We start from the raw sequence: 57671 nt of genomic DNA on the forward strand, positions 1-57671 counted from the left end.
GTGTGCTGCCGCGCCACGGCCTCGGGCCGCCCGGCCGCGATCCGCGACCGCAACCGGCCGTGCTCCTCGCGCAACCCCGCCATCGACCGCTCGGCCGGTTCGCCCGGTTGCTCCGGTTCGATCCGGACGGACACGAAATCCAGCTCGGACGTGCTCATCCGGTGACCACCTGGTGGAAACGGCCCCGGTAGAACAGCAGCGCGCCGTCGTCGTCACCGGGCTCGCAGGACAGCACGCGCCCCACGAACAGCGAGTGGTCGCCCGCCACGTGCGCCTCCACCACCTCGCACTCCAGCCACGCCAGCGCGCCGGTCAGCAGGGGAGCGCCGGTGTGCGGGCCGGGGGTGGAGTCCACGACGTCGAACTGCGCCTCGCCCAGCGGACGGGCCCGGTCGGCGAAGTAGCGGACCACCGACTCCTGCCCGGCGCCCATGACCGACACCCCGAACCGGCCCGCGGCGCTGAGCGCGCCGTGCATGACCGCGGTGTGCGCGATGCAGCACTGCACCAGCGGCGGGTCGAGCGAGACCGAGCCGAACGTGTTGGCGGTCATGCCGTGGATGTGCTCGCCACCCACCGTGATGACCACGACCCCGGTGGCGAACCGGCCCATGACCGAGCGCAGGTCCGAGGGCGCCACCTGGCCCGGCGGAGCTTGGGCCGGGTCTGCCCGGTCGATCCCCTGGTGGATGACGTGCACCTTCTCGGACATCTCCTGCGATCCCCTCGTCTGGCGCGGTCGGCGCGGCGCGCCGACCACGATCCACAAAGGACGTGGTTTCGGTCGGGATGATCCGAATGTAGTCGGCGCTGTCCGCCGGCCCTCCACCATCGGGTAACGCTGTCCTCACGCCCTCCGGGTGAGCGCGCGATTACCGGCCGTCACCCGGTCGTCCGCCAGAGTGGTCCCGGAAGCCTGGAGCGTGTCCAGGAGGTTGATCTCGGGGGAGAACCCGTGAACAAGATCAAAGTCGTGTTGGTCGGCGGTCCCGAGCAACTGCGCGAGGACGACCGGATCCGTTACGTCACCGATCTCGCCGACAAGGTCAAGGTACCGGCCGGCAACGGCTACGAGCACTTCCGCGCGAACGGCGAATCGCGCACCGTGGACGATTTCGAAGTGCCGGTGTTCGCGTGGTGCGGCCGGACGAAGATCGCCGAATAGTGGGCCGGGAGCGCGCGTACTTCCTACCCCACCACCCGGAAACGCCCTGGGGCGCGACGATGCGCTTCCCAGGGCGTTCGCGGCGGAGCCGGCCGCTCAGCTGCCACCTTCCTGAACGGAGTTCTCCCCGGGTGCCGCCGGTCGGACTTCCTGCCCCTGCTGCGGGTCCACCGGATCGCGCACCAGCGGTACCGGCACGCTCACGCACTCCGGCGCGGCACCCGTGATCAGCGCAGCGGCCAGGGAGACGCTGGCCGACGACTGCGTCGCCGCCAGCAGCAGCGTGTCGCCCTCGGGGATGGCGTCGGCGTCGAACGTCATCGAGCCGCCGCCCTCGCCCACCGAGTCCACCGACGCGGAGCTCGCGGTGCCCGCGCTCTCGGTGTCGGTCGGCAGGTCGTCCAGGCCGACGCACCCGTCGCGCACCGGGACCGCGACCGCGCGCACACCCAGCCGGCGCAGTTCCTCGTTCGCGCCGGTCACGCCGGTGATGTCGCTGATCGACACCGTCACCACGCCGTCAGGCCCCTTGGTGACGGCGTAGGCGGCGGGGGCACCGCCGGTGAGCAGCGTGCCGGTCAGCGCGATCACGCCCGCCACGCCCAGCGCCGTGCCGCCGATGCCCAGCGCCCGGCCGGCGCCGCGCCGCCCGGTCGGCGCGGGGTCCACCGCGCGGTCCGGCACGGTGTCCAGCGCGGACCCGTGGCTGCGCATCAGGTCCTCGAAGAGCTGGTCCTCGAACTTGGCCATCATCGTTCCACCCCTGTTGTCGTCTTCCGGAGTTTCGTTCGGGCCCGGAACAGTCGGATGCGCACCGCGCCCGCCGAGACACCCAGCGCCTCGGCGGCTTCCTTCGGGCTCAGACCGTCGAGATCCACCAGCTCCACGACCTCGCGGTCGAGCCGGGGCAGTTCGGCCAGGCCGGCGAGCAGTGCGCCCGCCGCTTTCTCGGCGTCGATCCGGTCGACCAGGTCGTCCACCGCGTCGGCGTCGAGGGCCCGCAGTCCGGCGATGCGCCGCACGCCGTGACTGCGTTGGCTGTGCGCCTCGCAGTGCGCGGCGAACACCCGGCTCGCGATGCCGATCAGCCAGGCCCGGGCGCTGCCCTTGACCGGGTCGTAGGTGGCGAACGACGTGATCGCCCGGACGAAGGTGTCCGCGGTCAGGTCGGCCACCGTCTGCGGTTCCGCGCTGCGTCGCGCGAAGTAGGCGGTGACCGTGCCGACGTGGGCCCGGTAGACCTTCTCGAACTCGGCCGCGGCACCGGTTCGCTTCCCGGGCGGTGGGTGCTGGAGCGGCTCCACGTGGTCCGCCACCGCGCTTGCCATTGTCTCGCTCACACCACATGGTTGCCGGGATCGCGCGATCCCGTTACAGGTCGACGGCCGCGCGCTCCGCGGCTCGGAACGTCGGTCAGCGCCGGGTCGTGGCCGGGAGGAGGTTGACCCGGACCGCGCGCAGGATCGTGCTCGGCCTGGCCAGCTGCTGCGGGTGGGCGAGCATGGTGGTGATGCGGGCCAGCCGGTCGTTGGTGACGGCGTCGGTCATCGAGGCCTTGAACACCTGGCCGCTGAACCACCTGATCAGCCGGTAGCCGCGCGGGTAGGGGCCGTCCACGTGCGGCAGCTCCAGGTCCGCGAACGTCGACACCTGCCACGCCGCGTCCACCACGACCGCGACCCGGTCGAAGTAGGCCCGCGCCGGTTCGTCCAGCCGGGGGTCCGAGCGGAGGTAGGTCGACAGGCACGACGCGTGCAGCGCGGCGGAGGTCATGCCCTGGCCGTACACGGGGTTGAACGAGGCGATCGCGTCACCGGCGACGGCCAGCCCGGCCGGCAGCCGGTCCAGCTCGTGGAAGTCCCGCCGCCTGCTGTCGGCCTGGTGGTAGGTGACCACGTCGCCGAGCATCCGGCCGCGCTCGGCGATGTCGCCGAAGACGGCCGGGAAGTCGTCGCGGCACCGGGCGACGTAGTCGGCGGCGTCCCGACCGGGCCGGTCGTCGCCGTAGCCCGCGATGAGCATGATCCAGCGGTCGCCCTCGACCCGGAGCACGCCGCCGATCCGCGCCGGCCGCCCGTCGTCCGGGCTGACCTGCGCGATCACGCTCCACTGGTCGCTGATCGCCTCGTCGTAGGCGAACATCGCGGTGGCGTAGTTGAGCTTGATCGGCATCCGGCGCATCGGCGGGCGCGGCCACCCGGCGGACTCCAGCCAGTCGCTCATCCTGCTCGACCGGCCCATCGCGTCCACCACGAAGTCCGCCGTCGCGGTGACGGCCTCGGTCCCGCCTTCCGGGACGTACCGGACACCGGCCACCCGCGCGCCGTCGAACACCAGGCCGTCGGCCCGGCCGGCGACGAGCCGGACGTTGTCGACCGCGAGCGTCCGGTGGCGCACCTTCGCCTCCAGGTACGGCCGGGTGGTGATCAACACCGGCCAGTCCTGCGCCACCGGCGGCGCCAGGCGCGGCTGTCCGTTCAGGTAGAACCCGTCGCGCGACCCGTCCTTGGGCGGCACGACCGCGCCGCCCGCGATCGCCTCCTCGGCGAAACCGGGGAACCACCGCTCCAACTGCACCGCACCGGCCGGCAGCAACGCGTGCACCTGACTGCCCTGCGGCACACCGGCTCGCGGCCCGTCGTCCACATCGGACACATCCCGCTCGACCACGAGCACCTCGTCGGCGTGGTCGCTGAGCACCCGTGCGGCCATCAGCCCCGCGATGCTCCCCCCGAGCACCACCGCGCGCCGCATGAGCACCCGTGATCCGGAGGGTGGCCGGGGCGAGGCGATCTGCTGGAACAGCTGCGCTGACGACAACCGCACGCGGACCTCCTCGAACACCCGGGCCGACACGACCGCCGTTCCGCCGTTTCGCTGTTCCGCCGTGAAGCGGGTACGTGGGCACGAATGCTCGTGCGGGAGGGGTCGGGTGTCAAGGAGCCACCCGGTGCGGCCGATCGGCCGTGATCACTGGCGGTGACGATCACCCGTCGCGCGACTTCGTTCGTGGTGTTGACCGACACGAGCGAACCTCGGCAGACTTGCGCGGTCATCGGCGGGGAACCACCAGGGAACCACCCGGTCGACTGGATCTTCGCCTTGGCCTCACCGGATCCCTGACCTCGGCGGGACCTCTGAAGGAGAGCCTCTCGTGGGTAGCCCACTGCGTTGTACGGTCATCGTGCCGACCTACAACAGGAGACGATTGCTCGAACTCACGCTCGACTCGCTCGCCGAGCAGGACCTGCCCCGGGACCGGTTCGAGGTGCTGGTCGTCGACGACGGCTCCAGCGACGACACGGCGGCCGCGGTGCGGGGGTTCGAGGATCGGCTCGACCTGCGGTACTTCTACCAGCCCGACGAGGGCTTCCGGGTCGCCCGGGCGCGCAACGTCGGCCTCCGGCACGCCAGGGGCGACATCTCCGTCTTCGTGGACTCCGGTGTGCTGCTGCACTCCACGAGCCTGAGCGCGCACGTGGCCGCGCACGACGCCACCGCGGAACCGTTGGCGCTCAACGGCTACGTCTACTGCTTCAACCTCGACAACGAGGACGCCCGGCGCATCCGCGAGTTCGTGGACGTCGACGACGTCGACTCGACCATCGCGTCGCTGGCCCGGACGGAGTCGTGGCCGGACGTGCGCGAACCGTTCTACCGCCGCTACGCCGACGACTACGCCCACCTACCCGCACCGTGGCTGATGTACTGGACGTGCCACGCCTCGGCGCGGACGGAGCAGGTGCGCGCGATCGGCATGTACGACGAGGAGTTCCGGCAGTGGGGCGGGGAAGACCTCGACCTCGCCTACCGGCTGCACCGCGACGGCGCCCGGTTCGGCGTGATCCGCGAGGCCAGGTCCCTCCACTACCCGCACGACAAGGACCAGGGCGACAACACCCGGTCGGCCCACGAGAACTACCGCTACATCGCGGAGAAGTACGGCACGCCGATCACCCGGCTGCTGACCGAGGTGCCCGCGATCCGCTTCTCGGTGTTCAACGACGTCATCGAGGAACGCGGGCTGCCCGACTGCGCCGACTACCTGACACGGGCATGAGGCACCGCTCCTGGATCGGCACGGCGCGAGAGCAGTTCGCCGCACGACGGGACATCGTCGGCCTGCTACCGCACGCCGGCGGTCCGCTGGTGGCCGCCCTGGTCGGGGTGAACCTGCTGCTCGGCTGCCTCCCGGTGGTGTTCACGGTGGCGACGGCGATGGTGCTCGGCCGGGTACCGGCGGCCGTCGACGGAGGGTTGGACTCCGACGCGTGGGACTCGCTGGTCGCGGTGTTCGGCGTCGCGGCCGGTGCGTTCGTCGCCCGGCAGCTGATCTCGCCCGTGGAACGCGCCCTGGGCGAGCTGGTGACGCGCCGGATCGACGGCCGGGTGTTCGACGAGCTGATGGCCGCGTCGTTGCGCAGCCCCGGCCTCGGCCCGCTGGAGGACCAGCGGGCGCTCGACGCGCTGCGCACCGCCGCACGGGAGGTGGAGTTCGGCGTGCAGAGCCCTGGCCGGGCGGCCACCGGCCTGCTCGCGCTGATCGCGCGGTACACCGAGCTCACCGGTCACGCGATCGCGGTCGGGGTGGTGTTCTCCTGGCCCGCGTCGGCGGCGCTGGTCGTCACCGTGCTGTTGTTCCGGCACGGCCAGCGCGGCGGGCTGCGCCGGTACGCCAGGACGCGGTCCTCACTCGCCGCCGACCAGCGCGAGATCGACTACCTGCGCGACCTCGCCGGTGGCGCCGCCGCGGGCAAGGAGATCCGGGTCTTCGGCCTGGCCGGGTGGCTGCGGCAACGCCTGCGGGACACCTACCTCCGCTTCCTCGAACCCCTCTGGGCCGAGCGCCGCGGCATCTACCTGTGGCCGTTCGTCCGGTTCTCGGTCGTGGGGCTCGTGGTCACCGGCGTGGTGTTCGCGGTGGTCGGGGCGACGGCGCGGGAGCTGACGCTGACCGGGTTCGTCCTGGTCGTGACGGCGGCGCTGAGCCTGCTGCGGCTGGCCGAGCACTACCCGGAGGCGGACCTGCCGACCGCGATCGGAATGCGTGCCTACGACGCGGTGCGGAGGTTCGCCGAGTACGTCGAGCAGGTCGAGCACGCCGAGCAGGTCGGGCACGGCGGGTTCGGAGACACCCGTGAGGAGCACCCAGTGCCCGAGCCGGTGGGGACGCTCCGGTTCGAGCAGGTCTGCTTCCGCTATCCCGGTCAGCGTCGGATGATCTTCGACGGGCTCGACCTGACGATCCCGGTCGGCCGCTGCACGGCCCTCGTCGGCGTCAACGGCGCCGGCAAGACCACCCTGGTCAAGCTGCTGGCCAGGCTCTACGAGCCGACCGCGGGCCGGATCACGCTGGACGGCGTCGACATCCGCGCGTTCCCGGTCGACGCGTGGCGCGCCAGGCTCAGCGTGATCTTCCAGGACTTCGTGCGGTACGAGTCGTCCGTCGCGGACAACGTCGGGCTCGGCGCGGTCGGCTTCCTGGACGACCGCGAGGGGATCGGAGAGGTGGTCGACTCGGTCGGCCTCGGCGAGGCCGTCGCCCGCCTGCCCCGCGGGCTGGACACGCCGCTGGCACGTCACCTCACCGGCGGCGCGGAGCTGTCCGGCGGGCAGTGGCAGCGGATCGCGTTGGCGCGGGCGTTGTTCGCGCTGCGCCACGGTTCGCGGGTCGTGGTGCTGGACGAACCGACCGCGAGCCTGGACGTGCGCGCGGAGACCGGTTTCTTCGAGGAGTTCACCGGCCTCGCCGAGGGCGCGACGACCCTGCTGATCTCGCACCGGTTCTCGACCGTCCGGCACGCCGACCTCATCGTCGTCCTGGAGCACGGCCGGGTCACCGAGCAGGGCAGCCACGCGGAACTGCTCGCCCGCGACGGTCGTTACGCCGAGCTGTTCCGGTTGCAGGCGGACCGGTTCGTGGACGTGGTGGAAGGGCCGGTCCGGTGAAGGTCCTGCTGACCGGCGCGTGGACCATGATCGCCACGGCGTGGCGGTTGAACCCGCGCAAGACGGCGCTGGCCGTGGCGCTGATGACGGCCGGTGCGGTCGCCGCTCCGCTGCTGGCGGCCGCACTCGGCTGGATGACCCGCGAGGTCGTGGCGGGCTCGGTCGGGCGCGCGGTGCTCGCGGGCGTGACCGTCGCCGTGCCGGCGGTGGTGGTGCTGGCCTTCGGGCACTTCGCCCACCTGGCCTACTACGAGCTGTCCGAGCTGGCCGAACTGGACTTCGACGAGCGCGTGATCGCGGTGTCGAACGGTTCGGCGGGCATCGAGCACCACGAGCGCGCCGAGCACGCCGACACGTGGACCGTGCTGCGGCAGGAGGGCAGGCAGTTCCGGACCGGCCTCGAAGCCCTGCTCAACGGAGTCGGCCTGGTCCTCGCGGTGGTGCTCACCGCGGTGCTGCTGGCCGGGCAGAACCCGTGGCTGCTGTTGCTGCCCGTCGCCGCGGTGCCGCCGCTGCTGGCCGGCCGCGTGGCCGAGCGGGTGCTGGACCGGGCCAGGACCGCGACCGCCGAGCCGACCAGGACCGCGCTCAACCTGTTCCACCTGGCCACGTCCGCCCGCCTGGCCGGTGAGCTGCGGGTGTCCGGGGTGCGGGACGAACTGCGCGCCCGGCACAACGCGTCGTGGGACACGGCGACGCGAGGACTGTGGCGGGCGCACCTGACCGCGACGTGGATCCGTGCGGCGGGCCAGGTGGTGTTCGCGCTGGCGTACATCGCGGGCGTGCTGCTCGTGGTGCGTGACGCGATCGCCGGGCGGCGTGGGGTCGGGGACGTCGTGCTGGTGATCGTGCTGGCGGCCCAGGTCAACCAGCAGGTCGCCACGGCGGTCACCCTCCTGCAGGACCTGCAGCGGATGGCGGGCGCGTACCGGCGGCTCACCGAGGCCGCCGCGTGGGCCACCGGGCCCGATCCGGCTCCCGCTACCGATGCACCGCCACAACGGCTGGACGACGGCATCTCGTTCGACCGGGTGGCGTTCACGTACCCGGGCACGGACGTGCCGGTGCTGCACGAGGTCGACCTCCACCTCCCGGCCGGTGCGACCGTCGCGATCGTCGGTGAGAACGGCGCCGGGAAGTCGACCCTGGTCAAGTTGCTCTGCGGGTTCTACCGGCCGTCCGAGGGGCGGATCCTGGTCGACGGGGTCGACCTGCACGGGATGGCGGTCGAGGAGTGGCGCACCCGGATCGCGGCCGGGTTCCAGGACTTCGTCCGGTACGAGTTCCTTGCCCAGCAGGTGGTCGGCCTCGGCGACCTGTCGAGGGTGTCGTCCGAGTCCACCGTTCGGGCGGCTCTGGACCGGGCTGGTGCCACCGGTGTGCTGGACGAGTTGCCGGAAGGGTTGCGCACGCGGCTCGGCAAGAGCTACCACGATGGCGCGGAGCTGTCCGGTGGTCAGTGGCAGAAGTTGGCGCTCGGTCGGGCCATGATGCGGGAGGCGCCGCTGCTCCTCGTGCTGGACGAGCCGACGTCGGCGTTGGACCCCGAGGCGGAGCACGTGCTGTTCCAGCGGTACGCCGAACACGCGAAACGGGTCGCGGGCCGGACCGGGGGGATCACGGTCTTCGTGTCGCACCGGTTCTCCACGGTGCGCATGGCAGATCTGATCATCGTGGTGGGGGAGGGGCGGGTGGTGGAGTCCGGTGATCACGCCACGCTCATCGGGCGGGGTGGTCTCTATGCGGAGTTGTTCGCGCTCCAGGCGGAGTCGTACAGCTGAGACGAGAGCCACGGCGGTGATCCGGACTGTCCCGGTGCTACGCGGTGGAAGTGGCGATGCGGTGGAGCCACTCCGACAGCAGGGCGCGTTCGTCGTCGGTCAGGGCGGTCAACGTCGGTGTGACAGCCCGGAGTGCGACGGCCGTGCTCACCGCGTCGGTGGCGGCGGGTGGTGCCGGGTGGTCGGTGGTGACGGCCGCGATAGCGGCCTCGCGGGCCAGGACCGACAGTGCCGGGTCGCGGTCTGCCGGTGGCAGCGAGATCAGGGGGAACACCATCCCGCAGCCCGCAGCCCGCAGCCCGCAGCCCGCAGCCCGCAGCCCGCGGACCTCGACCTCGACCTCGACCTCGACCTCGACGAGCTGGACCGCACCTACCGCACGAACATCCGGGGCACGTTCGTGGTGGCCCGCTAAGCCACCATGCGGCGGCCCACCCGTTCGGCCGCTTCGCGCAGCCAGAGGTGGCCGGCGTCCTGGGTGTGCACGGGGTGCCACCACAGTGCCTCCTGCAGCGGCACGGCGGGAAACGGGCAGGGCAGCGTGCGCACGCCGGGTGCGGGGAAGCGCTCGACCAGGCGTTGCTGGGCCAGGGCGACGCGTCGGGTGCCGGCGACCAGCGGTGGCAGCAGGTGGAACGACGGCACGGACACGTCGACCTCCGGGCTGATGCCCAGCATGCTCAGCTGCCGGGTGACCGGTGCGTCGTACGTGCGCTGGTACACCGCCCACGGCAGGCGGGCGAGGTCGTCGAGGGTGAGTTCGTCGCCTACCTCCGGGTGGTCGTCGGCGACCAGGCACACCCACCGGTCGGTGAACAGCTCGACCGCGGGGAAGCCGTCGAGGACGCCGTGCGGCAGCAGCAGGCCGTCCACGGTGCTCAGCAGGGCGCCCGGGTTCTCCAGCAGCGACGGCGAGGTCTGCCGGAACGTCAGGCGGACGCCGGGTGCGACCTCGTGCAGCTCGCGGGCCAGCGCGACGCCGAACACCGCGGCGCCGTAGTCGGAAGAGATCAGCGTGAACTCGCGGGTGTCGGTGCGCGGGTCGAAGTCGGCCTGGCTGCTGAACACGCGTTCCAGCACGTCGCACGCCGTGGCGGCGCGGTCGCGCAGGACCGCGCCCAGCGGGGTCAGCTCGTACTGGGAACCGGTGCGGGACAGCAGCGGGTCGTCGAAGTGGCGACGCAGGCGGGCCAGCGTGGCGCTCATCGCGGGCTGCGTCACGCCGATCCGCTGCCCGGCCCTGGTGACGTTGCGCTCCTCCAGCAACGCCCGCAGCGCGACCACCAGGTTCAGGTCGAGGCTGGACAGGTTCACCGCACCTCCCGACTATCCACTGCGTGGATGAGGAGCATCACGAACATTCATTTCCGTGATTCTTTGACGCCGGTCACAGTAGTCCTCACGACACGGGAGGACACCTCATGGCAACACCGCCGCAACCGGTCCGGTTCGCGCTCGGCACCTTCTCCGAGCCGGGGCGCCCGTCGTTCCCCGGCCTCGTGGTCGACGATCGCGTGGTCGACCTCGGCCAGGTCCTGGACTGGCGGCCCGCCTCGACGCTGGACGTCCTCGACCGGTGGACCGACGCGCTGCCGGCGTTGCACGGCGTGGCGCGCGACGGTGCGCTGGAGTGGCGTGCGCTGGGCGGCTTGCGGGTGCACGCGCCGGTCGCGCCGCGGCAGGTGTTCCAGTCCGGCGCCAACTACCGGCAGCACGTGATCGACCTCGTGGTCGCCCACCGCCCGGCGGATTCCGCCGAGAGCGAGGAGCAGGCACGGGCCCGTGCCGCCGAGCTGATGGACCGGCGTGCCCGCGAAGACCAGCCGTACGTGTTCATCGGCCTGCCCTCGGCGATCACCGGCCCGTACGACGACGTGGTGCTGCCGTCGTGGTGCGCGCAGCCGGATTGGGAACTGGAGCTGACCGCCGTCATCGGCACGGCCGCGCACCGCGTGTCGCCCGAACAGGCGTTGCGGCACGTCGCCGGTTACACCATCGCCAACGACCTCACCGCCCGCGACCTGGTCTTCCGCACCGACATGAGGGAGATCGGCACCGACTGGCTGCGCTCGAAGAACGCGCCCGGCTTCACCCCGCTCGGCCCCTGCCTGGTGCCCGCCGAGTTCGTCGGCGACCCCTCGGACCTGCGCCTCACGCTCAAGCTCAACGGCGAGACCATGCAGGACGAGTCCACCCAGGACATGATCTTCGACGTCGCCCGGATGGTCTCCTACGTCTCGCAGATCACCACCCTGCTGCCGGGCGACCTGGTGCTGACCGGCTCCCCGGCGGGCAACGGGATGCACCACGGACGCCTGCTGCGCGACGGCGACGTCATGGAGTCGACCATCACCGGCCTGGGCGTGCAGCGCACCCGGTGCGTGGCGGAGACGCCGGCGTGAACCGCGCGGATCCCGAGGGCGCCATCGCCGCAGCCGCCCGGACGTGCTCGAACTGGGGCCGCTGGGGCGCCGACGACGTGCTCGGCACGCTCAACTTCCTGACCGAGGACAAGCGCCGTGCAGGGGCCGCGTTGATCCGGCGCGGGACGAGCTTCTCGCTGTCCCAGCGGTTCGACGTGAACGGCCCGCAGAAGGGCTGGCGCCGCCGCACCAACCCGGTCCACACGATGCTCGACACCGGGACCGACGCGGCGGCCGGGCTCCAGGGCTTCCCGCACGGCATCGGCGGCGCGGACGACGTGATCGCGATGCCGTTGCAGTGCTCGACCCAGTGGGACGGCCTGGGTCACATCTTCGACCACGGCAAGGCGTGGAACGGCCGTGACGCGGCCACCACCGTCACCTCCGAGGGCGACCTGGTCACCGGCATCGAGCACATGGCGGCCCACGTCGCCGGTCGTGCCGTGCTGCTCGACGTCGGCCGTGTCCTCGGTGGTGGCGAACTGCCGGACGGCTTCGCCATCACCGAAACCCACCTCGCCGCCACGGCGCGGGCCCACGGCGTGGACGTGGGCCGCGGTGACATCGTGCTGGTCCGCACCGGACAGCTGACCCGGGCCAAGCGCGACGGCTGGGGCGACTACGCGGGCGGACCCGCGCCCGGGCTGTCGTTCACCACGGCGTCCTGGCTGCACCGCACGGAGATCGCCGCCATCACCACCGACACGTGGGGCTTCGAGGTGCGGCCCAACGAGTTCGACCACGCCTTCCAGCCGCTGCACCAGGTCGTCATCCCGCACATCGGGCTGCTCGTGGGCGAGATGTGGGACCTGGACGCGCTGGCCGAGGACTGCGCCGCCGACGGCGTGCACGAGTTCTGGCTGACCGCCGCACCGCTGCCCATCACCGGAGCCGTCGGCTCGCCGGTCAACCCCGTCGCCGTCAAGTAACCGCGAGGAGATGTCGTGACCCGAACCGTGCTCGTCCTCGGCGGTGGCACCGCCGGCAACGCCCTGACCGTGCTGCTGCGCCGCGCCGGACACGCCGTCGACCTCGTGGAGGCCAAGCCCGACTGGAACGCCACCGCGGGCTCCGGCATCACCCTCCAGGGCAACGCCCTGCGCGTGCTGCGCGAGGTGGGCGTGCTCGACGAGGTGCTGCGCGAGGGGTTCCCGTTCGACGAACTGGGACTGCTCGCCCCGACCGGCGCGGTGGTGGCCGTGCAGCCGACCGCCCGGATCGGCGGTGCCGACCTGCCCGGCACCCTCGGCATGCAGCGGCCGAGACTCCAGCGGATCCTCATCGACGCCGTGCGCGCGTCCGGCGCCTCGGTCCGGCTCGGCCTCACGGCCACCGCGCTCGACCAGGACGACGACGGCGTGGACGTCACCTTCTCAGACGGTTCGACCGGGCGCTACGACCTGGTCGTCGGCGCGGACGGCCTCAACTCCGCCACCCGCGGGCTGATCGGCGTCGAGGACCGGCCCGTGCCGACCGGCATGGCGATCTGGCGTGCTCCCGTGCCGCGCCCGACCGGCCTGGAGCACACGCGGATGATCTACGGCGGGACGTGCTTCATCGCCGGGTGCTGCCCGACCGGTCCGGACACCGCCTACGCCTACCTGGTCGAGCGCAACCGCGACCGTGACGCCGTCGACCCGGCCGGGTACGCGGAGGAGATGCGGCGCCTGGCACAGGCTTACGGCGGACCGTGGCCCGAGATCCGGGCGGCGCTGACCGACCCGGCGGTGGTCAACTACACGTGGTTCGACCGGCTGCTGGTGGAGGGCCCGTGGCACCGCGGCCGGGTCGTGCTCGTCGGCGACGCCGCCCACGCCTGCCCGCCGACCCTCGCCCAGGGTGCGGCGATGTCGTTGGAGGACGCGCTCGTCCTCGCCGAACTGTCCACCCGGGACACCTGGGACGACGCGCTGCTCACCGAGTACCGCGACCGCCGCTACCCGCGGGTGCGCGAGGTCGTCGACGCCTCGGTCCAGCTCGGGCAGTGGCTGCTCGACGGCGTGCGCGACGCCGACGTGCCGGGGCTGATGGGCCGCACGATGGCGATGCTGGCGGCACGCCCGTGACCGCGCCGACCGTGGACGTGCACGCGCACGTGCTGCTGCCCGAGGTGGACCGGCTCGTCGCCGACCGCCCCGGTCACGCCGCCGCCCGCGCGCTCGACGCCCGCCGCAACGGCCCCGACGCGCTGGCGGTCAGCGGCGCGATGGTCCGCGAACGGCTCGGGCCGCTGACCGACGTGGCGCAGCGGCTGGCCGCGATGGACCGCGCGGGCGTGGACGTGCAGCTGGTGAGCCCGTCGCCGTCGCACTACCACTACTGGGCCGACCGCGACCTCGCCCGCGCGGTGTGCGAAACGGCCAACACCGCCACCGCCAAGCACTGCGCGCACGCCCCCGAACGGCTGCGCGGACTGGGGCTGGTACCCCTCCAGCACCCGGACCTGGCCGTGCGGGCGCTGGACCACGCGGTGGGCGAAGGGCTGGCCGGTGTCGAGATCGGCAGCCACGCGCCCGGCCGCGAACTGTCCGACCCGGCCTACGAGCCGTTCTGGGAGCTGGCCGCCGAGACCGGCGCGATCGTGTTCCTGCACCCCTTCGGCTGCACGCTGGACGAGCGGTTGGACCGCTGGTACCTGTCCAACAGCGTCGGGCAGCCGGTGGAGAACGCCGTGGCGCTGTCGCACCTGATCTTCTCGGGCGTGCTCGACCGCCACCCGCGGCTGCGGGTCGTCGCCGCGCACGGCGGCGGCTACCTGCCCACCCACCTCGGCCGCGCCGACCACGCCTGGCGCGTGCGCCCGGACGCGCGAGGCTGCGCCCACCAGCCCAGCCACTACGCCCGGCGGCTGTGGTTCGACTCGCTGGTCCACGACCCGCACGTGCTGCGGGAGCTGGTCCGCGTCGCCGGGGCGGACCGGGTGCTGCTCGGCTCCGACTTCCCGTTCGACATGGGCGCCGCCGACCCGGTGGCCGCGTTGCGCGCCGCCGACCTGCCCGAACCCGACTTCCACGCCGTCCGCGGCGGCAACGCGGCCGCCCTGCTCACCCCGGAGGAGACCCGGTGACCAACCGATTGCTCACCCACCTGCGGCACGTCGACCTCGCCGTGCCCGACTACGACAAGCAGCTGGAGTTCTACGCCGGCGTCTGGGGCCTGACCGAGGTCGCGAACGACTCGGGCCTGAGCTTCCTGGCCGCCGAGGGCTCGCCCGAGCAGTACGTGGTGCGGCTGCGCAAGGCCGACGAGAAGCGGCTGGACCTCGTCGCGTTCGGGGCCGCGACCGCGACGGACGTGGACGCGCTCGCCGAGCGGCTCATCGCCGCGGGCGTGCAGCTGATCAGCACCCCGGACCAGCTGGGCACGCTCGGCGGCGGCTACGGCTTCCGGTTCTTCGACGTCGACGGCCGCACCGTCGAGGTCTCGGCTGACGTGGAGGTCCGGCAGCACCGCCGCGTCGAGGAGAAGGAGGCCATCCCGGTCCGGCTGTCGCACGTGGTGCTCAACTCGCCCGACCTGAACCGCACCAGGGCCTGGTACGAGCAGCACCTGTCGTTCGCCCTGTCCGACAGCCTCAGCTCACCGCACCTGGGCGAGGTCATGCACTTCCTGCGGATCAACCCGCAACACCACAGCCTCGCCTTGGCCAAGGGCCCGCACACCGCGCTGCACCACATCTCGTTCGAGCTGCGCGGCGTGGACGAGTACATGCGCGGCACCGGGAGGCTGCTGCGCGCGGGCGTGCGCAAGATCTGGGGACCGGGCCGCCACCTCGCGGGCGACAACACGTTCTCGTACTTCCTCGACCCGCACGGCAACACCGTCGAGTACACCACCGAGCTGGAGCTGCTGGACGAGGACTCCTGGCACCCGCACGTCTACGACTTCTCCCAGCCCGAGGTCACCGACCAGTGGGGCACCGCCAACCCGATGAACGAGCTGGTGGCGCGCGAGTCGTTCAACGACCCCGACCGCGGCTGCTTCGTCGCACCGCCGGTGTGACATGCGGTTCGCCACCTACCACCACGACGGACGGCAGCGGGTCGGCGTGCTCGACGCGGCCGACCTGCTGCACCCGGTCGACGCGGCCTCGCTGACCGACGTCCTGGACGACCTGCCCGCCGCCGGTGCCGCCGCGCTGGACGACCCGCCCGGACCGCACGTCTCGGCCGTGCGGCTGCTCGCGCCGCTCCAGCCGCCGACCGTGCGCGACTTCGTGACGTTCGAGGAGCACGTCGAGGGCATGCGCGGCGGCGCCGGGGTGCCGGAGCGGTGGTACGCCGCGCCGACGTTCTACTTCGGCAACCCCTACGCGGTCATCGGCCCGCACGACGACGTGCCCGTGCCGCCCGGCTCGACGGCGCTGGACTTCGAGCTGGAGGTCGCGGCGGTGATCTCCCGCGAGGGCCGCGACCTCACCCCCGACCAGGCCCGCGACCACATCGCCGGCTACACGATCTTCAACGACTGGTCCGCGCGCGACCTGCAGACCGCGGAGATGGCGGTGGGCCTCGGCCCGTGCAAGGGCAAGGACACCGCGACCACCCTCGGACCCTGGCTGGTCACGCCGGACGAGCTCGAGCCGCACCGCGAGGACGGCCTGTTGCGCCTGGCGCTGACCGCCGAGGTCGACGGCCGGGTCGTCGGCTCGGACCTGCTGTCCAACATGAGCTGGACGTTCGAGGAGATGGTCGCCTACGCCTCGCGCGGCACTTGGGTACGGCCCGGTGACGTGCTCGGGTCGGGTACCTGCGGCAACGGCGGCTGCCTGGCCGAGCTGTGGGGCAGGGGAGCGGAGCGGCGCCCGCTGCGGCCGGGCGACACGGTCACCCTGACGGTCGAGGGCATCGGCCGGCTCACCACCACCGTGGTCGCCGGCGCTCCCGTCCGTCCCCTACCGCCCGCCCGCCTCCGGCCGCGCGCCAGGCCGTGACGCCGTTCCGATCGCCGGTTTGATCATCGGCGCGTCCCGCGACAACTCCCGAAACCCGACGCCGTAGTACAGGTCCCGCGCCTGGGGGTGGCCGGGCGCACCCAGGCAGGCGACCGTCGCGTGGGTGGCCCCGGCCGCCCTCGCCAGCCGCATCCCGTGCAGCAGCATCGCCCTGGCCACGCCCCGACGCCGGTAGGCCGGGTGCGTCCCGACCGGCTCGAACTCGACGGTCCGGTTGGCTCCGTCGAGCCACATGATCGTCGAGGACGCCATCGTCCCGTCCGGCGCCTCGACCAGGACGTGCAGGTCACCGCGATACCCCGCGGCCCGCCGAACGCCTTCGTAGCTCTCGGCGGTGTACGTCGAAGGACTCCAGGCGTCCACGTGGGCCCGGACCGCGGCCTCCGGCCCGACCTCGTCCGCGGTGCGGAACCGGAACCCGTCCGGCAGCACCGGCTCCGCCACGTCGCCGAGGTCCCGCTCGTTGAGCTGCGTCCAGGACCCGTCGTCGCCGAGCGCGCCCGGGTCGGTCTCGTAACCGTGCGCCGCCCACCGCTCCAACGCGACCCGGTCGGCAGCGCCCGGCAACACCGTGCGCTCGACGTCACCGGCCGTGGCGTCGTACCAGTCGATCACCTCGTCCACCAGCCCGGCGTGCCCGGGGTGGACTTGGTAGGCCAGGTAGGCGCCGGTGACGTCCTTCACCGAACCGTCACTGCGCCGCACTCGGCGGGGCAGCTGGGCCCAGCCCCACGCCACCAGCTCACCGTCGACGAACCACAGCCGACGCCGCCAACTCGCGCCGTCCGCCGCGTGCCCCTTGCCCCAGTTCCAGGCCAGCTCGCCGAACGACGCGTCACTGTTCACCAGGTCGGGCCGCAGCGCGGTGACCCGTTGTGCCAGCCCTTGCATGAGCTGCACGTCTGCGGCGGTCAGCTGATCGAGGTTCGACATGGTGCGCCACTGTGGCAGGGCTCCGCCGAACCGTCGAACCGATTTCCGGCCGGCAACCCGGCGTGGCCAACGCAGAACCGCGGGACGGCCGATCGTGCCGGTACCCGTAACGTGGCCGCGTGGAACGGGACCTGCAGCAGCTTCACGCCTCGTCGTTCGGCGCGGCGGCGAGCGCCTACGCCGAACACCGCCCGGACTACGCCCCGGCCGCGGCGCGCTGGGCGCTGGAGCCCGCGACCGGCCCGCGAGTGCTGGACCTCGGTGCCGGAACCGGCAAGCTGACCGGCACCTTGGTCGCGCTGGGCGCCGACGTCACCGCGGTCGAGCCGGACCCGGCGATGCTGACCGAACTGCGCCGCGCCCTGCCGTCCGTCCGCGCCCTGCCGGGCAGCGCCGAGTCGATACCGCTGCCGGACGCGTCCGTGGACGCGGTGCTGGCCGGCAACGCCCTGCACTGGTTCGACCTGGCCGTCGCGGGGTCCGAGATGGCGAGGGTCCTCGCACCCGGCGGCCTCCTGGCCGGTCTGTGGAACGTCCTGGACGACCGGGTCGACTGGATCGCCGGACTCGCGCGGGTCGCCGGGAGCGCGGCCATCGGCCCGCGCGACACGTTCAGCCGCTGGCGTGCCGCGACGGCGACCTCGCACCTCCCCGCCACCGGTCCGGCCCGGTTCGGCTCCCCTGAGCAGGCCGAATTCCCGCACAGTCAGCGCCGCACCGCGGACTCACTCGTCGCGACCATCGCGACCCGCGCCGGAATGCTGGTCATGCCGCCACCGGAACGAGAAGCCACCCTGCACCGGATCCGGGCGTTCCTCGCGACCCGACCGGAAACCGCCACCGGCGAGTTCGACCTCCCGATGCTCACCGGCGTCCTGCGCGTCCGGCAGCTGTGAGAGCCACGCCGTTCGCCGGTCAGGCCGACCGGCCCAGGTGCAGTTGGGCGTAGGCACCCCCGCGGCGCAGCAACTCGTCGTGCGAGCCGATCTCCTGGACCGCGCCGTCCCGCAGGACGACGATGCGGTCGGCGTCGCGGATGGTGGACAGGCGGTGGGCGACCACGAACGTGGTCCGGCCGTGCACCAGCCTGGCCAGCGCCTGCTGGATCAGGGACTCGGAGTGGGTGTCCAGCGCCGACGTCGCCTCGTCGAGGATCAGCAGGCGGGGGTTGCGCAGCAACGCGCGGGCGATGACGAGGCGCTGTCGTTGGCCACCGGACAGCCGGACGCCGCGGTCCGCCACGGAGGTGTCGAGCCCTTCGGGCAGCTGCTCGACGAACTCCAGGGCGTTGGCGTCACGCAGCGCCGCCCTGATCGCGGACTCGTCGGCGTCGGGCAGGCCGAAGGCGACGTTCTCGCGGACCGTGCCGTCGAACAGGATCGGTTCCTGCGGCACCACCGAGATGAACCGCCGGTAGGTGCGCAGGTCCAGGTCGGCCAGGTCGGCGCCGTCGAGGAGGATCCGGCCCGAGGTGGGCCGGATGAACCCGATGAGCAGGTTGAGCACGGTCGACTTGCCCGCACCGGACGGCCCGACCAGCGCGATCGTCTCGCCGGGGGTGACGGACAGGGTGAAGTCGCGCACCGCGGGCCGACCGGCGTCGTCGTAGGCGTGCCCGACCGACTGGAACTCCACCGCGCCGCGGACCCGGGTGACCTCGGCCTTGTCCTCGTTGTCCTCCAGCGCGGGTGCCCGCAGCACCTCGCCCGCCGAGCGGATCGACTCCAGCCCCTTGGTGATCACCGGCGCCAGGCTCATCAGGGTGGCCAGGGACGTGGTGGACGTGGTCAGGAAGGCGCTGAGCATCACGACGTCACCGGCCGTGATGCCCAGCCCGCCGAAGTAGGCGACCAGGGCGGCGGCGGTCAGGAAGACGACGCCGAGGATGTTGAGGAACACCCACGACAGCGAGGCGACCCTGCCGTTGAGCAGGTCCAACCGCAGCCCCGAGGCCAGCACCCGGCGCAGGGTGTCGTCCATGCGCCGCAGCGCGTGGCCCTCCAAGCCGTGCGCGCGGGTGACGGGGATCAGCCGCGTCATCTCGTTCACCCGGGAGGCCAGCAGCTCCACGTCCTGGCGGAACACCTCGTTGTGGTCGCGCAGGCTCGACCGCAGGCGCACCACCACCAGCGACGCGAGCGGCACGATCACCAGCAGCACCGGCAGGAAGTGCGGTGCCCGAACGCCCACCACCGCCAACCCGCCGACCAGCACCGTCACCGCGCCCAGCCCGCTGTCGGTGGTCTGCTGCACCATCTGCTCGATCGTCTCGACGTCGCGGACGACCTTCGCCTGGAGCACACCCGCGCTGGTCCGGTTGTGGTAGCCGATGGACAGCTCCTGCAACCTGGTGCACAGGGCCGACCGCAGCGCCGTGCCCGCCCGGCGCACGCTGCCGTGCAGCAGGCGCACGTAGAGCAGGTGCAACGGGTAGTTGACGACCAGGATCAGCATGATCAGCCCGGTGGCGAGCCACATCCCGGTGAGCGGCAGGCGCAGCACCACCGTGTCCACGATGGTGGCCGTGACCAGCGGCAGCAGCCAGACCGGGCTGTGCTTGACGACGAACACGGCCAGCGCCCGGCCCAGGCGCCACCGGTGCGGGCGGAACAGGTGGCCGAGCGCGCGGAACGCGTGTGCGCCGGGGTCGTGGTGGCCGAGCGGGTTGACGGACGTGGTCACCGAGGAGTGCTCCCTTCAGCGCCGGGACCTGGGCAGGCCACTCACCCCGGACGGCCGCCGAACCGGGCCGGCCGACCCACCTAGGTAAGCGCTTTCCCGGAGTCTATCGCCGTGCCGCCGAGCGAGGAACGCGGTGCTCAGCCGCTGGGATCTGCCGCCGGTCGCCACCGCGTCGGTGCGGCTCACCGTCCGGTACGACACCGCACGGCCTGCGGGTGCGTGCCCGTCACCCGTTCTCCGGTTGCGAGCCCCGCGCCGGCGGACCCAGCATGGCCGGGTCACGATCCGAAGCGGAGGTCCAGTGCTGGCACCTGATCTGCTGATCGCCAAGATCGGCCACGGATTCGACTACCTCGACGTGGACGGGGACGGTCGGCTCACCGAGAACGACCACGTCCTCATGGGCGAGCGGGTCGCCGCGTCCATCGGGCACCCGCCGGGCTCACCGGCCGAGCAGGAGATCATCGACGCCTACCTGCGGATCTGGCGCGACCTGCACCAGCCGCACATCCCCGGCGGTGGTGACGCCATCACCCGCGAGCAGTTCGTGACCTCCACCCGCACGCTCGTCGGCGACCCCGACGCGGCGCGGGCCACGGTCGGCGCGCTGGCCGAGGCGTTCCTCGCGGTCGCCGACATCGACCGCGACGGCCAGGTCGGTCCGGCCGAGTTCCTGAAGTTCCAGCGCGGTCACTTCCCGGGGCTGACCGAGGCCGAGGCCACCGAGGCGTTCACCCACCTGGACCGGGACGGCGACGGCTACCTGTCGACCGACGAGTTCATCGGGGCGGTCATCGAGTTCTGGTCCAGCGACGACGCCGACGCGCCGGGCAACTGGTTCATGGGCCGGCCCTCGTACGGCGGCTGACCGACCGCTCGACACGACGAGGCCCACCACGGCAGGGGATGCCGTGGTGGGCCTCGCCTTACGCCGAGCACGTCCACCCCTAGGCGATCTTGCGGCGGTAAGTGGCCGTGGCGAGGACGTACGCGACGACGAGGAGCCCGACGCACCAGCCGAGGGCGATCCAGATGTCGCCGCCGACCGGCTGCTCGGTGAACAGGGCGCGGATCGCGTTGACGATCGACGTGACCGGCTGGTGCTCGGCGAACGCGCGCACCGGACCGGGCATGGTGTCGGTGGGCACGAAGGCCGAGCTGAGGAACGGCAGGAAGATCAGCGGGTAGGAGAACGCGCTCGCGCCGTCCACGGACTTCGCCGTCAGGCCCGGGATGACGGCGAGCCACGTCAGCGCCAGGGTGAACAGCACCAGGATCCCGGCGACCGCCAGCCACGCGGGCACTCCCGCCGTCGAGCGGAACCCCATCAGCAGGGCGACACCGACGACGACCACGAGCGAGATCAGGTTGGCGACCAGCGACGTCACCACGTGCGCCCACAGCACCGACGACCGCGCGATCGGCATGGACTGGAACCGCTCGAAGATGCCGCCCTTCATGTCCAGGAAGAGCCGGAACGCGGTGTAGGAGATGCCCGAGGCCACCGTGATGAGCAGGATGCCGGGCAGCAGGTACTGCACGTACGAGTCCGACCCAGTGTCGATCGCGCCGCCGAAGACGTAGACGAACAGCAGCATCATCGCGATCGGCATGATCGCGGTCGTGATGATGGTGTCCGCGCTGCGCGTGATGTGGCGCAGGGACCGTCCCAGCAGGACGGCGGTGTCGCCGAAGAAGTGCTTGGTCATCGTCCTTCCTCACTCGTGCGTGCCGAACTCGTGCGCGCTGACGTCGCGGTCGTTCGGGGCGTGGCGTCGGCGTCGGCGCCGACGAGCGCGAGGAAGACGTCCTCGAGCGTCGGCTGCTTCTCGACGTACTCGACCTCGGCGGGTGGTAGCAGCTGCTTGAGCTCGTCCAGGGTGCCGTTCACGATGATCCGGCCCTCGTGGAGGATCGCGATCCGGTCGGCGAGCTGTTCGGCCTCGTCCAGGTACTGCGTGGTGAGCAGCACGGTCGTGCCCCGGGCGGCGAGTTCCTTGACGGCCTGCCACACCTCGATGCGCCCCTGGGGGTCGAGCCCGGTCGTCGGCTCGTCCAGGAAGATCACCGGCGGGTCGCCGACGAGGCTCATCGCGATGTCGAGCCGCCGGCGCATGCCACCCGAGTACGTCGCGACCCTCCGCGCCGCCGCGTCGGTCAGCGAGAAGCGGTCGAGCAGCTCGTCGGCGATCCGGCCGGGGTTCGCGAGGTGCCGCAGCTTGGCGACGAGCACGAGGTTCTCGCGTCCGCTGAGGATCTCGTCCACGGCGGCGAACTGCCCGGTGAGGCTGATCGTCTCGCGCACGTCCGCCGCCTGCGTGGCGACGTCGAAGCCGTTGATGCTCGCGGTCCCGGCGTCGGCCTTCAGCAGCGTGGAGAGGATCTTCACGGCCGTGGTCTTGCCCGCGCCGTTCGAGCCGAGCAGGGCGAAGATGCTGCCGCGCGCCACGTCGAAGTCCACGCCGCGCAGCACCTGCAGCGCCTTGTACGACTTCTCCAGGCCCCGCACGTGGATCACGGGCGCGGCGGTCGGTCGGGCGGTCACGCGCGGTCACCCCCGGTTTCGCCTTCGGCGCGCTCGATGGCGTCGACCAGCCGTTCCCGTTCCCGGGTGATCCACCCGCCCTTCGAGTAGTTCTGCAGGAACGCCTCGACGAACTCCACCGGGTCCTCGCCGACGATCTCGCGGATCGGCGTCCCGTCCGCCGCGGCCCGTTCGAACAGGTCGGCCAGGTCCTCGTACATCGTGGCCGCGCCGTCGCCGTCGGACGGCCCGAAGAACATCAGGTACCGCTCCAGCGCCTCGACGGCCGTGCGGTGGTTCTCGGGCAGTTGTCGGACGCGTGCCTTGTACGCCCGCCAGCGCCGCTTGTCGCCGATCACCTTCGACGCGAGCTCCGAGATGTTCATGGTCGCTCCCCCTCTCCGCTACTCAGTACCGCTGACTACCGGTACTGAGTATCACTGAATAGCGCTGCCGGTGCAAGTTCGCACGTCCGGCGTTGCCTGATCACGTCGTCAGCATCGGCTGGCGCCCTGACACCGGGCAGTCACGGCCCTGACACCGCGCCGTCCGTCAGGTGCTCGCGCCGTGGTGGCGCGCGAGCCTTCGTCGCCGGATGAACGGGGTGAGGGAGCACGACGCGATCGGGACGACCTTGGGGAGTGCCGTCGTTGAAAAACAAAAGCGTCCTCGCGGGACGGGCGAGGACGCTTTTGATCTTCCTGAGCTCTTTCTCCGAACACCGGAGTGGGAGAGGGGCAGGTCAGCCCTCCAAGGGCTTCTTCAGCTCCGGGACCCGTTCCGCGCCGTAAAGCGTGCCGAGGGTCGTGTCGAGGAATTCCTCCAAGGTCACGCCCTGCTGCTTGGCGACGGTCTTGAGCGCCTCGTCGGCGGCCGTCATGAGCGAACGGGCGTCGAAACGCCAGGAGCCGTCCTCCTTGTGGAACGTCATCTCCACACCGGCGTCCTTGCCGCGCGAGGTCATCTCCGCCGTCGCCGTGTCGCCGTCCACGGTCACCGCGCCCAGGTCGACGTTGTCCAGGCTGGACTCGCTCACCAGGCCCTTCTCCACGGCGGCGGCCACGAGCTGCTCGGGCGACATCCCGCGCAGCTCGGTGGCGTCGAACTCCGCGCGCATCACGTAGACCAGCATCGCGGTGGTGGCACCCTGGCCGGCCACCTGCTCCGCGGAACCGGTGAGGGCGAGGTCGCGGCCCTCGGTGTAGTAGTCCAGCATGTCCTGCGACAGCAGCTCGGCGGCGGCGAGGCCGTCCTTGGCCCGGGCGGCGTCCCGGTAGTCGGCGAAGGCCTGGCGGACCGCCTTCTCCTCGGCGGCGGCGTCGACGGACGGCGTGGTGCTGGAGGTGGTGCCCGCCGACGACGACGCGGCGGTCGTGGTTCCGCCACCGCACGCGCCGACGAGCAGGACCGCGGCGAGGGCGAGCAGGGCGGGAGTTGTTCTCTTCACGCGCCGCAGCGTACGTGGCGGCCGTCAGCGCTCCGGTACGAATATCGTTGCGCCGCCCTGAGCCCGCGGGTGTCCGCGGTCACCAGGGGACGGTGCCGTCGTCGTCGAAGAACCCGGCGACTGGGTGCGCACCTCCGGTCCGGGACCGTCCGGGTAGGTCGGCCGATCCCGGCCTGGCCGCGCTGCTCGTGGACCGGCTCGGCGAAGTGCTCCCCGAGCGGCTGCGCGCCCGCGTGAGCGACCACGTCACCTGGACCGTCGACACCGTGCAGGAGCCGTTCGAGGCGATGTACCCGGACTCCGACGCGCTGGTCGAGAAGGCACGCGAACACGTCCGCGACACCGAGTGGGACCTGGTGGTCGTGGACGTGCCACAGTCGTCACCATGACGTTGGACGACCTGCCGGGCTGGGTGTCGGCCTGGTGCGTGGACCTGCTGGGGGAGGAGCCGGTCGGCGTTCTGTTCGAGCGGCGGTCGATCTCGGCGGTGTTCGGGCTGCGGCTGTCCGGCGGGCGGGACGTCGTGGTGAAGGCGCGGGAGGACGACGGTCGGGCCGCGTCGTGCGTTGCCGCGCAGGCCCGGTTGGCGGAGCGCGGGTTCCCGTGCGCCCGGCCGCTGACGCCCGTGGTCGGTGTCGGTGCGCTGGCCGTGCACGCCGAGGAGTCCCGGCCCGGCGGTGACCTGCTGCGCGGCGACTCGCCGGAGGTCGCCGCGCGCTACGCGGCGGTGTTCGCCCGGTTGATGGCCGAACTGGCGGACGTGACGGTCCCGCCGCCGTTGCCGAACCCGCGTTGGGCGCGGTGGGACCACGCGGATCCCGGGCTGTGGCCGGCGATCGACTTCCTCGACGAACGCGACCAGAGCGCCGTGCCGGGGTACGTGGTCGACACCGCCGGCCGGGCCCGTGCGCGGCTGCTGGCGGCCGACCTGCCGTGCGTGCTGGGTCACGCCGACTTCGAGGCGCAGAACCTCCGCTGGCGCGACGGCGAGGTGTGGGCGGTGCACGACTGGGACAGCCTGGCGTGGCAGCCGGAGGCGGCGCTGGTCGGCGCGGCCTGCGGCGCGTTCACCAGCGACTCACCGCCGACCCTGGCCCCGATCGACAGCTCGGCCGCGTTCCTGGCGGCCTACCAGGACCTGCGGGGCCGCCGGTTCACCGCGGAGGAGCAGGAGGTCGCCTGGGCGGCCAGCCTGTGGCCGGCAACGCACAACGCCCGCTGGGAAGCCCTCCACGGCGACCGCCCGATATCCGGTGACGCCGTTCGCACACAGGCAACCGAACGCCTGCGCCGCGCAAACGCCTAGCGCCGGCCACAGGCTGGCCGCCACCGCCGCCACCACCACGGCCACCACCACGGCCGACTCAGCCAGCGAGGCGGGGCGGGCGGTGGGCGGAGCCGAACGCGGGTGTGCCGGCCACCGGTCGGCGGAGCGTCGCGTGCACGTCTCGCCGATCCTCGGTCCGCCGCCGCGAAACGATGCGAAAACACAGGTGCCTGGCCGGTGGTGCGAGGTACTTTGGCCGCATGGCCACCGTTTCCGCGCTGTCGTTGTACCCGATCAAGGGGTGTGCCGGGGTCGTCGTGGAACGGGCCGCGCTCGCACCGACCGGGCTGGCCAACGACCGGTTGTTCGCACCGGTCGGGCCGGGCGGTGGGATCGTCTGGCAGGGCGAGGCGCCGAAGCTGGCCGCCGTCCAGGTCCAGGTGTTGCACGACGGCGCCAAGCTCGCGCTCAGCGCACCCGGTGCCGGCGAGCTGGTGCTGGACGTGGTGGAGGACGGGCCGGTCCTGCCGGTGGAGGTCGACAAGTGGCCCGGGTCCGGTATCGACCAGGGCGACGAGGTGGCGGAGTGGCTGTCCGACGCGATCGGCAAGCCGGTCCGCCTGGTGCGCGAGCCCGCCTGGACGAACCGGGCGCGGGACGGGGTCGACCCGAGCGCGCTGCTGGTCCTGTCACTGTCCACACTGGACGGTCTGAACGCGCGGATCACCGCGCGCGGCGCGAATCCCGTGCCGATGGACCGGTTCCGGCCCAACATCGTGATCAGCGGCTGGCCCGAGCCGCACACCGAGGACCGGGTCGCCCGGATGACGGTCGGCGGCACCGAGATCGGCTTCGGTGAGCTGGCCATCCGCTGCGCGGTCACGCTCGTGGACCAGACGACCGGCGTGCGCGTCGGTCCCGAGCCGTTGCGCACCCTGGCCGACTACCGCCGTGAACCAGACGGCGTCAGCTTCGGCCTGAAGGCGGCCGTGCTCACCCCCGGCGACATCGCCGTCGGCGACGAAGTCACCGTCACCGAGTGGCGCTGACGCCGCACCCGCCGGTCACCCCCACCGGCTGAGGACCCGACACCGACGAACCGGGCCGCAATCCCACCCGGCCATTCCGGCGGCATGCTCGTCGTTTTTGAACGCCGGAAAATGAGCCGGTCGGCTTCGGCGGTCAGCGGCGATGGGCTGAACGGCCTATTTGATGACGGACGCTGGACAACGACGCCGAAGTGCGCTGAAGTGGAGGCACTGGGGGCAACACTGGGGGTTGGTCCGCGAAGTTTTCTCCGTGCATGGCTGATGCGCGGGGATGATTCGCGCGCGCGTCAGCGCGAACCCTCGACGGTGCCACGAACCCTCGCCAGTAGTCATTTGACGAAGGGGTTACTCCGTGCGGAAGAAGCCGTTGTCATTGTTGGCCGCCGCGCTCTTGGCGGGCGCGGGCGCCGCTGCGCTTCCCGTGCCCGCTGCCGCCGCGGCACAACCGGGTGCCGTCATCGAGGTGAAGCTGTCCTCCGGGGCCGGTGTCGCGGCGGTGCGGCAGGTGTTGGACGACCGTGAGATCACCAGGATGACGCCGCTGTTCGCCGGTCTCGGCGACCGACTGGCCAAGCTGCGGCCGGTGGGCACCCGGGCGGTGCCGGACCTGGCGCGGTGGCACCGCGTCCAGCTCGCCGCCGGTGTGGACGCCGAGGCCGCGGCGCGGGAGCTGACCGCGTTGCCCGAGGTCGAGGTCGCGTACCAGCGGACCGAGGGCAGTGACGCCGTCACGCCCGACTTCTCCGGGCAGCAGGGCTACTCGGACCCGGCGAGCAGCAGCGGCATCGACGCCGACTACGCGCGCACCGTCACCGGCGGCAAGGGCGCCAACGTCAAGGTCGTCGACCTGGAGCGGAACTGGAACCCCCAGCACGAGGACCTGTCCAAGCTGCGGTTGCCCGGTGCCCTCATCGCCAACGGCACGCCGAACTTCACGCCGACCAGCATCGACCACGGCACGGCCGTCACCGGTGTGGTCGGCGCCGACGACAACGGGTTCGGCGTGACCGGCCTGGTCCCCGAGGCCGGGCTGCACTACACCAACGCCGTCAACATGGAGTACGGCTACGACCTGGCCAACTCGATCCTCACGGCGGCCGCGGCGGTGGACGTCGGTGACGTGCTCATCATCGAGCAGCAGGTCGTGCACTGCGGCAACCACGCGCCCATGGAGGTGTGGGACTCGGTGTACGACGCGATCGTCACCGCGGTCCAGTCCGGGCGGCACGTCGTGGAGGCCGGTGGCAACGGCAACCAGAGCCTCGACAACCCGTGCTTCGGCGCCCGGTTCCCGGCCGACAAGCCCGACTCCGGCGCGATCATCGTCGGTGCCGGCTCCGCACCGGGCTGCACCGGCACGCCCCGCACCAAGCTGAGCTTCTCCAACTACGGCAGCCGGGTCGACGTGCAGGGCTGGGGCGAGTGCGTCACCACCACCGGCTACGGCGCCCTGTACGGCACCGGTGCGAACGACAAGTACACCGCGGGCTTCAACGGCACGTCGAGCGCCTCGCCGATCGTGGCGTCCGCACTGGCCTCGCTGCTCAGCGTGGCCGAGGCGAACGGCCAGACGCTGTCGCCCGCCCAGGCCCGCGAGATCCTGATCGCCACCGGCACCCCGCAGAACGGCACCCTGGAGATCGGCCCGCTGCCGAACCTGCGCACGGCCATCGACCACTACCTGGCCGGCGCCGAGTTCCCGGAACGCGTCGCCAACCCGGGCACCCGCACCGCGGTCCGCGGCCAGGTGGCATCCCTGGCGATCCAGGCGTGGGACGGCAACGACGACACCCTGACCTACTCGGCCACCGGCCTGCCCTGGGGCCTGACCATCGCGCCGGCCACCGGCGTGATCTCCGGAACCCCGACCGCCTCGGGCACCTACACCGTCACCGTGTCCGCCAGCGACGGCGCCGGCTCACCCAGCCAGACCACGTTCACCTGGACCGTCTCCAACCCGTAACCCCCCACACCGGTCTCACCGCGGCAGCGTGCGGGTGGCACTTCACCCACACGCTGCCGCCCAGACCCGCCTGCCCCGCTACCGGTCGGGCAGGTCGAGGAGCGGTTCGTTCGGATAATGCGGAGATCTCGCGATCCGGATTCGGGGCGACAATGCGCACCATGCAGTTTACTGGCACTGCACGGGTCGATTACCCCGAATAAATATAGATTCTTCAGGTCGCGACCTGTCGGTGAATGCGCAGAGCGCTCGTACTCCACCGGAGTCGACCTGATGCGTCAGGGCTTCCGCCGGGTCACGGTGAAGTGGGCCGCGGTGCCGAAGAGGAGGCCCCAGAAGGCCGAGCCGACGCCGAAGAGGGTCACGCCGGACGCGGTCACGAGGAAGGCGATGAGGGCGCCTTCGCGATGTGAGGCGAGTGCGGTGGTGTCGGTGATGGCCGCGCCGAGCGAGCCCAGCAGGGCGACGCCCGCCACGGCGGCGATCAGGGGGCCGGGCAAGGTGAGGAAGACGCTCAGCAGGGTGGCGCCGAAGGTGCCCACGACCAGGTAGAACACGCCGCACGCCACGGCCGCCGGGTAGCGGCGCCGGGGATCGGGGTGCGCTTCCGGGCCGGTGCAGATGGCGGCGGTGATGGCGGCCAGGTTGATGGCGTGCGAGCCGAACGGGGCCAGCAGGGTGGAGGCGATGCCCGTCGTGCCGATGAGGAGGCGGTCGGGGGTGGGGTAGCCGGAGGTCCGGAGCACCCCCAGGCCCGGTGCGTTCTGGGAGGCCAGCGTCACCACCAGCAGCGGGATGCCGATGCCGATCGCGGACGCCGCGGTGAAATGCGGGGTGGTCCACTCCGGGCGCGCCCACTCCAGCGAGACGGATGACAGGCGGGTGCCGGTGACCAGCGCCGCCGGCACGCCGAGGGCCAGGGCGCCCAGGACGGCGTACCGGGCGCTGAAGCGCTTGACCACCAGGTAGCCGACGATGACCGCGCCGACGACCAGCGGTGCGACGCCCAGGTTGCGGAAGGCGTCCACGCCGAAGGCGAACAGGATGCCCGCCAGCACACCGGACACGATCGGCGCCGGGATGACGGCCATGAGCCTGCCGAACAGCCCCGAGAAGCCGACCGCCGCCGTCAGGATGCCGGCCAGCACGAACGCGCCAATCGCGGCACCGTACGGGTGGTCGTCCAAAGTGGACACCAGGAGGGCGGCGCCCGGTGTGGAGAACGCCGTCACGACCGGTGTCCTGGTCCACAGGCTCAGCAGCACGCACGTCAACCCGCTGCCGATCGACACCGCCCACACCCACGACGTGGTCTGGCCCGGGGTGAGGTGACCGGCCTTGGCGGCGGCCAGGACGATCACCATCGGCCCGGAGTACGACACGACGACCGCGAGCAGACCGGCCACGACCGAGGGCAGCGACACGTCCCGCAGGAAGTGCCGCCGCCCCCGGTCGCTGGAGACCTCCGCGCTCATGCCGCGGTCGGCTCGGCCACCGGCTCCGGCATCTCGCGCAGCCTGCTGACCGGCGAGATGATCAGGCCGACGACCACGAACGCGGACCCGATCGCCGCCACGACCAGCGCGTTGCGCGCGCCGATGGCGTCGGCGAGCAGGCCCGCGACCAGGCCGCCGAGCGCGCCGCCGCCGAACAGCAACGTGCGGAACGACGCGGTCATGCGGCCCATCATCGACTGCGGTGTCAACGTCTGCCGCACCGACACGATGATCACGCCCGCGATGCCCAGCCCCAGGTACGTGGTGAAGAACGAGGCGATGAACATGCCGATCATCACCGGCGTCGGCCCGCCCGCCAGCACGATCAGCAGCGGCCCGAGGAGCAGGCCGCTCTGGGCGATGAAGTACGTCGGGCCGATGGGGAACCGCCCGACGACCCGCCGGGACACGATGGCCCCGATCAGGCCGCCGACCGACGCCGTGCCGAAGATCAGGCCCAGCGTCGTGGAGTCGAGCCCGAGCGTGCGGGTGCCGTAGAGCAGGAACATGGTCCAGGTGGTGATCATCGAGAAGTTGCAGCAGAACCCGATGATGGCCAGCCACCGCAGCAGCGGCTTGCCGAACACCCAGACCACGCCCTCCTTCAGCTCCCGCAACGCGTGCCGCTCCTCCGGCCTCGGCGGCTTGGGCTCCTCGGTGCGGATCAGCAGCAGCGAGACGACCGACACCAGGTACGTGCCGGTCTGCACGGCCAGCGCGACGGGCGCGGTCAGCCACGCCACGACGAGGCCCGCGATACCGGGACCCGCGACGTCCGCCGTGGACGAGCTGATGCCCATCTTGGCGCTCGCCTCGACGTAGTGCTCCGGCTTCTTCACCAGCGTCGGCACGTACGACATCCAGCTGAGGTCGAACAGCACCGACGCCACGCCGATGAAGCACGCGATGACCAGCAGTGCCGGGATGGACAGCAGGTCCAGCGCGTACAGCAGCGGGATGAAGCCGATCAGCACCATCCGGGCGATGTTCGTCCACAGCATCACCTGCCGCCGGCGCACGCGGTCCACCCAGATCCCGAGCAGCAGCGCCAACCCCAGGTAAGGGGCGAGCTGGACGAACCGCAGCACGCCGACCTGGGTGTCGGTGGCGTTCAGCGAGTGGATGGCGGTCAGCGGCAGGGCCAGGATGGTGACCTGGGTGCCGAGCAGCGAGACCGTCTCGCCGACCCAGAACTTCAGGAAGTCCCCGTTGTGCCAGAGGCTCTTCTCTTTTTTCCCGGGTTCGGCGGTCTGGTGCTCGGGATCGGTGATGGACACGGACCTGTTCCTAGTCGCCGAGGTGCTTGCGGACGAGCCGGGCCAGCTCCGCGAGGGCGTCGCCGGTCCAGATCGAGTGGTGGGTGCTGTCGGGGACGGTGTGCTCGACCAGGTCGGGCAGCAGCCGTCCCCAGCGCATGTCCTCGGCGGGGGAGCGCTCCGCCAGGACGTGCACGGACGGTCCGGCGTGCGTGCCGGTGACCTCGATGGAGTAGAACGCCTCCAGCAGCGCGTGGAACACCGCGTACTGGTCGCCGAGCACGTAGGCGTCGATCTCCTCGGGCAGGATCCCGGCCGCCTCGACCTGCTCGAACACCGTCTCGGGGTCCGGGTCCTCCGGCCAGCCCGCGGCGAGCTCGTCCAGGCCGGGCGGCGACTGGTCGGAAGTGCCCGCCATGTCGCGGATGTACCGCACCAGGGTCTCCCGCTCGGGCGGGAGGTCCATCACGGTCGGCATGCCCGCGTCCACCAGGAACAGCAGCTCCACGTCGGAGCCCAGCCGCTTCGCCATCTCGAACGCCACCAGCCCGCCGAGGGACCAGCCCAGGAGCCGGTACGGCCCCTCGGGCTGGAACTCGCGCAGGATCTCGACGTACTCCTCGGCGAGGGCGGGCAGCGACGGCACCGGGGCGCGGTCGTTGTCGAACCCCGGTGCCTCGAAGCCGTAGACCGGTCGGTCGCCGAGCAGGCGGGAGAGCCCGGAGTACGCGTACGCCGAACCCGACACCGCGTGCACGCAGAACAGCGGCGGCAGGTCGCCGCCGGTGTGCAGCGGCACGATCCGCTCCAGGTCAGCCATTCGCCTTCGCCTTCACCATCTCGTCCACGATCTGCGAGATGGCGCCCACGGTGGCGTTGCCGTACAGCAGCCGGACGGTGATGCGGATCTTGAACGTCTTGTTGATCCGGCTCGCCAGCCGCAGGGCCTGCAACGAGTTGCCGCCGGTGTCGAAGATGCTGTCGTTGACGCCGATCCGCTCGACGCCGAGCACCTCGGCGAAGCACCTGGCCACCTCGATCTCGGTGGGGGTGGTCGGTGCGGCGAAGTCGCGGTCGGTGTCCTCGACCGGGTCCGGCAGCGCGTTGCGGTTGATCTTCCAACCGTCGTTGTTCATCGGGAACTTGTCCAGCGCGACCCACGCCGTCGGCACCATGTAGTCCGGCAGCGACTCGGCCAGGTGCTCGCGCAGCGCCTCCACCGACGGCGGCTCGGCGACCGACGTGTAGTAGCCGACGAGGCGGTTCTCGCCGCGCTTGTCCGGGCGCATGAGCACGACGGCCCGCAGCACGCCGGGGTGGGCCTGCAAGGCCGTCTCGATCTCGCCCAGCTCGATGCGCAGGCCGCGCAGCTTCACCTGGTTGTCGATGCGGCCGAGGAACTCGATCTGGCCGTCCTTGCTCCACCGCACCAGGTCACCGCTGCGGTAGACCTTGCTGGTCGGCTCGAACGGGTCGGTGATGAACTTCTCGGCGGTCATCTCCGGCTGGTTCAGGTAGCCGCGCGCCAGGCCGCCCTCGGCGCCGCCGATCAGCAGCTCGCCGTTGACGCCCTTGGGCACCAGGTTGTCGAACCGGTCGACGATGTAGACCTGCCGGTTGAGCTGGGGACGGCCGATGGGCGGCGGCGTCTTCCACTCGATCTGCTCGACGTGGTACTCGGTCTGGCCGATGGCGCACTCGGTCGGGCCGTACAGGTTGAGGTACTTGCGGCCGGGCAGGTTCCACTTGTTGACCAGCTCGGGCGGCAGGACCTCCGCGCCACCCATCACGTACTTCAGGTCCGGGTACGGCTCGGGTTCCATCACCGACTGCATGGCGGGCGGCAGACCGGCGTAGGTGACCTTCTGCTCGCGCAGCAGCGCGGTCAGCGCCTCCGGCGACTGGGCGTCGTCCGGCGAGACGGCGACCACCCGGGCACCGACCAGGAACGCCGTCCAGATCTCGCCCTGCGACATGTCGAAGTTCAACGCAGGCAGCTGCAGCAACCGGTCCTGCGGGCCGAAGTCGAACGTCCGCTTGTACGCCTCGCAGAAGAACGACACCGCGCGGTGCGCGATCATGACGCCCTTCGGCGTGCCGGTGGAGCCCGACGTGTACAGCACGTAGGCCAGCGACTCGCGGGTCGTCCACTCCTCCAGCGGCTCCGAGGCGTCGATCTCCTCGATCCGCGGCCAGTCGGTGTCGATGAGCACGGTGGCCCACTCGCCCTCGGGCAGCACGGACGCCAGCGGCGACCGGCTGATCACGACCGGCGCCCCGGTGTCGCGGATCATGAAGTCGAGGCGGTTGGTCGGCACCTTCGGGTCCATCATCGCGAACGCGCCACCGGCCTTGAGCACGCCGAGCATCGCCACGTACGCGTCCAGGTCGCGGTCGATGACCACGGCCACCACGCGCTCGTGCGTCACGCCCAGCGCGCGCAGGTGCCGCGCCAGCAGGTCACCGCGCCGGTTCAGCTCGCCGTAGGTCATCTCCACGCCCCGGCACACCACCGCGACGGCGTCCGGCGTGGCGGCGGCGACCTGCTCGAACGCCACGTGCAGCGGCAGCTCGGAGTACTCGGCCTCCTCACCGTGGCCCAGCGCCAGCAGCTCGGCCCGCTCCGCCTCCGTCACCACGGGCAGCTGCGACAGCGTCAGCGACGAGTCTCGCGCCGCGGCCGTCACGACCGTGCCGATGTGGTCCAGCAGCGCCTCGATCCGCCACTGGTCGAACAGGTCCGTCGAGTACTCCACGACCGCGCGCAGCGAGTCGCCGGACTCCACGAAGTCGATCGCCATGTCGAACCGCGACCCGGTGGACGCCAGCGAGATCGGCTCGGCGGTGATGCCGGGCAGGTCGATCGCACCGCCCGAGTTCGCGTCGCCCAGCAGCTGCATCGACACCTGGAACAGCGGGTTGCGGCCCGGCACGCGCACCGGCTGCACCCGGTCCACGATCAGGTGGAACGGCACCTCCTGGTGCTCGTACAGGTCGAAGTTGGCCTCCATGGTGCGCTGGAGCAGCTCGGCGAACGTCGGGTCGCCCGACACGTCCGAGCGCAGCACCACCATGTTCACGAACAGGCCGACGACGTCCTCGGCGTCCGGGTCGACGCGGCCGAGCATCGGCACGCCGATCGGGATGTCCTCCTGGCCGCTGTAGCGGCTGAGCACCACGTTGAGCGCGGACACCAGCACCATGTACAGCGACACGCCGTGCTCTTCGGCCAGCGCGCGGGCCGAGACCAGCAGCTCGTCCGGCAAGTGCTTGGTGATCGAGTCGGCCCACTTGGTCGGCGCGGGCGGGCGCGGGCGGTCGGTGGGGAACTCCAGCGTCGGGAGGTCCTTGAGCTTGTCCTCCCAGAACGCGAGCTCCTCCTCCAGGGTCTCGCCCTGCATGGTCTCGCGCTGCGCCCGTGCCGCCTCGGTGAACAGCGAGCCCGGCGTGGCGAACTCGGGCTCACGGCCCTCGGTGAACGCCCGGTAGGCGGTGGCCAGCTCCGCGTTCACGATCCCGGACGACCAGCCGTCGGTGACGATGTGGTGCAGGTTCTGCAGCAGCACGTGGTCGTCCGGCGCGAACGCCAGCACCCGGTACCGGTACAGCGGGCCCTGCTCCAGGTCGAACGGGCTGGTGGACAGCTCCCGCAGCGCCTCGGCGATCACCTCGTCCCGCGCGGCCTCGTCCAGCCCGGGCCGCTCGACGACCTCCAGCGCCACCTCGGACGGCGGCGCCACGACCTGGTACGGCGTGCCCTCGGAGTTGTGGATGGTGACCCGTAACGCCTCGTGGCGCTCGACCACGAGGTTCAGGCACCGGTGCAGCACCGGCACGTCCAGCGGTCCTCGCAGCCGGGCCGCGAGCAGGATGTTGTAGGTCGTCAGCCCGGGTGTGAGCTGGTCGAGGAACCAGAGCTGCTCCTGGCCGAACGACAGCGGCGACCGGGTTTCGGCGTGCGTGGACGTGGACGTGGTCATGTCGGGTACTTCTCTCCTTGCAGGTTGCATGCGGCGTGCGCCGTGCCGCGTCCGGGGTCGGACGCGGCACGGGCCTTACAGGCAGTCGCCGGGTGGCTACGATCTTGCCCGAACTTGCCACCGCTGCGGGAGCCGAACGGGTGGTTCAGCCCCGGCGCGGGGTGACGAACGTGTCGTTGATCACGTAACCGTCCAGGCCGTGCTTCTCGCCGTAGGCGATCAGGTCGCTCGTGCGGTTGATGAAGCCGCGGCCGTTGTTGTTCAACGACGTGTTGCACAGGACGCTGAAGCCGGTGAGGTCGCGGAACGCCTCCAGCAGGTCGACGATGTGCGGGTTGCGCTCGCGGGTCACCGTCTGGGTGCGGGCGCTGCCGTCGACGTGCGTGATGGCCTTGAGCCGGTCCGTCGTCACCCGGTTGAAGTACAGCATGTACGGGTCGACCACCGAGCCCGCGAACCACTTGTGCGCGTCTTCCTCCAGCGCGATCGGCGCGATCGGCCGGTAGCCCTCGCGCCGCTTGATGGTGTTCAGCCGGACCGTCGTCTCCTCGGTGAACGGCGCCGCGAGGATCGAGCGGTTGCCCAGCGCGCGGGGACCCATCTCGTAGCGGCCGCGGGCCCAGCCGATGATGTTGCCCTGCTCGATGTAACGCGCCACGTCGGCGTGCACCAGCGGGCGGACCTCGTACTTCGCCGCGTCGGGCTCGACGTCCTCCACGAAGTCCTCGCCCGAGTACACCGACCACTCGATGGACGCGTCACCGGTGTAGTACCACTGGGCGTCGATGCCGGTGCCCAGGGCCGAGCCGCTGTCGTTCGGGCACGGCGGCACGAACACCGACTCGAACAGGCCGCTCTCCCGCCACTGGGCGTTCCAGTCGCAGTTCAGGCCGCAGCCGCCGGAGATGAGCAGCGGCAGGCCCTCCTTCATGTGCTCGGACGCGTAGTCGTAGAACAGGTTGAAGATCGCCTGCGAGTGCTTCGCCGCGGTGTTGCGGTACTCCTGCGAGTCCACGCCCTTGTTGTAGATGTGCGACCAGGACATCTTGTCCTTGGACAGGTTCAGGATGATCTGCTCCTGCTTGAGGATGAAGTCGATGGTCTCCTTCTCCTCGGCCGTCATCGGACCGTCCTCGGCGAAACCGGTCAGCGCCATCTGCTTGCCCGCGTCGTTGTAGCGGAACAGGCCCGTGCCCACCGGGAAGCCGGGGTCGGCCAGGGCGAACAGGTAGGCGTACTTGTTGCCCGGGTCGGCCAGGACGTGCTTGAGGTGGGTGGCGTTGCCCTTCTCGTCGACCCGGTAGAAGTCGCCGATGCTGCCTTCCCACACCAGCGAGTAGTACGCCTGGCCGGTGCGGCGCGGAGCCATGCCCAGCGACGTGTAGATGTGGGAGCGCTCGTGGGTGGAGGAGAAGTAGCGCACCTTCTTGCCGAAGAACGTGCCCTCCTCGTCGAGGACCGACCCCTCGCCGACGCCGAAGTAACCGGCCCGGGTCTGCGGCTCGATGGAGTGCAGGCCCTTGACCCAGCCGCCCAGGGCGACCACGTCGGGCGCCCGGTGGAGCATCCCGGCGGCCCGTGCGATCACCTCGCCGGTCAGCCGGTCGTAACGCGGGTAGTTGTCCTTCTCCGCTTCCAGCGCGAACAGCAGCTTGCCGTCCTCGATGGCCGTGATGCCGCCGTCGTGACCCTCTTTGAGCGATAAGATCAGCATGGTTCCTGTGTCACTTTCTCGTTGCGGTTCGTGAGGGCAGTGGCCGTGCCCGGCGGGCTTCGTGGCCACGGATTCGGGACAGGTGACGCGTCAGCGGCTCCTGTCGGCACGGAGGGCGGGGCCCAGTACCCGGTCGAGGTCGGTGAGCGCGCGGGACCACACTCCCGGCGACGGCACGTAGTGGTTGTAGTAGCTGGCACCTTCGGCGGGCGGGCCGAACACGGCGACGGCGGACCGCGGCGCACCGCCGCGCGGGATCGCGAAGCCGTCCCGGTCCAGCACGAGGCGCCCGGACCGGTCCGGGCCGACCTCCGCCCACGCCCGCAGCGCCACGCCAACGGGGTCGAGGCGGCCGTCCGGCGACGGCCAGGTCAGGTTGGCGCGCACCACGTGGTCCACCTCGACGGTGCGCGGCTCGGCGAGCCCGGTCGAGCTGAGCGCCCACCGCCCGCCGACCCGCTCCAACCGGGGCCTCGGACCCGGTCCCAGGGCGACCACACCGGCCTCGACCAGCGCGAACAGCTCCTGGATCCGTTCCTTCTGCGGACCGATCACCACCCGGTTGACCAGCGGCACGTACTCGTCCATGAAGTACCGGTGCGAGTCCTCCGTGAGGCCGGGCGGGTCGAGCGCCGCGCGCACGCTCTCCCGGTGGTCGCGCAGCACCTCCAGCGCCTCCTTGACCGGGCTCACGCCCAAGCCCAGTTCGGCCTCCGCCAGGTCGGCCCGCGCGGCGCCGAGCACCGCGTCCCGGTACTCCTCGTAGGTCGCCCACGTCGTCGGCACGGGCGACAGGGCGCGTTCGACCACCGCCACCTGCTCCGGCGTCGCCGAACCCATGCGGCCGACTGCCTCCCGGCGGATCAGCGGCTCCACGTCCCGCCGGAAGTCGAGCAGGCCGCCCGGCACGTGCTCGCGCAGCGCCGCCAACGCCGCGGGCGTGAAGTGCTCGGCGGGCGCGGCCACCCGGTCCTGCCTGGTCCGGGGACGCGCGCACGGCAGCACCCCGGCCCGGCTGGTCAGCACGATCCGCGGCTCACGCCCCGAGGGCCGGTAGCCGTCGCCGTCGAACGCGCCGCCGCGGCCGACCGTGAGCGCCGCGATGACGTCCATCGCGGTCAGCCCGGTGCCCAGCAGTGCGACCGTCGAACCCTCCGCGACGGCGTCGGTCCGCACGGGCAGCGGGTAGGGCGTCTCCACCAGGTCGCCGCCCGTCAGCGGGGCGGGGTCGGCCAAGCCGTGACCGGTCGTCACCACGGCCACGTCCACCTGGTGCCGCGAACCGTCCGCCAGGGTCACCACCGCGCCGTCGCCGTCCGGCCGCACGTCCTCCACGGCCAGCGGCAGGTGCCGCACGGTCAGCCGCGGCGGTACGCGGTCGAGCAGGTCGCGCACCGCCCACTGGAGGTACTCGCCGAGCAGCCGGCGCGACAGGAACTCGTCGAACCGCACCGGTCCGTGGTGCTCCAGGCACCACTCGTACAGGCTCGGTCCCGGTGTCACCGGCGCACCCGGCGTCATCCGCTCGTCGGAGAAGATGGTCAGCTGCGACGCGATCGTGTTCAGCAGCAGGTAGTCGGGCTGCTTGACGTCGTGCACGCCCAGGCCGAGCTCGCCGGGCTCGATCAGCAGCAACTCCGTCGGCGGACCGGGTGAGCGGGTGTGGCTGATCACCCGCTCCAGGACCGACAGCCCGCGCGGGCCGACTCCGATGACCGCGATGCGCAGCACGTCGTTCACCACCGCCGCGTCTCGCCGAAGAAGTCCGGCACGTCGATCGCCAACCCCTGGGTGCGGGCGGCGAGCAGCACGTGCTGCCCGACCGCCAGGTCCAGCACGCCGAGACCGAACGGCGACACCAGCACGCCGCGCGCCGGGTCGGGCAGCGCCCGGCCGCGCACCACGTCGGCGATCGTGCCGGTGACGAAGTCCCGGTTCCCGGTCTCCTGCTCCGCCAGGTGCGGCGACGTGTTGGCCTTCATGCAGTGCTCGACGTCGTCGAAGTAGTTCTGCGCGCCCAGCACCACCGACGCCGCGAAGTCGCGCAGCGAGATGTTCAGCACGACCTGGCCCGGTGCGACCGGGCGCGAGATGTGCGGTGTGGCGGCGGTCGTCGCGGTGACCACGGTCTGCGCGTCCAGCGCCTCGTCCACCGACGCCACCCGCACCGCGGCGACGCCGAGCTCGTCCTTGGCCAGCGCGACCAGGTGGTCCGCCGACCCGGCGTGCAGGTCGAACACGCTCAGCCGGTCGATCCGGTACCCGACCGCGGCCAGGTAGCGCACGATCGTCCGGGCGATCACGCCCGCGCCGACGATGGCCACCTCACCGTTGCCGGGCACGTGCTTGGCCAGCGCCCGCGCCGCCACGGCCGCCGACGCCGCCGTGCGCGCCGCGCTGATCGACGCGGCTTCCAGCATCGCCCGCGGGTAGCCGGTGTCGTAGTCGTTGAGGATCAGCACCGCCGACGCGCGCGGCACGTCCTGCCGGACGTTCGCCGGGAAGCTGGAGATCCACTTGATGCCGGCGACCTGCCCCGACGTGAGGTCGGCGAACGCGGGCAGCGCGATGATCCGCGCGTCCGGTTTCTCCGGGAACCTCAGGAAGTAGCTGTCGGGGTTGATCGTGCGACCGTCGTCGTGACGCAGGTAGGCGTCCTCGACCACGTTCACCACGTCGGGCATCGAGGTGTCGAGGATGTCCTTGACCACCTTGCCCGGGACGACCTCAAACGAGAACATCGCGCTGTCCCTCCTCCAGGGGCCGTTCGGGCGTGAGCGCCCGGCCGAGGCCGTTCTCGATCACCCAGTCGTCGTTGTAGATCGAGTCCAGGTACCGCTCGCCGAGGTCGGGCGAGATCGCCACGACCGTCTCGTCCGGCGAGATCTCGGCGGCCTGGCCGCGGATCGCCGCCAGCACCGTGCCGGTCGAACCGCCCGCGAGCAGACCCGCCGTGCGGGCCAGCCACCGGCACTCGCGCACCGTGTCGTCCTCGGGCACCAGCACGACCTCGTCGGGCGTCTCCGGCGACAGCAGCTCCGGACGCCTGCTCGTGCCCAGGCCCGGGATCAGCCGGCGCTGGGGTTCCGACCCGAAGTTCACCGAGCCGACCGTGTCGACCGCGACGATCCGCGTCTTCGGGCTGTGCGTCCGGAAGTAGTCCGTGACGCCCATCAACGTGCCGCCGGTGCCGACGCCGACGAACAGGTGGTCCACCCGCTCGAACTCGTCCAGCACGGCGGGCGCGGTCGTCCGCGCGTGCGCCAGCGGGTTGTCCGGGTTGGCGTACTGGTTGGCCCAGAACAGGTCCGACTCCTGTTCGAGCCGCTCGCGGATGTAGTTGATCCGGGAGCCGAGGAACCCGCCGTTCTCGTCGCGGTCCCGGACGACCACCACCTCGGCGCCCAACGCCCGCATCACCGCGACGGACGACGCGTTGGAGTTCGGGTCCGTGACGCACGTCAGGCGGTAGCCCTCCGCGGCGCAGATCACGGCCAGCGCGACGCCGAGGTTGCCCGACGTGGACTCGATGATGCGCACCCGGCTCAAGTCCACACCGGACAGCTCCGCGCCCTCCAGGATGCCGCGGGCGGTCTTGAGCTTGATCGAGCCGCCCGTGTTGAGGCCCTCGATCTTGAGGTATAAGCGGTTGAGGCCGCCCAATCCGGATATTCGTAAGAAGACGTCATCCCGCACCAAGTCATAGACACGATCTGTGATCAACGCGATCCTCCAATGCGGGTTCACGTCGGGGTGGTCGACGAACGGATGCCTGCTGCCCCAGCGGACGCGGGCTATGCGCCCGATACAGCCACCCACTGCGAGTGCTGGTCGAGCACGACGGGGCCGTACCCCAACTGCCGGATACCGTCGTCACCGGCGGCCGGTTCGGCGGGCCGGTGGTCGTGGACACCCTGCAGGGGGGTGGTGGTGAAATCGGTGGTGGCCGCGGCCGTCAACGCCGCCGCCAACGCCCGCAGCCCCGGCACGGTGGTCACCACGGGAATGGACAGGTACGAGGCCGCGGCCCGCACGTGTCGGGCGAGGGGCGTCCGGTCCAGGGTGACGACGAGCACCACCTCGTCGGCCAACCTCCGGCGCACGTCCTCTTCGGACCCTTCGGTCCAGGTGACCGGCTCCAGGCCGCGTTCCCGCAACGACGCGAGCGCGGGCAGCACCTTCGGCGCCTGCGCTTCGGTGAACGAGACGTAGACCTTCCCGGCCTCGGGCAACGCGATCCCGGCCGCCAGCTGCGACTTGGCGTAGGCCATGCCGAAGGACACGTCGATGCCCATGACTTCGCCGGTGGATTTCATCTCGGGGCCGAGCAGTGAGTCGACGCCTTTGCCTTCGGGGGTGCGGAAGCGGTGGAAGGGCAGGACGGCTTCCTTGACCGCGACCGGTGCGTGGGCGGGCAGCTTGGCGCCGTCGCCGGTCTTGGGCAGCAGCCCTTCGGTGCGCAGCTGGGCCACGGTCGCGCCGAGCATGATCCGGGCCGCGGCCTTGGCCAGCGGCACCGCCGTGGCCTTGGAGACGAACGGGACGGTGCGCGAGGCGCGCGGGTTGGCCTCCAGGACGTAGAGCACGTCGTCCTTCAGCGCGTACTGCACGTTGAGCAGGCCGCGGACGCCGATGCCCTCGGCGATGGCCAGGGTGGAGCGGCGGACGGCGTCGATGTCGGATTCGCCCAGGGTGATGGGGGGTAGGACGCAGGCGGAGTCGCCGGAGTGCACGCCGGCTTCCTCGATGTGTTCCATGACGCCGCCGATGAAGACTTCGTGGCCGTCGTACAGGGCGTCGACGTCGATTTCGATGGCGTCGTCGAGGAACCGGTCGACCAGGACGGGGTGTTCGGGGCTGACCTCGGTGGCGCGTTGGATGTAGCCCTGGAGGGTGTCCTCGTCGTAGACGATCTCCATGCCGCGTCCGCCCAGCACGTAGGAGGGGCGGACCAGGACGGGGTAGCCGATGTCGTCGGCGATGGCCTTGGCCTGGGCGAAGGAGGTGGCCATGCCGTATTTCGGGGCGGGTAGTCCGGCGTCGGCGAGGACCTGGCCGAACGCGCCGCGTTCCTCGGCCAGGTGGATGGCGTGCGGCGGGGTGCCCACGACCGGCACGCCGGCGTCGGCGAGCCGCTGCGCCAGGCCCAGCGGCGTCTGGCCGCCGAGCTGCACGATGACGCCCACGACCGTGCCGGAGCGCTGCTCGGAGTGGAACACCTCCAGCACGTCCTCGAACGTCAGCGGCTCGAAGTACAGCCGGTCGGCGGTGTCGTAGTCGGTGGAGACCGTCTCGGGGTTGCAGTTGACCATCACGGTCTCGAACCCGGCTTCGCGCAGCGCCATGGCCGCGTGCACGCAGGAGTAGTCGAACTCGATGCCCTGCCCGATCCGGTTCGGGCCGGAGCCGAGGATCAGCACCTTGGGCTTGCCGCGCTGCTCGGTGACCTCGGTCTCGGCGTCGGGGTCCAGCTCGTAGGCCGAGTAGTGGTACGGGGTCTTCGCGGCGAACTCGGCGGCGCAGGTGTCGACGGTCTTGAACACCGGCCGGACCTTGAGCCGGTGGCGCAGCGCCCGGACGCCGTCCTCGCCGGCCAGTTCGGGGCGCAGCGCGGCGACCTGCCGGTCGGACAGGCCGGCCCGCTTGGCCTTGCGCAGCAGCCGCTCGTCGAGCACCGGCGCGTCCTCGATCTCGCGCCGCAGCTCGACCAGCCACGCGATCTGCTCCAGGAACCACGGGTCGATCCGCGACGCCTCGTGCACCTGCTCGATGCTCGCGCCGAGGCGCAGTGCCCGGTCGACGGTGTAGAGGCGGCCGTCGTGCCCGGCGCGCAGCGCGTCGAGGGTGGCTTCGAGGGTGGTGTCGGGGTCGGGGGTGGTCCAGAACCCGCCCGCTTTGGTCTCCATCGAGCGCAGGGCCTTGCCCATGGCCTCGATGAAGCTGCGGCCGATGGACATGGCCTCGCCGACCGACTTCATGGTGGTGGTCAGGGTGCTGTCGGCGCCGGGGAACTTCTCGAACGCGAACCGCGGCACCTTCACCACCACGTAGTCGAGCGTCGGCTCGAAGCTGGCGGGCGTCTCGCCGGTGATGTCGTTGCCGATCTCGTCCAGCGTGTAGCCGATGGCCAGCTTCGCGGCGATCTTGGCGATCGGGAAACCGGTCGCCTTCGACGCCAACGCCGACGAGCGCGACACCCGCGGGTTCATCTCGATCACGACCATCCGGCCGTTGTGCGGGTTGATCGCGAACTGGATGTTGCAGCCGCCGGTGTCCACCCCCACCTCACGGATGACCTTGATCCCCACATCCCGCATGTGCTGGAACTCGCGGTCCGTCAGCGTCATCGCCGGCGCCACGGTGACCGAGTCACCGGTGTGCACACCCATGGGGTCGATGTTCTCGATGGAGCAGACCACGACCACGTTGTCGTTGCGGTCGCGCATCAACTCCAGCTCGTACTCCTTCCACCCCAGCACGCTCTCCTCGATCAACACCTCCGTCACCGGCGACTCCGCCAGACCACTGGCCGCGAGCCGTTCCAGCTCCTCGGGGGTGTGCGCCATACCGGAGCCCAGACCGCCCATGGTGAACGAGGGGCGGATCACGACCGGCAGGCCGAGTTCGGCGACGGTGGCGCGGACGTCGTCCATGGTCCTGCACACCGCGCTGCGGGGCACGTCGCCGCCGATGCGACGCACCAGGTCCTTGAAGATCTGCCGATCCTCGCCGCGTTGGATGGCGTCGATGTCCGCGCCGATCAGCTCCACGTCGTACTTCTCCAGCACCCCGCGTTCGTGCAGGGCGATGGCGGTGTTCAGCGCGGTCTGGCCGCCCAGCGTGGCCAGGATCGCGTCCGGCCGTTCGGCGGCGATGACCTTCTCCACGAACTCCGGGGTGATCGGCTCGACGTAGGTGGCGTCGGCGAACTCCGGGTCGGTCATGATCGTCGCGGGGTTGGAGTTGACCAGCGAGACCCGCAGCCCCTCCTCCCGCAACACCCGACACGCCTGGGTGCCGGAGTAGTCGAACTCGCAGGCCTGGCCGATGACGATCGGACCCGAGCCGATCACCAGCACGTGCTTGAGATCAGTCCTCTTCGGCATCAGCGGCCCTCGCCCATCATCGTCACGAACTCGTCGAACAGGGCTGCGGCGTCATGCGGACCCGCCGCCGCCTCCGGGTGGTACTGCACGCTGAACGCCGGCACGTCCAAGGCCCGGACACCTTCGACCGTGCCGTCGTTGGGGCAGTAGTGGCTCAGCAGCACACGGCCGAAATCGGAGCCGAACTCCTCACCCGGCTCACCCTCCAACGCGAACCCGTGGTTCTGCGAGGTGATCGCCACCTTGCCCGTGGCCACGTCGATCACCGGGATGTTGATGCCACGATGCCCGTAACGCATCTTGTAGGTGTCACGACCCAACGCACGACCCAGGATCTGATTACCGAAACAGATCCCGAACAACGGGATCCGCCGATCCAACACACCCCGCGTCAACTCCACCGCGTGCGCCTGCGTGGCCGGATCACCCGGCCCGTTGGACAGGAACACCCCATCCGGCTTCACCGCCACCAAGTCCTCGACCGCGGAGGTCAGCGGTAGGACGTGCACCTCGATACCGCGCGCCGCCATCATCCGCGGCGTGTTCGACTTGATACCCAAGTCCAGCGCGGCGACGGTGAAGCGGCGCTCACCCACGGCCTCGACCACGTAGGGCTCAGCGGTGGTCACGTCACCGGCCAGGTCGGCACCCTTCATCTGCGGCGCGGACCGGACCCGTTCCAGCATCTCCTCGGCGCTGCCCAGCTCGTCCCCCGAGAACACACCCGCTCGCATCGCACCCTGCTCGCGCAGGTGCCGCGTCAACATCCGCGTGTCGATACCCGAGACACCGACGATCCCCTGCCGGACCAACTCGTCATCCAGGCTCCGGGTCGAGCGCCAGTTCGACGGCACGCGGGCCGGGTCACGCACGACATACCCGGCCACCCAGATACGGCTCGACTCGTCGTCCTCGTCGTTCCAGCCGGTGTTGCCGATCTGCGGCGCCGTCTGCACCACGATCTGACGGTGATACGACGGATCGGTCAGCGTCTCCTGATACCCGGTCATCCCGGTGGAGAACACCACCTCACCCAAACTCGCACCCACCGCGCCGTAGGCCTCACCACGGAACACACGACCGTCTTCCAGCACCAATGCCGCGTTAATCGGCACGCTCCCCCCAGCGCACTTCTCCCTGACCTCGCCCCGCGCGCCGTCGAGCGCACGCCGAACAAAGCCGGGTTGAATCGTCGGATCCTGTTCAGCCGAGCGGGCACGATGCCGCGGCCCGGTCGAAAGTTCATTGGCGGTCGGTTCGGCGCGGCGAAGGCGAAGGTTCGAACGTGGCTCGTTCGAAGACCTTCTCCGGCTCGACCTCCCCAGTGGTCCCACAACATTCGCGGTGCCGATGATTTGCTGCCGTCAAGGCATTGGCAAGATTAGCAGCAGCCGTCGTCCGATCGGCAAGGTCGCCATTTGGGTCAAGGGTATTCCCGAATGTCGGTCATTCGCCTGAAACATGGCGTTCACACGAATGGTTTATAGACACCCCGGCCATGCCGCTGATCGCCGAGCGGGGTGCCGGTGATCGGCCCATCGTGAGTCCGCAGAAAACGGTGGGAGGTCGGCAAGTGGCCGGGTCGTCGCTACGCCGAAAGGCGGTGGTGTCCGCCACCACCTGACAGGCCTTCGGGCGAACGCAGACAGTTGACGTTTTTCTCGCGGAACGAGGCGGCGGGTCGGTTGTTTTTTGCGGTCACATCGGTATTGACCTGCGAAAAGACGCGAGTCCCCGGTGGTGGCGGTGCTGTGGAGATCGCCCCGGGGGCTGGTGACCGCGACCGGGTCCGCCGTCCGGCCTCCACAGCGGAATCCCGCAGGGGCACCGGCTACCGCCACCCGCACGAGGGCCTCGCGGCGCTCGGCGGAGGGTTTCACCCGAACCGGTGGTCCGGCCACCCGTACCACCGGTCTTGAAACGATCTTGGTCGGCGATACGCTGGACGCCATGACCGAAGATCACTACGGGTTCGCGACCAGGGCTATCCACGTCGGCCAGGACCCCGATCCCACGACTGGCTCGGTGATCGTGCCGATCCACGCGACGTCCACGTTCGCGCAGGACGGCGTGGGCGGGCTGCGCGGTGGGTTCGAGTACTCGCGCACCGGCAACCCGACCCGGGCCGCGCTGGAGGAGTGCCTGGCGGCCTTGGAGGGCGCACGGCACGGGCGGGCGTTCGCGTCCGGCATGGCGGCGACCGACACCGCGCTGCGCACGATGCTGCGGCCCGGCGACCACGTGATCATCCCCAACGACGCCTACGGCGGCACGTTCCGCTTGCTGGACAAGGTGATGGCGCACTGGGGCATCGAGTACACGCCCGTGGCGCTGGCCGACGTGGACGCGGTGCGCGCCGCGGTGCGGCCGAACACCCGCCTCGTCTGGGTGGAGACGCCGACCAACCCGCTGCTCCACATCGCCGACATCGCCCTGCTGGCCGAGCTGGCGCACTCGGTGGACGCGCGGCTGCTGGTGGACAACACGTTCGCGTCGCCGTACCTGCAGAGCCCGCTGGAGCTGGGCGCCGACGTGGTGCTGCACTCCACCACCAAGTACATCGGCGGGCACTCCGACGTCATCGGTGGCGCGCTGGTGACCTCCGACGACGAGTTGAACGCGGCCTTCGGCTTCCTGCAGAACGCCGCCGGCGCGGTGCCCGGGCCGTTCGACGCGTGGTTGACGCTGCGCGGCATCAAGACCCTCGAAGTGCGCATGGAGAAGCACTCGGACAACACCGAGAAGGTCACCGAGGCCCTGCTGCACCACCCGAAGGTGACCAAGGTCTTCTACCCGGGCCTGCCCGAGCACCCCGGTCACGAGGTGGCGACCAAGCAGATGCGCCGATACGGCGGCATGGTGTCGTTCACCGTCGAAGGTGGCGTGGACGCCGCGCTGCGCGTGTGCTCCCGCACCCGCCTGTTCACGCTCGCCGAGTCCCTCGGCGGTGTCGAGTCGCTGATCGAGCACCCCGGCCGGATGACGCACCTGAGCACCGCCGGTTCGCCGCTGCAGGTCCCGGGTGACCTGGTGCGGCTCTCGGTCGGCATCGAGTCCGCCGACGACCTGATCGCCGACCTGGTGGCGGCCCTCGACTGACCCGCACGCGGCTCGAACGAACACCGCGGTCACCGGACAACGGTCAGCCACGGTGTTCGCGTCTCGCCGCACGCCACCGGTCGCCGGGCGCGGTGAAACGTACCCTTTCAGACCAGTACTCGAAGCGGGTCATGGCTCTCTTACGGAGTAGCCCCTCTCCGAAGCGAGGAACCATGCCCCTGAACGACCTCACCGTGCCCAAGCCCGGACGTGTCCCGGACCACGAGCGCGTTTCGCTGAAGGCCTTGCTGAACGGCAACGGCTTCACCGACGTCGAATGCCTGAAGGCGGTCAGTGCCAATGCGGACGCCCTGGACCTGAACACCAGGTTCGCCCGGGTGGAGGCGGTGGAGGACAAGTTCGACAAGGGCAACATCACGCCGCAGAAGCGGCGCAAGCTCCGGACCGAACTGGAAACCGAGTACGACCTCCTGCTCGACGCCGCGCAGCGGTACGTGGACGACGCGACCGCCGCTTACCAGGACGCGGTGGAGGCCCAGGTGGACGTGCTCCGCGCCGAGTACCCGGGCAAGGACGAGATGTTCATGAACATCTGGAAGGACCGCTCGCAGCGGATCGCGCCCGACGCCCGCCTGGCGAAGTGGGTGGGCGCGGACCAATTCCGCACCGACATCCGCAACAGGTACAAGGCCAAGTACAAGCTGAAGGCCGCCAAGGTCTCGCCGCTGAACCCGCTCGAGCAGCAGGCCCTCCAAGCGGAGCAGCACAACATCACCGTCCAGCTCAACGCCTGGGACGGCAAGCGCGACGACGCGCCGGGCTGCAACGACATCGGCACGTGGGGCACCTCGGCGGGCGGCGCGGGCGGCGGCTTCGCGGTGTCGGCGGTCAGCCGGAACGTCTGGAACGAGCTCGTCGTGTGGTGGCGCAACAAGCAGAACACGTACATCACGCCCAGCGACACGAGCAGCCGGTCGCTGAAGAAGACCCGCGTCGTGGACGACGGCCGCAGCCCCACCATCAACTACCACATCAACATCGTCTGAGCACGGGCGAGGGCGGCACGACGTCGACCGTGCCGCCCCGGTCGCGCGCTGGCTTGAACGTTCAACGGGGTCGAGCGCCTCGGGTCAGGCGCTGCCGCCGCGCACCAGCTCGGTGGGCAGGAGGAGGCCGGGTTCGTCGTCACGGCCGTGCTCGACCTGGCGCAGGCAGCGGGTGACCAGTTCACGGGAGATGCGCTCGACCGGGATCCGGGCGCTGGTCAGGGTGGGCTCGGTGACCAGGCCGAGGGCGCCGCCGTCGAAGCCGGTGATCGCCACGTCGGTGCCGACCCTGAGCCCGAGCGAGTGCGCGACGTTGACGACCACGGCGGCGACGGCGTCGCTGCCGGTCACGATGGCGCTCGGCGGGTTCTTGCCGGTGAGCAGCTGGCGCGCGCGGCGGCGGATGCCCTGGTCGGGGCCGCGGAACACCGAGGCCTTGGGCAGCCGCACGCCGTGGTGGGCCAGGCGGCGGACGACCCCGTCGAGGCGGTCGAGCTTCCAGTACTGGTCGCCGTCCGCGCCGAGGTAGGCGAACCGCTGGTGGCCCTCGGCCACGAGCACGTCCACGACCTCGCGCATGCCCGCGGTGTTGTCGACGTCCACCCAGTGCTGCGGCAGGTCGGGTGCCAGGCGGCCGAAGCAGGCGAACGGGATGCGGCTGTCGGCCAGGAAGCGGGCCCGCTCGTCCTCGACGGTGGACTCCGACACGATGATCGCGTCCACCGCCTGCCGCGCGACGAGGTCCTTGAACACGCCCAAGGGGTCGTCCCGGCGGTGGGTGAACACCAGGACCTGGTGGTCGACGTCGGAGGCGGCCTTCACCAGCGACTGCAGGAAGTGCAGGGTGAAGCCCTGCGCGCGGTCCAGCTGCTCGCCGAAGATGTGGTAGCCGATCTGGGTGGTGCGCCGCGAGCGGAGCGTCTGCGCGGCCCGGTTCGGCTGGTAGCCCAGCGCCTGCATGGCGCTGGTGACCTTCTCGTAGGTCGCGGCCGAGTAGTACTCGTCGCGGCCGTTGAGGACGTTGGACACGGTCTGCCTGGACACGCCCGCGGCGGCGGCCACGTCCACGATGCCGACGCGCCGCCGTTGTCGATCCGCGCCGCCTCCGGGCACCGGTCCACCTCCTCGTCACCGACATCATTCACCCTACGTGACAGCCCGGACACATTGAACGATCAATGTTGCCGACTCGTTACCTCTGTCGTCGTTGACCTCCCGGGGTCGTGCTGAGATCGTCCATGGAACGTTCAATGTGACGGACCGCTCCATGAGGTCCACCCGGGAGGATTCGCGTGTCCCCTGCGCCACCGGTCATCGCACCCGCCATCGATGCCGTCGACCGGATCGTCCACTTGCGAGCCGACGGCGTGAGCCTGGTGTTGCGGTGCAAGGACTCCCGGCTGCCGCACGTCCTGCACTGGGGCACCGACCTCGGTCCGGACGCCGACCTGGACGCGGTGGTGGCGACGTCCGTGCCCGCCGTGGTGCCGAACGCGACCGACGTCCCGGGCGCGGTGGCGGTGGTCCCCGAGCACGCGACCGCCTGGCCGGGGTTGCCGGGCCTGCGGGGTCACCGCGAAGGCCGTGACTGGTCGCCGCTGTTCTCCGTCGAACGCGTCGTCGAGGACGGTGGCACGTGCCTGGTCCACGCCGTCGACGCGGAGGCCGGGCTCGCGCTGGACCTGGAGGTCGAGCTGACCCCCGCGGGTCTGGTGCGCCTGAGGGCCACCGTGCACAACACCGGCGACACCGCGTACACCGTGAACGGGTTGGTGCTCGCCCTGCCCCTGCCCCGGCGTGCCACCGAACTGCTCGACCTCACCGGGCGCTGGGGCCGCGAACGCACACCGCAGCGCAGGCCGTTCGGCGTCGAGGCGCACGTGCGGGACGGCAGGCGCGGCCGGACCGGTTCGGACGCGACGCTGGTCCTGGTGGCGGGGGAGAGCGGCTTCGGGTTCCGCCGGGGCCGGGTGTGGGGTGTGCACGTCGCCTGGAGCGGCAACCACCGCACGTACGCCGAGCGGGTGCCCACCGGGGATGCCGTGATCGGCGGCGGTGAACTCCTGCTGGACGGCGAGGTCCGGCTGGAGCCGGGGCAGACCTACACGACCCCTGACGTGTTCGGCTCGTCCGGCGACGGCCTGGACGAGCTGTCGGCCCGCTTCCACCGCCACCTGCGGGCGCGTCCGCACCACCCGGGCGGTCCGCGGCGCGTCGTGCTCAACACCTGGGAGGCGGTGTACTTCGACCACGACCTGGACCGGCTGCGCGCCCTGGCCGACCGGGGCGCGGAGGTGGGCGCGGAGCTGTTCGTGCTGGACGACGGCTGGTTCCGGGGCAGGCGCGACGACACCGCGGGCCTGGGTGACTGGTACGTCGACGAGCGGGTCTGGCCGGACGGCCTGCACCCGCTGGTCGACCACGTCCGGTCGCTCGGCCTGGAGTTCGGCCTGTGGGTGGAGCCGGAGATGGTCAGCGCCGACTCCGACCTGCTGCGCGAGCACCCGGACTGGATCCTCTCGACCGGTGGTCGTCGCCCGCCGTTGGTGCGCGGGCAGTACGTGCTCGACCTGACGCGCCCGGAGGTGCGCGCCCACGTGCTGGAGCGCCTCGACGCGTTGGTGACCGAGTACCGGATCGCGTTCCTCAAGTGGGACCACAACCGCGACCTGGTCGACGCGGGCGACTCGCGCACCGGCCGCCCCGCCGTGCACGCCCAGACGCACGCCGCCTACGGCCTGCTGGACGAGCTGCGCCGCCGCCACCCCGGCCTGGAGATCGAGTCCTGCTCCTCCGGCGGGTCGCGGGTGGACCTGGGCATCCTGGAGCGCACCGACCGGGTGTGGGCCAGCGACTGCATCGACGCGCTGGAACGGCAGGGCATCCAGCGCTGGACGGGCCTGCTGCTGCCGCCCGAGCTGGTGGGCGCGCACATCGGCGCCGCCCGGTCGCACACCACGGGACGGCGGCACGACCTGTCGTTCCGCGCGGCCACCGCGCTGTTCGGCCACCTGGGCATCGAGTGGGACCTCACCGCGGCCGACCCGGACGAGCTGGCGGAGCTGGCGCGCTGGGTGGCGTTCTACAAAGAGATCCGCGGCTGGCTGCACCGGGGACGGGTGGTGCGCGCGGACTCGCCGGATCCGGCGATCCTGGTCCACGGCGTGGTGTCCGACGACGACACGCAGGCGTTGTTCGCCGTCGTCACGATGGCGGCGGGGACGACCACCTCGCCGGGGCGGGTGACGCTGCCCGGCCTGCCGCCCGACGACCGGTTCACCGTCCGGCTCGCCGAACCTGCCGCCGTGCCGTCGTCCACGGCCCTGGCCCAGGTCCCGTGGCTGGCCACCGGCGTCCGGCTGTCCGGGCGGGCACTGGCGGAGGTCGGGGTGCAGATGCCGCCGCTGCACCCCGAGCAGGCCCTGCTGCTGCACCTGGTGCGGGAGGAACGGGTATGACCACTCACAGAACCCGCCACCGCAGCGACGTCTGGCCGGCACTGCTGTTCCTGCTGCCCGCGGGCTTCGGGTTCGTGCTGTTCTACGCCTGGCCCGCGGTGCAGACGTTCTATCTGAGCTTCACCGACTACAGCCTGCTGGCCGCACCGAACTGGATCGGCGCGCAGAACTACCGCGACGCGCTCGGCGACGCCCGGTTCGGCAACGCGCTGCTGGTCACCGTCGAGTACGTCGTCATCAACATCGGCGTGCAGACCGTCGCGGCCCTGTTCATCGCGGTCCTGATGCACCGGTTGACGAAGTCCTCGCTGGTCCGTGGTCTGCTGCTGTTGCCGTACCTGATCGCCAACGTCGTGGTGGCGCTGGTCTGGTACAACATGCTCGACGCCCAGCTCGGCATCGTGAACGCGGTGCTGTCGTGGGTCGGGATCGACCCGGTGGCGTTCTTCGGCGAAACCTCCACGGCCATCCCGACCATCGCCCTGGTCAACGTGTGGCGGCACATGGGTTACACCGCCCTGCTGATCTTCGCCGGGCTGCAGGCCATCCCCAAGTCGGTGTACGAGGCCGCCGCGATCGACGGCGCGTCGGAGTGGCGGATCTTCCGCGGCGTCACGCTGCCGCTGCTGCGGCCGGTGCTGGCCATGGTGCTGGTGCTGACCGTGATCGGGTCGTTCCAGATCTTCGACACCGTCGCGGTCACCACCAAGGGCGGCCCGGTCGACGCCACCCGGGTCATCTACTTCTACCTCTACGAGAAGGCGTTCCAGCAGTTCGACTTCGGCTACGCGGCCGCGCTGTCGGTCGTGCTGTTCCTGATCCTCGCGGGTCTGGCGGTGGCGCAGCTGCGCCTGCTGCGCGCGGGCAGCTCGGACCTGGACTGAAGGAGCCGGTGATGACCTCGACCCCGATCGGCCCGCGGTGGCGCAAGGCGCTCGGCTGGACCGTGCTGGCCGTGCTGGTGCTGATCACGCTGTTCCCGTTCTACTGGATGCTGCGCGTCTCCCTGTCGGACAACCGGGTGCTGGCGGCCAACGCCGACTCGTTGCTGCCCGCCGGGTTCACGTTGGGCGCGTTCGAGCGCGTGCTGGGCCTGGCGTCGCTGGAGGAGGCCCGCGCCCAGGGCGGGTCCGGCGCGTCGATCGACTTCTGGCGCTACCTGCTGAACTCGGTGCTCACCGCGACGCTCATCACCGCGGGGCAGGTGTTGTTCAGCTCGATGGCGGCCTACGCGTTCGCGCGGCTGCGCTGGCCTGGGCGCGACGCGGTGTTCTTCGTCTTCCTCACCGCGCTGATGATCCCGCCGATCTTCACCGCCCTGCCCAACTTCGTGCTGATGCGCGATTTGGAGCTGCTCAACACCTACGCGGCGATCGTGCTGCCGTTCTTCTTCATGACGCCGTTCGCGGTGTTCTTCATGCGCCAGTTCCTGCTGGGCATCAGCCGCGAGGTGGAGGAGGCCGCGCGCATCGACGGCGCCGGGCACCCGCGGATCTTCTTCCGGATCGTGCTGCCGATGAGCCGGGCACCGCTGGCGACCCTGGCGCTGCTGGCCTACATCACCGCGTGGAACGAGTACTTCTGGCCGCTGCTGGTCGGTCAGGGTGAGGGCGTGCGCGTCCTCACGGTGGCGCTGGGCGTGTTCCGCTCCCAGACGCCGCAGGGCAGTCCCGACTGGGCGGGCCTGATGGCCGCCACCCTGCTCGCGGCGCTGCCCGTCATCGCGCTGTTCGTCGCCTTCGGGCGGCGGATCGTCGACTCCATCCAGTTCTCCGGCATCAAGTAGCCGTCCGGACGCGGGTGGGACAAAGGAGTTCACCGTGCACAACAAGTTGTCCAAGCTGGCCGCCCTGGCCGTCGCCGTCCCCCTGGCGCTCGTCGGCTGCGCGGGCGCGCCGGGCGGCGGCAGCGGCTCCGACGAGATCACCTACTGGCTGTGGGACGCCAACCAGCTGCCCGCCTACCAGGCGTGCGCGACCGACTTCGAGAAGGCCAACCCCGATACGAAGGTCAAGGTCGAGCAGTTCGGGTGGGCCGACTACTGGAACAAGCTGACCACCGACCTCGTGGCGGGCACCGCCCCGGACGTGTTCACCAATCACCTCAACTACTTCGCGACCTACGCGGCCAAGAACCAACTCCTCCCGCTGGACGAGTTCGTCACCCGCGACGGCGTGCCCACCGACGTCTACCCGCAGGGCCTGGCGGACCTGTGGACCACCCAGGACGGCAAGCGCTACGGCCTGCCCAAGGACTTCGACACCGTCGCGCTGTTCTACAACAAGGAGATGCTCGCCGACGCGGGCGTCGCCGAAGCCGACCTGGCGAACCTCACCTGGAACCCCCAGGACGGCGGCACATACGAGAAGCTCATCGCCCACCTCACCGTCGACGCCAACGGCAAGCGCGGCGATGAACCCGGCTTCGACAAGACCAAGGTCGCCGTCCACGGCCTGGGCCTGGACGAGAACAACGGCGCGGGCGTCGGGCAGCAGATGTGGAGCATGTACGCGCTCAGCACCGGCTGGACCTACACCGACGAGAACCCGTGGGGCAGCCACTTCAACTACGACGACCCGCGCTTCCAGCGGACCATGGCCTGGTTCCGCGGCCTGATGGACAAGGGCTACCTGCCGAGCCTGGCCACCGCCCGCTCGGGAACCAGCGTCAACGACGGCTTCGGCGCGGGCAAGTACGCCTTGAGCACCAACGGCTCCTGGATGATCAACAGCTACTTCGGCTACGACGGCGTCGAGGTCGGCGTCGCACCCACCCCGACCGGACCGTCCGGCAAGCGCGCCACCATCTTCAACGGCCTGGCCGATTCCATCTACACGGGCACCGACAACCGCGAGGGCGCCTGGAAGTGGGTCAAGCACCTCGCCTCCGCCGAGTGCCAGAAGACCGTGGGCGAGCAGGCCGTGGTGTTCCCCGCGCTGCCCGAGGCGCTCGCCGTGGCCAAGGAGAAGTTCGCCGCCAAGGGTGTGGACATCACCGCCTTCACCCAGCCCGTCGACGAGGGCGCCACCCACCTGTACCCGATCACCGACCACGCACCGGAGATCGCCGCCGTCATGGGTCCGGCCATCGACGCCGTGCTCACCTCCCAGGCCGACCCCGCCTCGTTGACGCAGGCCAACGAGCAGGTCAACGCACTGTTCCGGTAACCAGCCCCCGTCCCGGCAACCCCTGTGGAGCAACGATGCGACACCGACCGGCAAGATCCCGAATCCCCATCGGCGCGGTAGCCGCCGCACTGCTGCTGGCAACCCTGTCACCGACCGCACCGACCGCCTCCGGCCAGGCCGAGCCCGCCGCCGAGACTTTGGGCGTGGACCTCGCCACGTCCACCGGGGCGTTCCGCGGCGGTGCCACCGGCATCCTCTACGGCCTGGGCGACCCCGGTGTGCCCTCCCGCGACCTCATCGCGGGCATGAAGCCACGCACCATCGCCCAGAAGCCGCCGGACGGCGAGCAGCACCCCAACGGCGACGCCGTGGTCGTGGCCGACGACTTCTTCGCCTCCGGCGGCAGCGACGTCTACATCAACTCCCAGGACATCTACAGCGCCTGGCCCTACCAGGACCTGGGCATCGACGACTACATCGCCCGCTTGAAGCCCCAACTGGAGAAGGTCGCCGCCCGACCGGACCGCGACCGGTTCGTGTGGACGATCTTCAACGAGCCCGATTGGATCTGGTACGGCGACTGGGCCACGAAGAAGGACAGGTTCCTCGCCGACTGGACGAAGGTCTACCGGACCGTCAAGTCCGTGCTGCCGAACGCGCGCATCGACGGACCCGGCGAGGCGAGCTACAACCCGGGCCGGCTGCGCGACTTCCTCGCCTACGCCAAGGCGAACGACGTGCTGCCCGACATCGTCACCTGGCACGAGCTCAGCCCGGACTCCCTCAACCACTACCGCGCCCACTACGAGGACTACCGAGACATCGAGAAGTCCCTGGGCATCGGCCCGCTCCCGATCAACATCACCGAGTACACCAACCGCCGCGACACCTCCGTGCCCGGCCAGCTGATCCAGTGGATCACCATGCTGGAGGACACCAAGGTCGACGGGCAGATGGCGTACTGGTCGCTGGCCGGCAACCTCAGCGACCAGGCCGTGCGCACCTCCCGCGCCAACGGCGGCTGGTGGCTGACCAAGTGGTACGCCGACCTGTCCGGCGACACGGTCCGCGTCACGCCGCCCCGCCCGAGCGCCAGGGATTCGTTGCAGGGCCTGGCCACCCTCGACCGGGACGACGCCGAGGCCACCGTCCTGCTCGGCGGCACGGCCAACCCGGTCGACGTCGCCGTCTCCGGCCTGGACCGGCGCGTGTTCGGCGACCACGTCGACGTGCGGGTCGCCAAGACCACCTGGTCCGGTTACGAAGGCGACGCCGGACAGCCGCCGGTCGTGGCCGCCTCACGCGTCCGGGTCTCCGACGGCAAGATCACCGTCAAGGTCCCCGGCGGCGACCGCCTGGCCGCCTACCAGGTGATCGTCACCCCCGCCGGTCTCGCACCCGCCCCGGTCGCGAACGCGCCGTGGACCTCGCGACACGAAGCCGAATCCGGTCTGGTGGAGAACGCCGTGGTCGTGGACCAGGCCGACCCGTCCGGCTGGCGGTACACCACGTCCGGCGGCAAGGACGTCGGCTACATGAACAACGCGGGCTCCCGGGTCACCGTGGAGGTCGACGTGCCGCGCACCGGCGCCTACCGGCTCGGTGTGCTGTACGGCACCGGCGGGTTCGTCGGCAGGCAGGCCCTGTACGTGGACGACGTCCACGTCTCCACCCTCACCTTCCCCGCCACCCTGAACTGGCAGTACCGGGGCAGGTTGGACGCACCGGTCCAGCTGACCGCCGGCCGCCACCGGGTCTCGCTGCGCACCAGCGACCCCACCGGCTTCCTCGGCCGCCCGTCCGACATCGCCCTGGACCGCATCGACCTCACCGAGGTCACCGGGCCGGAGCGGGCGACCTACCAGCTGACCGACTCGCGCCGCAGCGGCGGCTCGGTCGACCGCGGTGTCCGGGCGCTGCGCGCCCTCGTGCCGAACGCCGTGGTCCTGCGCCCGGGTGACGCCGTGACCACGTACGTGTCGGCCGCGGAGGACGGCTACTACTCGTTGTCCACCACGTGGTTCGGCGCCGGTCGCAGCACGCTCGGCCTGGCCCTGTCCGGCCGCCGGGTCACCGGCGGCGACCTGACCGCCGACCGGGCCGGTGCCTGGACGGGCAGCACGACGGTGCACCTCAAGGCCGGGGTCACCGAGGCCGTGCTGTCCAACGAAGGCCGCACGCCGATGGTCGTCGGCACGCTCACCCAGGTCCGCGACCCGGGAACCGACAGGCGTGCGGTCCGGGTCGAGGCGGAGGCCGGGCAGCTAGACGGGGGAGCGATGACCGCGTCCGGGCCGTGGGCCTCCGGTGGCTCGTACGTCGGTCAGCTGGGCAACGGCGGCACCATGACCGTGGCCCGGCCGGACGGCGTGCGTGCGGCCGGTCAGTACAACCTGACCGTCGCCTACGCGCAGGCCGAGAAGAACACCGGCCACCCGTACAACACCGACGCGGTCACCAGGTTCCTCGACGCGGCCGAAGCCGGTGGTGGCACGACGCGTGCGCCGTACCGCCACAACTACACGTGGGACGGTTTCTGGGCGGAGACCTCACCGCTCGACCTGACCACGACGGGTGGCGCGGTGACCTTCGGCAACGCCACCGGCTGGGGACCCAACGTCGACTGGGTCCAGCTCGCCCCGCTCGTCGCGGCGAACTCGGTCACCTCGCGGCACTGACGGCGCGGTGCCCCGGCCGGGTCCGAACCCCGGCCGGGGCACGCGTCGGTCGGCCTCGGAAGGCTTTCCGTCACGGTCAGCGGCGGTGTCGGGCCCGCCAAGCCACGAAACCGAAGGCCACGACCGCGGCCACGACGGCGGAGAGCGGCACGGCCGGGCCGGTCGACGGGCGGCCGACCAGCAGCGCCAGGCCGACCACGAGCGCGATGGTCGCCAGCACGAGCAGGGCCCGGGCCCAGGCGGGCAGCGTGGTGAGGTCCACGCGCTTGCGGCCGCCAGGCTCGTCCGACATGGCGCAAGTGTAGGCGCGCGGACGGCGTCCGAAGGGGCAGTGGTGTCTGCCCCCGCGGTCGTTTCCGGGGTGCGGTTGCGGTCCTAGCGTGGGCACACAGGCCGGACCGGCCTGTTCCGACGGCGGATCGGAGGCCGTCAGTGCCAGCTTCGCCGGACCGCCCCGCCGGTCCCGAGCACGACCGCGTCCACCCGCGTCCCGAACCGGAGGCCGGGGCGCGCGACAGCCGTTCCGCCGTGCCGCTCTCCCGGCAGCCGTTGACGGCGTCGGCGGTGACCGCGTTGCAACGGCACGTCGGCAACCGGGCGGTGCGGACGGCG

The 57671-nt window shown here is 71.2% G+C and carries 48 protein-coding genes (1 of these 48 running past the window's edge); 24 read left to right on the forward strand and 24 right to left on the reverse strand.

Annotated features, from left to right (window positions below; all coding sequences use genetic code 11):
- Positions 1–154: 154 nt before the first annotated feature.
- Positions 155–712 (reverse strand): flavin reductase family protein, encoded by a 558-nt coding sequence (locus B0I31_RS33120; RefSeq protein WP_106619350.1) that lies wholly within the window; start codon positions 710–712, stop codon positions 155–157.
- A gap of 243 nt (positions 713–955) precedes the next feature.
- On the opposite strand from B0I31_RS33120, the gene B0I31_RS33125 reads away from it, so the two are divergent.
- Positions 956–1165, forward strand: coding sequence for a DUF5988 family protein (locus B0I31_RS33125; RefSeq protein ID WP_106619351.1), 210 nt, complete (start codon positions 956–958; stop codon positions 1163–1165).
- A gap of 96 nt (positions 1166–1261) precedes the next feature.
- Here the strand turns inward: B0I31_RS33125 and B0I31_RS33130 are convergent, their stop codons facing one another.
- The 3 genes from B0I31_RS33130 to B0I31_RS33140 form a co-directional block, all read right to left on the reverse strand.
- Positions 1262–1915: a hypothetical protein gene (locus B0I31_RS33130; protein ID WP_106619352.1), complete on the reverse strand. Its 654-nt coding sequence runs from the start codon at positions 1913–1915 to the stop codon at positions 1262–1264.
- The gene (locus B0I31_RS33135) at positions 1915–2493 is read right to left on the reverse strand and encodes an RNA polymerase sigma factor (protein WP_106619353.1); all 579 of its coding nucleotides are present in this window, start codon (positions 2491–2493) and stop codon (positions 1915–1917) included. The genes B0I31_RS33130 and B0I31_RS33135 overlap by 1 nt, the downstream gene beginning before the upstream one ends.
- Positions 2494–2578: 85 nt before the next feature.
- A complete protein-coding gene (locus tag B0I31_RS33140; RefSeq protein WP_219910918.1) occupies positions 2579–3991 on the reverse strand; it encodes an FAD-dependent oxidoreductase in 1413 nt (470 codons plus the stop codon).
- 328 nt (positions 3992–4319) lie between these two features.
- Between B0I31_RS33140 and B0I31_RS33145 the strand changes: the two genes are divergently transcribed.
- The 3 genes from B0I31_RS33145 to B0I31_RS33155 are packed head-to-tail and all read left to right on the forward strand — an operon-like array spanning position 4320 to position 8895.
- The gene (locus B0I31_RS33145) at positions 4320–5225 is read left to right on the forward strand and encodes a glycosyltransferase (RefSeq protein ID WP_106619354.1); all 906 of its coding nucleotides are present in this window, start codon (positions 4320–4322) and stop codon (positions 5223–5225) included.
- Entirely contained in the window at positions 5222–7114 is a 1893-nt protein-coding gene (locus tag B0I31_RS33150) for an ABC transporter ATP-binding protein (RefSeq protein ID WP_106619355.1), read from the forward strand. Before B0I31_RS33145 ends, B0I31_RS33150 begins: the two co-directional genes overlap by 4 nt.
- Positions 7111–8895, forward strand: coding sequence for an ABC transporter ATP-binding protein (locus B0I31_RS33155; RefSeq protein ID WP_106619356.1), 1785 nt, complete (start codon positions 7111–7113; stop codon positions 8893–8895). The genes B0I31_RS33150 and B0I31_RS33155 overlap by 4 nt, the downstream gene beginning before the upstream one ends.
- 37 nt (positions 8896–8932) lie before the next feature.
- On the opposite strand, the gene B0I31_RS33160 is transcribed toward B0I31_RS33155, so the two are convergent.
- Positions 8933–9172 carry a hypothetical protein gene (locus B0I31_RS33160; RefSeq protein ID WP_146174045.1) on the reverse strand — a complete coding sequence of 80 codons (240 nt, stop codon included), beginning with the start codon at positions 9170–9172 and terminating at the stop codon, positions 8933–8935.
- 134 nt (positions 9173–9306) lie between these two features.
- A complete protein-coding gene (locus B0I31_RS33165) occupies positions 9307–10209 on the reverse strand; it encodes a LysR family transcriptional regulator (protein WP_106619358.1) in 903 nt (300 codons plus the stop codon).
- Between the two features lie 107 nt (positions 10210–10316).
- Between B0I31_RS33165 and B0I31_RS33170 the strand changes: the two genes are divergently transcribed.
- The 6 genes from B0I31_RS33170 to B0I31_RS33195 are packed head-to-tail and all read left to right on the forward strand — an operon-like array spanning position 10317 to position 16251.
- Entirely contained in the window at positions 10317–11297 is a 981-nt protein-coding gene (locus B0I31_RS33170) for a fumarylacetoacetate hydrolase family protein (protein WP_106619359.1), read from the forward strand.
- Positions 11294–12247, forward strand: a complete 954-nt coding sequence (locus tag B0I31_RS33175) for a cyclase family protein (protein WP_106619451.1) — start codon at positions 11294–11296, stop codon at positions 12245–12247. Before B0I31_RS33170 ends, B0I31_RS33175 begins: the two co-directional genes overlap by 4 nt.
- 15 nt (positions 12248–12262) lie before the next feature.
- Positions 12263–13384: an FAD-dependent oxidoreductase gene (locus B0I31_RS33180; protein ID WP_106619360.1), complete on the forward strand. Its 1122-nt coding sequence runs from the start codon at positions 12263–12265 to the stop codon at positions 13382–13384.
- Positions 13381–14385, forward strand: coding sequence for an amidohydrolase family protein (locus B0I31_RS33185; RefSeq protein WP_106619361.1), 1005 nt, complete (start codon positions 13381–13383; stop codon positions 14383–14385). The genes B0I31_RS33180 and B0I31_RS33185 overlap by 4 nt, the downstream gene beginning before the upstream one ends.
- Complete coding sequence (locus tag B0I31_RS33190) at positions 14382–15320, forward strand: VOC family protein (RefSeq protein WP_106619362.1); 939 nt, start codon at positions 14382–14384, stop codon at positions 15318–15320. The genes B0I31_RS33185 and B0I31_RS33190 overlap by 4 nt, the downstream gene beginning before the upstream one ends.
- A 1-nt stretch (position 15321) precedes the next feature.
- A complete protein-coding gene (locus B0I31_RS33195; protein WP_106619363.1) occupies positions 15322–16251 on the forward strand; it encodes a fumarylacetoacetate hydrolase family protein in 930 nt (309 codons plus the stop codon).
- On the opposite strand, the gene B0I31_RS33200 is transcribed toward B0I31_RS33195, so the two are convergent.
- Entirely contained in the window at positions 16213–17205 is a 993-nt protein-coding gene (locus B0I31_RS33200) for a GNAT family N-acetyltransferase (protein ID WP_106619364.1), read from the reverse strand. The two genes, B0I31_RS33195 and B0I31_RS33200, sit on opposite strands and share 39 nt — an antisense overlap.
- Positions 17206–17324: 119 nt before the next feature.
- Between B0I31_RS33200 and B0I31_RS33205 the strand changes: the two genes are divergently transcribed.
- Complete coding sequence (locus tag B0I31_RS33205; protein ID WP_106619365.1) at positions 17325–18101, forward strand: class I SAM-dependent methyltransferase; 777 nt, start codon at positions 17325–17327, stop codon at positions 18099–18101.
- Between the two features lie 19 nt (positions 18102–18120).
- Here the strand turns inward: B0I31_RS33205 and B0I31_RS33210 are convergent, their stop codons facing one another.
- The gene (locus B0I31_RS33210; RefSeq protein WP_106619366.1) at positions 18121–19887 is read right to left on the reverse strand and encodes an ABC transporter ATP-binding protein; all 1767 of its coding nucleotides are present in this window, start codon (positions 19885–19887) and stop codon (positions 18121–18123) included.
- A gap of 301 nt (positions 19888–20188) precedes the next feature.
- Between B0I31_RS33210 and B0I31_RS33215 the strand changes: the two genes are divergently transcribed.
- Positions 20189–20755, forward strand: a complete 567-nt coding sequence (locus B0I31_RS33215; protein ID WP_219910919.1) for an EF-hand domain-containing protein — start codon at positions 20189–20191, stop codon at positions 20753–20755.
- Positions 20756–20834: 79 nt separating this feature from the next.
- Here B0I31_RS33215 and B0I31_RS33220 read toward each other — a convergent pair whose 3' ends face one another.
- The 4 genes from B0I31_RS33220 to B0I31_RS33235 form a co-directional block, all read right to left on the reverse strand.
- Positions 20835–21596, reverse strand: coding sequence for an ABC transporter permease (locus B0I31_RS33220; protein ID WP_106619367.1), 762 nt, complete (start codon positions 21594–21596; stop codon positions 20835–20837).
- Positions 21593–22432: an ABC transporter ATP-binding protein gene (locus B0I31_RS33225; RefSeq protein ID WP_106619368.1), complete on the reverse strand. Its 840-nt coding sequence runs from the start codon at positions 22430–22432 to the stop codon at positions 21593–21595. Before B0I31_RS33225 ends, B0I31_RS33220 begins: the two co-directional genes overlap by 4 nt.
- Positions 22429–22797 (reverse strand): DUF1048 domain-containing protein, encoded by a 369-nt coding sequence (locus tag B0I31_RS33230; RefSeq protein ID WP_106619369.1) that lies wholly within the window; start codon positions 22795–22797, stop codon positions 22429–22431. The genes B0I31_RS33225 and B0I31_RS33230 overlap by 4 nt, the downstream gene beginning before the upstream one ends.
- Before the next feature lie 356 nt (positions 22798–23153).
- Complete coding sequence (locus tag B0I31_RS33235; RefSeq protein WP_106619370.1) at positions 23154–23858, reverse strand: hypothetical protein; 705 nt, start codon at positions 23856–23858, stop codon at positions 23154–23156.
- Positions 23859–23950: 92 nt separating this feature from the next.
- Here B0I31_RS33235 and B0I31_RS33240 point away from each other — a divergent pair, with 92 nt between their 5' ends.
- The 4 genes from B0I31_RS33240 to B0I31_RS33255 all read left to right on the forward strand — a co-directional run bounded on the left by B0I31_RS33240 (position 23951) and on the right by B0I31_RS33255 (position 28137).
- A complete protein-coding gene (locus tag B0I31_RS33240) occupies positions 23951–24247 on the forward strand; it encodes an ArsA family ATPase (protein ID WP_146174046.1) in 297 nt (98 codons plus the stop codon).
- Complete coding sequence (locus tag B0I31_RS33245) at positions 24244–25164, forward strand: aminoglycoside phosphotransferase/kinase family protein (RefSeq protein ID WP_106619372.1); 921 nt, start codon at positions 24244–24246, stop codon at positions 25162–25164. Before B0I31_RS33240 ends, B0I31_RS33245 begins: the two co-directional genes overlap by 4 nt.
- 221 nt (positions 25165–25385) lie before the next feature.
- Entirely contained in the window at positions 25386–26174 is a 789-nt protein-coding gene (locus B0I31_RS33250) for an MOSC domain-containing protein (protein WP_106619373.1), read from the forward strand.
- 352 nt (positions 26175–26526) lie between these two features.
- Positions 26527–28137 (forward strand): putative Ig domain-containing protein, encoded by a 1611-nt coding sequence (locus tag B0I31_RS33255; protein ID WP_106619374.1) that lies wholly within the window; start codon positions 26527–26529, stop codon positions 28135–28137.
- Positions 28138–28415: 278 nt separating this feature from the next.
- Here B0I31_RS33255 and B0I31_RS33260 read toward each other — a convergent pair whose 3' ends face one another.
- The 10 genes from B0I31_RS33260 to carA all read right to left on the reverse strand — a co-directional run bounded on the left by B0I31_RS33260 (position 28416) and on the right by carA (position 44804).
- The gene (locus B0I31_RS33260) at positions 28416–29612 is read right to left on the reverse strand and encodes a benzoate/H(+) symporter BenE family transporter (protein ID WP_106619375.1); all 1197 of its coding nucleotides are present in this window, start codon (positions 29610–29612) and stop codon (positions 28416–28418) included.
- Positions 29609–30910 carry an MFS transporter gene (locus B0I31_RS33265; RefSeq protein WP_219910920.1) on the reverse strand — a complete coding sequence of 434 codons (1302 nt, stop codon included), beginning with the start codon at positions 30908–30910 and terminating at the stop codon, positions 29609–29611. Before B0I31_RS33265 ends, B0I31_RS33260 begins: the two co-directional genes overlap by 4 nt.
- A gap of 10 nt (positions 30911–30920) precedes the next feature.
- A complete protein-coding gene (locus tag B0I31_RS33270) occupies positions 30921–31709 on the reverse strand; it encodes a thioesterase domain-containing protein (protein WP_106619376.1) in 789 nt (262 codons plus the stop codon).
- On the reverse strand, positions 31702–34869 hold the full coding sequence (locus tag B0I31_RS33275; RefSeq protein WP_106619377.1) for a non-ribosomal peptide synthetase: 3168 nt from the start codon (positions 34867–34869) through the stop codon (positions 31702–31704). The genes B0I31_RS33270 and B0I31_RS33275 overlap by 8 nt, the downstream gene beginning before the upstream one ends.
- Before the next feature lie 145 nt (positions 34870–35014).
- The gene (locus B0I31_RS33280; RefSeq protein ID WP_106619378.1) at positions 35015–36583 is read right to left on the reverse strand and encodes a carbamoyltransferase C-terminal domain-containing protein; all 1569 of its coding nucleotides are present in this window, start codon (positions 36581–36583) and stop codon (positions 35015–35017) included.
- Positions 36584–36673: 90 nt separating this feature from the next.
- Positions 36674–38314, reverse strand: a complete 1641-nt coding sequence (locus B0I31_RS33285) for an FAD/NAD(P)-binding protein (protein ID WP_181320646.1) — start codon at positions 38312–38314, stop codon at positions 36674–36676.
- Positions 38315–38319: 5 nt separating this feature from the next.
- The gene (gene sbnB / locus B0I31_RS33290; protein ID WP_106619380.1) at positions 38320–39324 is read right to left on the reverse strand and encodes a 2,3-diaminopropionate biosynthesis protein SbnB; all 1005 of its coding nucleotides are present in this window, start codon (positions 39322–39324) and stop codon (positions 38320–38322) included.
- Positions 39311–40330: a 2,3-diaminopropionate biosynthesis protein SbnA gene (gene sbnA, locus B0I31_RS33295; protein ID WP_425444445.1), complete on the reverse strand. Its 1020-nt coding sequence runs from the start codon at positions 40328–40330 to the stop codon at positions 39311–39313. The genes sbnB and sbnA overlap by 14 nt, the downstream gene beginning before the upstream one ends.
- A 47-nt stretch (positions 40331–40377) precedes the next feature.
- Positions 40378–43689 (reverse strand): carbamoyl-phosphate synthase large subunit, encoded by a 3312-nt coding sequence (gene carB, locus B0I31_RS33300; protein WP_245950612.1) that lies wholly within the window; start codon positions 43687–43689, stop codon positions 40378–40380.
- Entirely contained in the window at positions 43689–44804 is a 1116-nt protein-coding gene (gene carA / locus B0I31_RS33305; RefSeq protein WP_106619382.1) for a glutamine-hydrolyzing carbamoyl-phosphate synthase small subunit, read from the reverse strand. The genes carB and carA overlap by 1 nt, the downstream gene beginning before the upstream one ends.
- Positions 44805–45639: 835 nt before the next feature.
- Between carA and B0I31_RS33310 the strand changes: the two genes are divergently transcribed.
- On the forward strand, positions 45640–46788 hold the full coding sequence (locus B0I31_RS33310; protein ID WP_106619383.1) for a cystathionine gamma-synthase: 1149 nt from the start codon (positions 45640–45642) through the stop codon (positions 46786–46788).
- Between the two features lie 173 nt (positions 46789–46961).
- On the forward strand, positions 46962–47795 hold the full coding sequence (locus B0I31_RS33315; RefSeq protein ID WP_106619384.1) for a hypothetical protein: 834 nt from the start codon (positions 46962–46964) through the stop codon (positions 47793–47795).
- A gap of 84 nt (positions 47796–47879) precedes the next feature.
- On the opposite strand, the gene B0I31_RS33320 is transcribed toward B0I31_RS33315, so the two are convergent.
- Entirely contained in the window at positions 47880–48908 is a 1029-nt protein-coding gene (locus tag B0I31_RS33320; protein WP_106619385.1) for a LacI family DNA-binding transcriptional regulator, read from the reverse strand.
- Between the two features lie 179 nt (positions 48909–49087).
- Between B0I31_RS33320 and B0I31_RS33325 the strand changes: the two genes are divergently transcribed.
- From B0I31_RS33325 to B0I31_RS33345, 5 genes are read left to right on the forward strand one after another with little or no spacing between them, the layout of a single operon-like run.
- The gene (locus B0I31_RS33325) at positions 49088–51253 is read left to right on the forward strand and encodes an alpha-galactosidase (RefSeq protein WP_219910922.1); all 2166 of its coding nucleotides are present in this window, start codon (positions 49088–49090) and stop codon (positions 51251–51253) included.
- On the forward strand, positions 51250–52137 hold the full coding sequence (locus B0I31_RS33330; protein WP_106619386.1) for a carbohydrate ABC transporter permease: 888 nt from the start codon (positions 51250–51252) through the stop codon (positions 52135–52137). The genes B0I31_RS33325 and B0I31_RS33330 overlap by 4 nt, the downstream gene beginning before the upstream one ends.
- An 11-nt stretch (positions 52138–52148) precedes the next feature.
- Positions 52149–53039, forward strand: a complete 891-nt coding sequence (locus B0I31_RS33335) for a carbohydrate ABC transporter permease (protein WP_106619387.1) — start codon at positions 52149–52151, stop codon at positions 53037–53039.
- A 34-nt stretch (positions 53040–53073) separates the two neighbouring features.
- Positions 53074–54420: an ABC transporter substrate-binding protein gene (locus B0I31_RS33340; RefSeq protein WP_181320650.1), complete on the forward strand. Its 1347-nt coding sequence runs from the start codon at positions 53074–53076 to the stop codon at positions 54418–54420.
- A 35-nt stretch (positions 54421–54455) separates the two neighbouring features.
- Positions 54456–57059, forward strand: a complete 2604-nt coding sequence (locus B0I31_RS33345; protein WP_106619388.1) for a carbohydrate-binding protein — start codon at positions 54456–54458, stop codon at positions 57057–57059.
- Between the two features lie 76 nt (positions 57060–57135).
- Here the strand turns inward: B0I31_RS33345 and B0I31_RS33350 are convergent, their stop codons facing one another.
- Complete coding sequence (locus B0I31_RS33350; protein ID WP_106619389.1) at positions 57136–57351, reverse strand: hypothetical protein; 216 nt, start codon at positions 57349–57351, stop codon at positions 57136–57138.
- 140 nt (positions 57352–57491) lie between these two features.
- Between B0I31_RS33350 and B0I31_RS40930 the strand changes: the two genes are divergently transcribed.
- On the forward strand, positions 57492–57671 hold the 5' portion of the coding sequence (locus B0I31_RS40930; protein WP_181320652.1) for a hypothetical protein. 3819 nt of this gene lie beyond the right edge of the window; the window shows 180 of its 3999 coding nt (coding positions 1–180); it begins with the start codon at positions 57492–57494; its stop codon lies off the right edge, out of view.

Source organism: Saccharothrix carnea (genome assembly GCF_003014735.1).
Classification (GTDB): domain Bacteria; phylum Actinomycetota; class Actinomycetes; order Mycobacteriales; family Pseudonocardiaceae; genus Actinosynnema; species Actinosynnema carneum.

Coding starts and splice junctions, on each gene's coding strand:
- B0I31_RS33120 (WP_106619350.1), bottom strand. CDS start 712: ATGTCCGAGAAGGTGCACGTCATCCACCAGGGGATCGACCGGGCAGAC.
- B0I31_RS33130 (WP_106619352.1), bottom strand. CDS start 1,915: ATGGCCAAGTTCGAGGACCAGCTCTTCGAGGACCTGATGCGCAGCCAC.
- B0I31_RS33135 (WP_106619353.1), bottom strand. CDS start 2,493: ATGGCAAGCGCGGTGGCGGACCACGTGGAGCCGCTCCAGCACCCACCG.
- B0I31_RS33150 (WP_106619355.1), top strand. CDS start 5,222: ATGAGGCACCGCTCCTGGATCGGCACGGCGCGAGAGCAGTTCGCCGCA.
- B0I31_RS33160 (WP_146174045.1), bottom strand. CDS start 9,172: ATGGTGTTCCCCCTGATCTCGCTGCCACCGGCAGACCGCGACCCGGCA.
- B0I31_RS33170 (WP_106619359.1), top strand. CDS start 10,317: ATGGCAACACCGCCGCAACCGGTCCGGTTCGCGCTCGGCACCTTCTCC.
- B0I31_RS33195 (WP_106619363.1), top strand. CDS start 15,322: ATGCGGTTCGCCACCTACCACCACGACGGACGGCAGCGGGTCGGCGTG.
- B0I31_RS33200 (WP_106619364.1), bottom strand. CDS start 17,205: ATGTCGAACCTCGATCAGCTGACCGCCGCAGACGTGCAGCTCATGCAA.
- B0I31_RS33220 (WP_106619367.1), bottom strand. CDS start 21,596: ATGACCAAGCACTTCTTCGGCGACACCGCCGTCCTGCTGGGACGGTCC.
- B0I31_RS33230 (WP_106619369.1), bottom strand. CDS start 22,797: ATGAACATCTCGGAGCTCGCGTCGAAGGTGATCGGCGACAAGCGGCGC.
- B0I31_RS33245 (WP_106619372.1), top strand. CDS start 24,244: ATGACGTTGGACGACCTGCCGGGCTGGGTGTCGGCCTGGTGCGTGGAC.
- B0I31_RS33250 (WP_106619373.1), top strand. CDS start 25,386: ATGGCCACCGTTTCCGCGCTGTCGTTGTACCCGATCAAGGGGTGTGCC.
- B0I31_RS33260 (WP_106619375.1), bottom strand. CDS start 29,612: ATGAGCGCGGAGGTCTCCAGCGACCGGGGGCGGCGGCACTTCCTGCGG.
- B0I31_RS33270 (WP_106619376.1), bottom strand. CDS start 31,709: ATGGCTGACCTGGAGCGGATCGTGCCGCTGCACACCGGCGGCGACCTG.
- B0I31_RS33275 (WP_106619377.1), bottom strand. CDS start 34,869: ATGACCACGTCCACGTCCACGCACGCCGAAACCCGGTCGCCGCTGTCG.
- B0I31_RS33280 (WP_106619378.1), bottom strand. CDS start 36,583: ATGCTGATCTTATCGCTCAAAGAGGGTCACGACGGCGGCATCACGGCC.
- sbnB (WP_106619380.1), bottom strand. CDS start 39,324: ATGTTCTCGTTTGAGGTCGTCCCGGGCAAGGTGGTCAAGGACATCCTC.
- carB (WP_245950612.1), bottom strand. CDS start 43,689: ATGCCGAAGAGGACTGATCTCAAGCACGTGCTGGTGATCGGCTCGGGT.
- B0I31_RS33310 (WP_106619383.1), top strand. CDS start 45,640: ATGACCGAAGATCACTACGGGTTCGCGACCAGGGCTATCCACGTCGGC.
- B0I31_RS33315 (WP_106619384.1), top strand. CDS start 46,962: ATGCCCCTGAACGACCTCACCGTGCCCAAGCCCGGACGTGTCCCGGAC.
- B0I31_RS33330 (WP_106619386.1), top strand. CDS start 51,250: ATGACCACTCACAGAACCCGCCACCGCAGCGACGTCTGGCCGGCACTG.
- B0I31_RS33335 (WP_106619387.1), top strand. CDS start 52,149: ATGACCTCGACCCCGATCGGCCCGCGGTGGCGCAAGGCGCTCGGCTGG.
- B0I31_RS33345 (WP_106619388.1), top strand. CDS start 54,456: ATGCGACACCGACCGGCAAGATCCCGAATCCCCATCGGCGCGGTAGCC.
- B0I31_RS33350 (WP_106619389.1), bottom strand. CDS start 57,351: ATGTCGGACGAGCCTGGCGGCCGCAAGCGCGTGGACCTCACCACGCTG.